Origin of the sequence: Streptomonospora alba (assembly GCF_000826685.1) — a bacterium.
GTDB lineage: Bacteria > Actinomycetota > Actinomycetes > Streptosporangiales > Streptosporangiaceae > Streptomonospora > Streptomonospora alba.
Window position 1 is genome coordinate 1 of the sequence record NZ_JROO01000020.1, and the last position, 57,442, is coordinate 57,442.

Genomic DNA, 57,442 nt, shown 5'->3' on the forward strand with positions numbered 1-57,442 from the left:
ACACCGAACCGCGCCGAAGCGCGATTTCCGATCCGCTCTTTGTTATGTCTTCACGTTAGCAGGACTCCCGCAAACCCGCCAAATCGGCGAGTCCGATGAATTCCTGCTTCCCTGGCCGACGTTTTCAAGCGCGACGGAGCCGGCAGAAGGATTCGAACGAATCGTGCCGAGCACCGAACACGCTCGAGAGAGCGCCGAGATCGGGATGCGGTCACGCCCACCGTGCGGTGTTCGCTGCGACCGAGGAAGACCGCCGCCCCGGACGCGACCCGAATAGGGCGCATCCTCAAGCGACTCGGCCCACTTTAGCCGTCTTGCTCGGCGATGCCAACTCGGGCGGCCGGTGATGTAGGTCATGGCTTGGTTGCGCGCGAGAAGCCCGGCGACCACCCGGCCGACCGGCGGCCGACCCGCCGCAGTTCGGTCGTCGGCGGACCACCCACAGCGCCGCTCCGGCGCGTCACGAGAACCGCCGTACGCCCTGGCTCCGCCTTCTGAGCAGTACGCGCCACTTGCATTCCTACGGGTGGGCCTCACCACACAGGCGCCTCAGGGGTCGCGTGTTCGATGCCGAAGCATTATCTTACTAGGAAACCAATAAGTCAGCGAGTCCCGGGAGGGAACCATGAGCGAGCCTGTGAAGCTGAGCATCATCTACTACTCCTCGACCGGCACGGGTTACACCATCGCCCGCGAGATCGAGGAGACGGCGCAGAAGGAGGGCGCCGAAGTCCGTCTGCGCAAGGTGGCCGAACTGGCTCCCGCCGAGGCGATCGCCGCTAACCCCGCCTGGCAGGCCAACGCCGAGGCCACCGCGGATGTGGTCGAGGCCGTGCCGGACGACGTCGTCTCGGCGGACGCCGTCATCTTCGGATCGCCGACCCGCTACGGCAACATCGCCTCGCAGCTGAAGCAGTTCATCGACGGGCTCGGCCCGCAGTGGCAGCAGGGCCTGCTCGCCGACAAGGTCTACAGCGGCTTCACCTCCTCGGCCACCACGCACGGCGGCCAGGAGTCGACCCTGCTGGCGCTGTCGAACACCTTCTACCACTTCGGCGGCATCATCGTGCCCCCCGGCTACACCGAGGGGAGCAAGTTCGCCGACGGCAACCCCTACGGCACTTCCCACGTGGACGCCCAGGGCAACAGCCCTGTGGACGACGTGACACGCACCGCCGCTCAGGTCCAGGCCCGGCGTGTGGTGCGCGTGGCCGCCGACCTCAAGGCCGGCAAGTCGGCCGCCTGAACCACGGGCTTCGCGCGGGTGAACCCGCACCCGGCACACCGAGGGGGCCGCGCCTGCGGCCCCCTCTTTCTTACGCCTCTTGTGCCGAGGTCGCCGATCCGCCCGCCGGGGTGGTTCGCGACCGCGTCCCCCACTTCGCTCGGCGTCGCCGTGCCGGCATCGGCGGCCCGCGTGCCGCACAGCAGCGGCGAGCCGACCGCGAGGTCGCCCCCGTCCACACGACCCCATGTCCGCATGCGGATATGGCGACACGGCCGCACGGCGACCTGGCGATATGAGCAGAGAAGGCGCCGCGTCCGGCCCGGAGGCAGGACGCGGCGCCTGGGCCCGGCGGCGGCTCTCCGGAATCGGGGCTGGGAGCGCTCCCGGCCGGAGTGCCGCCACCGGACTCCTTATCGGCCCGGACCTTCAGCCGACCCTGTTCCGCGCCGTCAGCGCGCGGAGCAGGTCAGGTCCGGAACGGAGTTGCTGCCGCTGTGGGTGCCCTGGAAGCCGAACTCCGTGCTCTGCCCTGCGGCCAGGCTGCCGTTGTAGGACACGTCGCTCGCGGTCACCTGCGACCCGCTGGAGCTGACCTCGGCGTTCCACGCGTTGGTGACGCTCTGGCCGTCGTCGTAGGTCCAGGAGACCTCCCACCCCTCGACGTCCTCCTCCGCGGTGACGCTCACCTGGGCGAGGAAGCCGTCAGCCCACTCGTTCTGCACCGTGTAGTCGGCCGTGCAGCCCTCGCCGGGCTCCGATGTGGGCTCATCGGTGGGCGTGGGGGTGGGGGTGGGTGTCGGGTCGGGATCGCCCGAGCCGTTGTAGACGCTGGCGGTCTCGGCCGTCGCGGCGATCCCGTTCTCCCCGTTGAACAGACGCTCGCCCCACGAGGTCAGGCTGTTGGGGTCGAAGTCGTTCGTCAGGTCGAGGTACTCCACGCCGCCGCTGTTGCCGCTGTAGGACCAGCCCAGATAGCCCAGCCCGTACTCCTCGGCGGTGGCCAGGATCGCGTCCTCGTCGGGGTCGCCGTCGCTGTGGTCGTGCCCGAACTCGCCGACCGCGATGGGAAGCCCGTTGTCCACGAAGTGGCCCAGGTAGTCCCTGATCGTGGACGCCTCCTCGTAGACCCCGTACATGTGGATGTCGAAGAGGATGTTGCGGTCCGGGTCGCTTTCGAACACCTGCGCGGCGTTGTCGCGCATGGTGTTGGTCCAGTCCTGGCCCCAGTTGGGGGCGTCGACCATGATCGTGTGCTCGTAACCCGCGTCGCGCAGCCGGTCGACCGCGTCGGAGGTGTCGGCCGCCCAGCTCTCGTATCCCTCGTTGCCGTAGGGCTCGTTGCCGATGTTGAGGATCGTGTAGGCCTCTTCGCCTTCCAGCGCGCTTTGGATGTCGATCCAGTAGTCGACGGCCTGGTCCAGGGAGGACGCCGCGCTCTCCTCGCCGTAGCCGGTGGTGTCGTGCACCTCCAGCACGCAGATGAGCTGGTTCTGCTTGCACTCGCTGATCACGTTGGCTACGTCGTCGGCGCCGTTGCGGGTGTACTGGACACCGTTGCTCAGCACGACGCGGACCGCGTTGGCCCCCAGTGAGCTGATCTCGGCGAAGGACTCGGTCTCCCCTGTGAACCAGGAGTGCGGGTGGTTGACGCCGCGCATGACGAAGTCGTTGCCGTTGGCGTCGACCAGGCGTCCGTTCTCGATCTGGAACCCGGTGTCGGCGCTTGCCGGCTGAATGACGAGGACGAGGGATAGGAGGAGGGTGAAGGCCGCGGAAGCGGCTAAGGCGAGGCGTGTTCGCATGTGAACTCCTCAAGGTGGACGTCGTCACGGGTCATGGACCCGGAACGTGTGGACGTACCGGCCGGCCGGACGGCTTCCCCCTGTTGCGCCTTGGCAACTATAAGCTACGTGACTTAGTTCACTCAACTGTCTAAGTAAGATTCCTCAGCGGCCGTCCGCCCCTCACGCGGACCGTCGGAGCGCACCGCGTATCCGCCAGCACTACGCCGGATCCGCGTCTGCGCCGACAGGGCGACTCGGCGCCCTGTCGACTCGTCGACTCCTCGGTTTATTGCCTCCCGCCCCCCACCGGGGTCCGCTCCGCCCTCGGCTCGGGCTATCCCTCCGCCTCCGGCGGCGGGTCGGACTCGACCGGGGCGCCGCCCCGCTCCATCCGCCACCACCGGGTGATGCCGATCTCGGCGAGGAAGGCCGTGTCGTGCCCGGCCACGATCAGCGCGCCGCGGTAGGCCGACAGGGCCTCGGTCAGCCGGGCGGAGCTGTGCAGATCGAGGTTGTTGGTCGGTTCGTCCAGCAGGAGCAGTTGCGGCGGCGGGTCGGCCAGCAGCAGGCAGGCCAGCGAGACGCGGAACCGCTCGCCGCCCGAGAGCACCCCGGCCGGATCTTCGACGCGGTCGCCGCGGATGAGGAAGCGGGCCAGGTTGGCGCGCACCTCGTGGGGCGTCGCCTCGGGCGCGGCGGCGCGCACGTTGTCCAGCACGCTGACCGCGTCGTCGAGGATGTCCAGACGCTGGGGCAGGTAGCCCACACGATCGGCGACCCGGACCACCGAGACGGCGGCGTGGCGCGCCGATGCGGCGCCGGCGACCGCACGCAGCAGCGTGGTTTTGCCCGATCCGTTGTCGCCGGTCAGGGCGATCCGTTCGGGGCCGCGCACGTGGATGCGGTCCTGCGGGCCGTCCAGCTCCAGCACGGTTCGCCCGGCGGGAACCGCGGTGTCGGGCAGCCGGATGCGGATGCGGTCGTCGTCGCGCACCGCCGATTCCGACTCGGCCAGCGCCTGCTCGGCGTCCTCCAGCTTGCCCGCCTGCATGATGCGGTGCTTGGCCGCCGAAACCTGGGCGTCGCGCTTGCGCTGGTTCATGACGACCTTCGGCTCGCGCTTGGACTCGTTCATCTTGCGGCCGTAGCGCGCCCGGCGGTCGAGCTTGGTCCGGGCCTCGATGAGCTGGCGTTTCTCCTTGCGGACATCGGTTTCGGCGGCCCTGACCGCGCGTTGGGCCGCCTCCTGCTCCGTGGCCAGCTGTTCGGCGTAGGAGGAGTAGTTGCCTCCCCAGACGCGTATGCCGCCGTCGCGCAGTTCGGCGATGCGGTCGACCCGCTCCAGCAGTTCGCGATCGTGGCTGACGATGACGAGCACGCCGCGCCAGGCGTCGACGGCCTCGTACAGCAGGCCGCGTGCCCTGGCGTCGAGGTTGTTGGTCGGTTCGTCGAGCAGGGTGACGGGCGGTCGGCGCAGGATGAGCCCGGCCAGGGCGGCGAGAATCGCTTCGCCGCCGGAGAGCGAGGCCACGGTGCGGTCCAGCGGCTCGGGGCCGCCGAGTGCGATGCCGAACCTCTCCAGTTCGGCGGTCGCGCGCTCCTCGATGTCCCAGTCGTCGCCGACGGCGGAGAAGTTGGCTTCGGAGGCGTCGCCGGCCTCGATGGCCCGCAGCGCTGCGCGGGTGCGGGCGATGCCGAGCAGTTCGGCGACGGTCTGCCCGGTGTCCAGGGTCAGGCCCTGGTCGAGGTAGCCGGTGTCGCCGTCCACCCGGACACCGCCCGAGGCCGGGGAGAGCTCCCCCGTGATGAGCTTGAGCAGGGTGGACTTGCCGGAGCCGTTCAGCCCGATGAGCCCGGTGCGCCCGCTGTCGAAGGCGGCGTTGAGCCCGGAGAAGACAGCGGTGCCGTCAGGCCACTCGAAGACGAGATCGGAGCAGACGATGGAGTGAGACAAGGGAGACCTCCCGGCGATGAGCCGACGGAACGAGCAGAGCAGTCGCGGTTCCGTTGGTCATGCGCATCGGAAAGGGCCACCTCCGTGTCTTGGCGATCATCCGCTGCGGGCGCCGCAGCACCCGCGACGATCAGCGTCGCAGCCGGCGCCTTCGCAGCGCAACGGATTTTCCTCGGAGCCGCGCCGAGCCTTCCCCCGGCCCCACGCGTGGGCTTGAGCGTCGAGCCACGCCCGCACTCGGTCGGCGCTGGACCAGCCCCGGAAGCCGCAGCGGAGGCCGTGGTCGGCGAAGCCGTCGGTGTGGGCGACACGGCGCCACACGACCCAGTACTCGCTGCCGACCCACCGATAGCAGCGGATGTCCCAGTCGTCCCCGAATTCGTCGGCGAGGCCGCCGGGAGGCTCGACGGCGCCGTCCCCGCCGCCGAGGTGGCGGTAGACCGTACTCATTCGACGACCTCCTCGGCAGCGCGAACGAGCGCGGCAAGCACGCGCACGTCCTGTGCGGCGACGGCAATCCCGGCACCGTTGCGCACCGCCCGATAGACGATCCGCCCGTCCGAGTCGGCGTCGTAGGCGATGCACCAGTCCGGGTGGGCCAGAGTGAGTTCGACGACGCGCTCGTAGGAGGGCGGCTCCGGCTGTCGCGGCGTGTAGCCGCCGGGCGCAAGGGCATGCAGGGTCCGTTTCACCGTCCCACCCCCGTGAGCAGGTCGCCGGGTGTGCGCGCAAGGTCCGGCCGAACGGCCAGCAGCCGCCGAACCGGTCCGTTGAGAGCGGCCCGGAGGTCGTCGAGCCCGTCGCCGACGAGCACAGCAGTGGGGGCGGTGGACGTGGGGGAGTCTCCGGCGGTGGATCGGTCGGACGACTCCAGGACATAGGCGCGAACCCGAGCGGCACGGCGGTGCACGCGACGGTTCGGAACGGTTAGAACACTGAGGGTTTCCGACTGCGGCCGCATGAGTACACCTCGGATTCGGTTCCGGGCGAGGGCCCGATGGAATGGGAATCAGTACCGAAGATCGGCCCAGGTGGTGCATTCGCCTGAACGCCGCTGCGACGAGCCGATGCCGTCGACGATCGACGAGACGAGCGCCAGGCTGTCCGTGGCACCGCCGCCTGACGGAGCGGGCACCGCTTCGGAACCGGGAGAGCGGCTGCGTCGGGCTGTCACCTCGACGCGCACCGTTCCCGAGTCGCTGACCCGCACGGTGACTTCGCCCGAACCGCAGTCCGCGGCCCCAGCTCCCCCGCGGCGAAGACCGCGTCGTCGACGCGTGAGGACTCGACCAGAAGCACGTTGACGGCGTGCCGCACCACCGGCACCATCGCGCGACTCGCTGGGACGGTTATCGACTCGTCCATACTCGGCCTCGAAATCTGAACGTACAGATTAACTTCCTGTACGTGCAGCTTGATCTGTACGTACAGGCTTGTCAAGCTGTTCGTTCGGATCGACTGCCAAAGGGGGGTGCCGTGCCTCGCGCCAGCTACCAGCGCATCGCCGACGAACTGCGGAGACGCATAATCACGGGCGAGCTGACCTCCGGCGAGAGGATGCCCTCCCGGCAGGCACTCGCCGATGAGTTCGGTGTCGGGCCTCGTGTGGCAGCCGACGCTGTGCAGCAGCTGGTCGCCGAGGGATACGCGGTCTCGAGAACCGGATCGGGTACCTATGTCCGGCCGAAACCGCCGCTCCGCAGGCTGACCCGAAGCTGGTACCGGGAGTCGCGCGGCGGTTCCCCGTTCCGAGCGGACATGGCTGCTCAGGCGCGTAGCGGCGGCTGGGAATCCGCATCGGAGACAGTGCCCGCTTCTGAAGAAGTCGCCGCTCGCCTGGCCATCGAGCCCGGTGCCGAAGTCATGCGCACCGGCTACACGTTCACCGCAGACAACGAGCCGGTCATGCTGTCCACCAGCTACGAACCTCTGGCAATCACTCGCGGCACACCCGTCGTCCTTCCCGAGGAAGGCCCGTACGCCGGGCGCGGCGTCGTCGAGCGTATGCGGGAGATCGGTCAGCGCATCCTGCACGCGAACGAGCTCGTGACGGCACGGTCGACGGACGTCGCTGAGGCCGATCGGCTGCGCATCGGGCGCGGAACCGCCGTGATCGTGATCAAGCGGACGTATTACACGCAGGACCACCCGGTCGAGACGGCAGACATCATCGTGCCGTCGGACCGCTACGAGTTGGCGTACACGATTCCTGTCGCCCCGGAGTGAGTCGCGAATCCGCCGCGCTGTCGGGAGTCGACGGCTAAAGTTCGAACCGACGAGACGACGGCAGCCCGCGACGAGGGGCCAATGGACGCACGGACACTGCACGACATAGCCGCTCTCCCGGATCCCGTGGAGCGCGCCCGTTCCGCTTCAGCGGCGATGGCGAGCTTGCAGGGACAGAGCGTCGAGCTTTCCCGCATACGCCGCGGCGCCATCGTCGAGGCGCAGGACTCCGGCATGCGGCAGGACGACCTCGCCCGTCAGCTGGGCGTGACTCCGGGCCGTGTCTCGCAGATGAAGAAGGCGGGAGCCGGCGACGACGCCCACCGTGCACCGACAGGGCCGGTCGGGCCGCGGCCGCGTGTCCTCGTCGAGCGGGCGCTCCCCACGCCGCCTACCGTCCGAGGCTCCACATCCCTCTACCTCACCGAGGCCGACCGGCAGGGGATCGCCCCGGAACAAGATGCTCTTCGTCGGGCAGGAACCGGCGAGCGAACACGTGGCGGCCGCTCTTCGTACCGAGTCCGGTGACCCGGTGATCGCCCGCCGCAAGATGTTCTGGGCCGACGGCGTACCGGTGCGCATCGCCACCAGCTTCTTCCGGACGGACATCGGCGAGGGCACCCGGCTCGACGATGAAGGTTTCGTACTGCCTACTCTGCAAGCCGCCATCGAAGACCTCGGGCACACCTTCAGCCATGCGACCGAAACCCTCACCGCGCGTCCGCCGACGCCGTATGAGGCCGATCTGCTCGACGCCGCCGGCGAGTGGGTGGTGCAGATCCTGCGCGTGAGTGTGAGTACCGACGACGTGCCGATCCATGCGCTGGAGACGGTGTGCGCGGCCTCCAGACACGCGTTCCCCATCGGACAGGTCGCCGGCAGCGACCAGTTCTGAGCCTCGGCCGCCGCCCGGCCGTGTTGGGGCCTGCCACCCACGCATACGCAGGCGGTGCACAGCAGTCTGCGGTGCTCGTTCCACGTGAAACGGCCGCGCCGGTGGGCAGGTCCGGCGCGGCCGCGCTATTCGGGTGGGACCCTTCGCGCAGGGCCCGGACGGTCAGTGACGCAGGCCGTAGCCCAGACGGAAGAGGGGTTTCTGGCCGTCGCCGCGGTTGATCGGCTCCTGGTCGACCGAAGACGGCCAGGTGACCGGGAGGCGGCCGCTGAAGCGTTCGTGGCCGAAGACGACGTCGGTCATGCCCGCGCCCTCGGTCCCGGGCAGCCAGGAGGCGACGAACGCGTCCGCGGTCTCAAGCTCCTCCTCGATGATCAACGGGCGCCCCGAGACCAGCATGGCGATGCACACCTCGGTCTTGGCGCAGATGTCGTTGAGCTGCTTGGTGTCGTCCTGACTGAGTTGGAGGTCGCCGTCATCGCCGACACCCTCGGCGTAGGGGGTCTCGCCGCCGACCCAGATGCCGATGTCGCCGGAGTAGTCCTGGCCGGTGTCGGTGCCGACGAACTGCGCGTTCGTGTCGGTGCCTTCGGTCTCCTGCTGGACGGCCTCCCAGAAGGTGGTGCCCTCGGTGGTTTCGCCGCCGCTGCCCTGCCAGGTGATGGACCAGCCGCCCATCTGGTAGCCGAGGTCGTCGGCGGTCTTGCCGCCGACCACGATGTCCTTGCCGGAGTCGGGCGACAGCGGGAGCACGTCGTCGTTCTTCAGCAGCACCTGTGATTGGGCGACGGCATCCCGGGCGGTCTCGCGGTGCTCGGGGGAACCGACGTCGCCGGTGTAGCTGCGGTCGGTGAAGGGTTCGTCGAACAGTTCCTGGTCGAACTTGAGGTCGAGGACGCGGCGGACCGCGTCGTCGATGCGCTCCTCGCTGATGCGGCCGGCGCGGACCTCGCTGACGATGGCGTCGATGTTCTGCTCGTAGTCGTGGGGGACCATGATCATGTCCAGCCCCGCGTTGATCGACTTGCGCAGCTTCTCTGCGTAGGAGTCGCCCTCGACCTGGCGCACGCCGGCCCAGTCGGAGATCACCACACCCTCGAAGCCGAGCTCGCCTTTGAGCACCTCGTCGAGGAGGTACTCGTGCTGGTGCATCTTCAGCCCGTTCCAGCTGCTGAAGGAGGCCATGACCGTGGCGACGTCGGCGCGGACCGCCGCGCGGTAGGGCGACAGGTGGATCTTGCGCAGCTCGCGCTCGCTCATCCGCGCGTCGCCCTGATCCATCTCGTAGTCGCCCTCGCCGGTGCCCCAGGTGGTGCCGCCGTCGGCAACGTAGTGCTTCGCGGTCGCCGCGATACCTTCGGATCCGAGATCGTGGCCCTGGAACCCCTTGATGGACGCGTAGCCCATCTTCTTGGCGAGCCGGGGGACCTCGCCGAAGCCCTCGTAGGTGCGGCCCCACCGGTCGTCGCGGGGCACGCTGACCGCGGGCGCGAAGTTCCAGTCGATGCCGGTGCCCAACACCTCCCGGCGGGTGATGTCCTGCGCACGCCACACCAGCTTGGGGTTGCGTGTCGCGCCCATGCCGATGTTGTGGGGGAACACCGTCGCGCCGACCACGTTGCCGTGGCCGTGGACGGCGTCGACACCGTAGATCAGCGGGATGCCCAGCCGGCTCTGCATGGCCGCACGCTGGTACTCGTCGTACATGTCGGCCCACTCGGCGGCTGTGCCGCCCGCTTCGCCGCCCGGACCGGCGCCGCCGCCGGAGAGCAGCGAACCGAGGCCGTACTCGGCGATGGCCTCCTTGTCGTCCATGACGTTGGTGTGGTTCACCTGCGTCATCTGGCCCGCTTTCTCCTCAAGGGTCATCTGCGCGAGGCAGTCCTCGGTGGAGTCGCAGCGGGGCCCGGACGCGGCGCTCGCGGGGGCCGAGGCCACCATGAACGGCAGCAGCAAGGCACCTGCGGTCGCCGAGCAAACGGCGAGGAACGGAGCGGATCTGCGCGCGGTGGTCGCGCGGGGACCTGCCATCGATCGACCTCCTGATTCTGCGCCGTGCGGCGCTTCGGAAACCCAGCGGCCCCACCCCGGTGTCGTACTTCGAAGGGCGTTCGCCCCTTTCCGTGATCACCCCATGGCACAAAGTAAAATTACTGTAAACAGTGTTTCTAGGAAGCGTCAATAGTCGGGACCGCAGGGGCGTATCGCGGGACGGCGTCGGCCGCCGACCGTGTCGGCGCGGAGTCCGTCGCGCCTCGTGCAGGCGGCCACGCGTACTGGATGCATATCTCCAGAACCCCCGATGACGTGGGAGGACACGCCTGTACCGGCGGTCGTCAGCACGCCGGGCGGTGCTGCGGCGGGGGTGGTCGGTCGCCCCGCGGTGGGCGGCGACGGCGGATGGCCTGGGCGGCGCGATCGGTGAAGTCGGCCCGGGGCCGATCGCCCGACGACGGGTCGGTCGCCGGTGGGTCGTGCCGACGTGTCTCCGAAGTCACTGTCAGCGCAGCGAGCGGCCCCATGGGCCCGCTCGCTGCGGGAACCACGTCCGGGCGGCGGAAGCAGGACGGGGCGCCGCATCCGTCGGGCGCGCAACCGTTCGCCGGTGGCCCGGTCTACGCCGGCCCCGGCCCTTCGCCGCCCTCGCCGCCGCCGCGGCGCGGTGCAGCCCGAGCCTCGTCCCTCAAGCCCCCGGGCCTCAGACCCCAGACCTCACGCGTCGTAGTCCACCGTCACCTCGGCGGTGACCGGGTACGACTGGCAGGTGAGCACGAACCCCTCGGCCACCTCGGCGTCCTCCAGCGCGAAGTTGCGGCGCATGTCCACCTCGCCGGAGGTGACCTTGGCACGGCAGGTACCGCACACCCCGCCGCGGCACGCGAACGGCATGTCGGCGCGCGCGGCCTGAGCGGAGTCGAGGACGGAGGCTCCGGCGGGCATCGGCGCGCTTCCGCTGCGCCCGTCGAGCACGACGGTGAGGTTGCCTCCGGCCTGGGAACCGGTGGCCTCGACGCGGCGCGGCGGAGGCGGAGGGGCGTCCACGTGGAACAGCTCGCGGTGCACCCGCTCGGCGGGCACGCCCAGGTCGGCGAGGACGCCGCGCGCGCCCTCGGTCATCGCGTAGGGCCCGCACAGCCACACGTGGTCGGTGCCCCGCAGCGGGACGAGCGCCTCCAGCACCCGCCGGAACCGGTCGGGATCCAGCCGCCCGGCCAGCAGCTCGGCGTCGCGGGGTTCGCGGGAGAGCACGTGGAGGAGTTGGAACCGGTCGGCGAAGCGGTTCTTCAGGTCGGCGAGCTCCTCGGCGAACATGGCCGTGCGCGCGCTGCGGTTGCCGTAGATCAGCGTGGCCTCGGCTCCGGGGTGGCCGTGCAGCAGCGACGCCGCGATCGACAGCACCGGGGTGATGCCCGAGCCGGCGGCGACGAGCAGGTGCCGCCCGCCCTGGGCGGAGTCGGCGCAGAACGAGCCGGAGGGCGTGGCCACCTCGACCTCGTGGCCGGGGACGACCTCGTTCACCAGCCAGGAGGAGAACAGGCCGTCGGGTACCTCGCGCACGCCGATGCGCAGCGGCCCGCCGTCGGGGGAGCAGATCGAGTAGGTGCGCCGGTGTTCGCGGCCGTCGATCCAGCGGCGCAGCGTCAGCGACTGGCCGGGCCGGAACGCGAAGTCGGCGGCCAGTTCCGGCGGCACCTCGAACGTCACCGCCGCCGCGTCGGGGCACAACCGCTCGACGGAGGCCACGCACAGGGTGTGGAAAACCGGGGCCGTGCGCCGCCGCGGCTCGGTGGAGGTGGCGGTCACTCAGATCTCCTTCATGTGCTCGAAGGGTTCGGCGCACGCCGTGCAGCGGTACAGCGCCTTGCACGCCGTGGAGCCGAACTCGGAGGTCAGCTCTGCGGAGTCGGAACCGCACCGGGGGCAGTGCAGAGCGCGGCGGCGCGGGGTCAGCGACAGCGGCACCGGCCCGTCGCCGCGTGGTGCCGGGCCGGGCGGCGAGATGCCGTGCTCGGCGAGAAGGCGCCTGCCGCGCTCGGTGATCCGGTCGGTGCTCCACGGCGGATCCAGCAGCGTGCGCACCTCCACGCTGTCGAACCCGGACTCCCGCAACGCCCGGTCCACATCGGCGCGGATGGCGCCGATGGCCGGGCAACCCGAGTAGGTGGGGGTGATCCACACGATGGCGCCGCCGTCGCCGTCGGCGTCGACCTCGCGCAGTATGCCCAGGTCGGCCAGGGTGAGCATGGGCAGCTCAGGGTCGGTGACCGCCGCTGCCGCCTGCCGGGCCCGCCGCCGGTCGGATGCGGCCCGGTCGGCCTGTGCGGGTGCTCCCGCGCGCTCGGTGCTCACCACGTGCCCCTGGGGTGTTGTCGGGCCAGCGACTGCATGTCGCCCAGCAGCTCGGACAGCGCCGGGGTGTGCTCGCCGGCGCGCCCGCGCGCGGTGGCAGCGGCGTCGAGGTCGGGGCGGTGCAGGTCGGCGGCTCGGAGGACTTCGTCCAGGACCGCCGCGCACGCCGGGCGGACCGCGTCCGGCGCGACGCCCACGCCCGCTTCGGCCATGCGGCGCTCCACGGGGTGCACCGCGAACAGTTCGGCGGCGTGCGGCCAGACGGCCTCGGCGGCGGCCTCGGTGCGCCGGCGGGATTCCGCGGTGCCCTGCGCCAGCGTCACCGTCCATCGGGCGGCGTAGTCGCGGTGGTAGGCGACCTCGGCGATGCCCTTGCCGGCGACTGCGGCGAGCACGGGGTCCGCGGATCCGCGCAGCTCCTCCAACAGGGCCAGCCGCCACACGGAGAACAGCAGCAGCCGCAGCGTCGACTGCGCGAAGTCCCCGTTGGGGATCTCGGCGAGGGCCGCGTTGCGGAAGCCGCCGGTGTCGCGGAAGAAGGCGAGCGCGTCCTCGGCGGGCACGGGCGAGTCGGGCGGCAGCGGGGGGACCGACTCGGGATCGGCAGCGGCGGCGCGCGCCAGCAGCAGCCGCCCTTGGCCCAGCAGGTCCAGGGAGATGTTGGAGAGTGCGACGTCCTCCTCCAGCTCGGGCGCGTTGCTGCACCACTCGGCCAGGCGCTGGGCGAGCACAAGCGCGTCGTCGCCGAGCATCAGGCAGTAGGCGGCGAGGTCGGCGCGGTCGACCCCCGCGGGCACCGCGGTGTCCACGCCGGCCAGCGGGTCGTCGAAGCCGGTTCCGAAGGCCCACTGCGCGGCGTCGCCGTCGACGTCGACAAGACCCGCATAGACCGACTCCTCGTTCGGTTCGGCAGCGGGAGAGTGCGTCATAGCGGCCTCACATGTGGGGGACGTCGTCGGGGACGGTGTAGAAGGTGGGGTGGCGGTAGACCTTGTCTCCGCTGGGGGAGAACATCGGGTCCTTCTCGTCGGGGCTGGATGCGGTGATGAGCGCGGAGCGCACCACCCACACGCTCACCCCCTCGTTGCGGCGGGTGTAGACGTCGCGGGCGCGGTGCAGCGCCATCTCGTCGTCGGCGGCGTGCAGGGAGCCGACGTGCACGTGGTTGAGTCCGCGCTTGCTGCGCACGAAGACCTCGTACAGCGGCCATTCGGGGGCTGTCGCCTCGGCGTCCATCAGTGGCCTCCTCGTGCTGCGCCGCTGCCGACCGGGGATTGCTCCGCGCCGCGCGCGGCGAAGGCCGCTGCGGCCTCGCGCACCCAGGCGCCTTCCTCGTGGGCGCGGCGGCGGTGGGCGATGCGTTCGGCGTTGCAGGGACCCTCGCCCTTGACGACGCGGGTGAACTCCTCCCAGTCGGGCTCGCCGAAGTCGTAGTGGCCGCGTTCGGGGTTCCAGGCCAGTTCGGGGTCGGGCAGGTGCACGCCCAGCGCGTCGGCCTGGGGAACCGTCATGTCGACAAAGCGCTGCCGCAGCTCGTCGTTGGTGTGGCGCTTGATCCCCCAGTGCATGGACTGCGCGGTGTTGGGGGAGTCGGCGTCGGGCGGGCCGAACATCATCAGCGAGGGCCACCACCAGCGGTCGACCGACTCCTGGACCATGGCGCGCTGGTCATCGGTGCCGCGCATCATCGTCATCAGCAGTTCGTAGCCCTGGCGCTGGTGGAAGGACTCCTCCTTGCAGATTCGGATCATCGCCCGGCTGTAGGGGCCGTAGGAGCTGCGGCACAGCGGCACCTGGTTGCAGATGGCCGCGCCGTCGACGAGCCAGCCGATGGTGCCCACGTCGGCGTAGGCGGGGGTGGGGTAGTTGAAGATCGAGGAGTACTTCTGCGCCCCGCTCAGCAGGCGGCGGGTCAACTCGGCGCGGTCGACGCCCAGCGTCTCGGCCGACGAGTACAGGTACAGGCCGTGCCCGGCCTCGTCCTGCACCTTGGCCAGCAGGATCGCCTTGCGGCGCAGCGAGGGGGCGCGCGAGATCCAGGCGCCTTCGGGCTGCATGCCGATGATCTCGGAGTGCGCGTGCTGGGCGATCTGGCGGATGAGGGTCTTGCGGTAGCCCTCGGGCATCCAGTCCCGCGGTTCGACGCGGTCCTGGCGCTCGATGATCGCCTCGAACTCCGCGTTGAGCCGTTCCTCGTCCGCTGCTGCGGGTGCCGCCATGGCTGCTCCAACCAGCTACTGCCACCGGTCCATTTACTGACCGTTCGGTCTGTAATAGTCTGCCACCACGCTGGCCGAGGGCGCAATGGAGGGACCCAGCCGTGACCGCACTTCTGGAGAGCTACGCACAGGGCACCTGGTACCGCGCATCCGACGAGGGCAGGCCGCTGGCGGACGCGACCACCGGCGAGACCGTCGCCCGCCTGTCCGGCACCGGCCTGGACGTGCCCGGCATGGTCGGATACGGCCGCCGCGTGGGCGGGCCGGCGCTGCGTTCCCTCACCTTCCACCAGCGCGCGGCGATCCTGAAGAGCCTGGCCAAGCACCTGACCGGGTGCACCGACGAGTTCCACGCGCTCTCGCACCGCACCGGCGCCACCCGGCGCGACAACACTGTCGACGTCGACGGCGGCATCGGCACGCTCTTCAGCTATGCGAGCAAGGGCGCGCGCGAGCTGCCCAACGACACGGTGCTGCCCGACGGCGCCGCCGAGCCCCTCGGCCGCGGCGGCACCTTCGTCGGCCAGCACGTCTACACCTCCCGCCCGGGCGTGGCGGTGCAGATCAACGCGTTCAACTTCCCGGTGTGGGGCATGCTGGAGAAGTTCGCCCCGGCCTTCCTCGCGGGCGTGCCCAGCATCATCAAACCCGCGAGCCAGACGGCCTACCTCACCGAACTGGTGGTGCGGCGCATCGTGGAGTCCGGGCTGCTGCCCGAGGGCACCCTGCAACTGCTCGCCGGCGGGCCCGCCGGGCTGCTCGACAACCTCGGCCCGCAGGACGCCGTCGCCTTCACCGGCTCCGCCGAGACCGGGGCCGAGCTGCGCGCGCACCCCGCGGTCGTGCACAACGGGGTGCGGCTGGGCGTCGAGGCCGACTCGCTCAACTGCTCGGTGCTGGGACCCGACGTGTCACCCGAGGACCCCGAGTTCGCGCTCTTCACCGACCAGCTCGTCACCGAGATGACCGTCAAGACCGGGCAGAAGTGCACGGCCATCCGGCGCGCCATCGTCCCCGAGCACCTCGCCGACGCGGTGGTGGACGCGGTCGGCCGACGGCTGGAGCGCGTCGTGGTGGGCGACCCCGCGGACCGTGAGACCACCATGGGTCCGCTGGCCGGGCTGGACCAGCGCACCGAGGTACGCAAGGCCCTCGCCGCGCTGCGCGGGTCGGCCGAGGTCGTCTTCGGCGATCCCGAGCGCTGCACGCCGGCGGGCGCCGACCCCCAGCGCGGCGCCTTCGTCGCGCCGGTCCTGCTGCGCGCCGGGCGGGACGCGGCCGAACCCCACGAGGTCGAAGCGTTCGGCCCGGTCAGCACGGTGGTCGGCTACCGCGGCGTCGACGAGGCCGTCGAGTTGGCCGCGCGCGGGCGCGGGAGCCTGGTCGGCTCCGTGGTCACCCACGACCCCGGCGCCGCACGCGAGATCGTGCTGGGCCTGGCGCCGTGGCACGGCAGGCTGCTGGTGCTCGACCGCGACGACGCCGAGGAGTCCACCGGCCACGGATCCCCGCTGCCCATGCTCGTCCACGGCGGTCCGGGACGCGCCGGAGGCGGCGAGGAGCTCGGCGGAATCCGCGGCGTCCTGCACCACATGCAGCGCACGGCGGTGCAGGCCTCCCCGGACATGGCGACCGCGATCACCGGCCGCTGGACCACGGGCGCCCGGCGCCGCGACGACGGGGTCCACCCGTTCCGCAAGAGCCTGGCCGAGCTGCGCATCGGCGACACGGTCGCCTCCGATTCGCACACGGTCACGCGCGAGGACATCGACCGCTTCGCCGACCTCACCGGCGACACCTTCTACGCCCACACCGACGAGCAGGCGGCGGCGGCCAACCCGCTCTTCGGCGGAATCGTCGCCCACGGCTACCTGGTGGTCTCCCTGGCCGCCGGCCTCTTCGTCGACCCTGCGCCGGGCCCGGTGCTGGCCAACTTCGGGGTGGACCACCTGCGCTTCTCCACCCCGGTCAAGGTGGGCGATTCCATCGCCGTCACGCTGACCGCCAAGCAGATCACCCCGCGGACCAACGCCGACTACGGCGAGGTCCGCTGGGACGCGGTGGTCGCCAACGCCGACGGGCAGCCGGTGGCCACCTACGACGTGCTCACCCTGGTGGCCAAGGAGCAGCCGGGAGGCTGAGCGGGGGCGTGCCGCCTCGTCGATGTGGAGACCCGGCGAGCAATCCACGAGTCGACATGTCGCCGGGTCACCATGTCGCCGGGCCCGCGGAAACGTCGGCGGGGTGCGGCACGGCACCGTGCCGCACCCCGCGATCAGCGCTCCGCCGTCATGTGCGCGACCACTGCTGGTTGCCGCCCCCGGTGCACGTCCACTGGATGACGCGTGCGCTGTCCTGGCTCGACTCGTCGCTCACGTCCAGGCAGAGGCCGCTGTGCCGGGCGACGATGCGGGAGTAGCCGCCGCCGGCGTCCTCAAACGACCACTGCTGGCTCGCCGAGCCGTCGCACGCGGATTGGACCGCGACGGCGCCGGTTTCGGTGGAACCGCCCTGCACGTCCAGGCACATCCCGCTGTGCATCGCGGTGATCCGCGCATAGCCCGAACCGGTGTCCTCGACGGACCACTGCTGGTTGCCGCCGCCGTGGCACGCGTACTGCACAAGCTCGGCGCCCGCGGAGTCCGAGCCGTCGACCACGTCCAGGCATTTGCCGCTGTGGCGGGCGGCCAACTCCTGGAACGAACCGCCGAGGCCTTCGACCTGCCCCGTAGCGGTGTCGATGCTGATTCGGGAGTGGTAGTCCATCGCCAGTGTGCGACCGCCGGGGAACCGCAGCGGCAGCCACACGTACTCCGATTCGTTGGGGACACCGCCGTCGGCGCCCGCCCAGCGGTCTCCCATATAGAGGTAGGACGTCCTCTCCGACCCCTCGACGGGGAGCACGAAGGTGGTCTGGGACCCGTAGCCGGTGGAGTTCCCGAGATCGGACCACCCGCTCCACTCGCACCCGATGCAGTCCGCGGTGGCGTACTGCTGCTGGTTGGGATCCCAGCCGGTGGCGCCGGAGGTGACCAGGTAGTAGACGCCGTTGCGCTGGAACATCGCCGGAGCCTCGCGGTGGCCGCCCGGCCAGGGGTTCGCCACCAGCTCCTCGACCTCGGTGTAATCCGGGCTGAGCCGGTAGATGTGCAGGTCGTAGTTGTTGCGCGCGGAGGAGATCATGTAGCCGGTGCCGTCGTCGTCGACGAACGCGGTGATGTCGCGGGACATGTGGTCCAGCGGCCGGAAGCTGCCGAGCCACCGGTAGTCGCCGTCGACGGTGTCGGATACGGCGACGGCTGCCCGCGCCTCGCTGTAGTCCTGGCCGTTCTCCTTGTGCATCCACATCACGTACTGGTCGGTGCGGTCGTTGTAGATGACCTTGGGGCGCTCGATGTTGGCTGTCTGCAGTTCGGGGTCGGACTGCTGGGTCAGGACGTGGTTGCGGAACTCCCAGTTCTTCAGATCCCTGGATCGGTAGACGGATACGTATTCGAATCGGCTGTCGTCACCGCGGTTCTCGCCGAACCAGTAGTAGTAGTCGCCGACTTCGAGCACTCCGCCGCCGTGAGCGTGCAGGGGATCGCCCGAGGTGTCGGTGAACCGCGTCCCGTTGGTGACGGTGACCGGTTCGGCGTGGGCCGTTCCGGCCGCGGCCGACGGCGCGACCAGGCTCAGCAGTCCGACGACGATCAGAATCCGGAGGCGTTGCGTGGACATTGGACGCTCCTTCGCGAGGAGTAGGGGATGGTCCGAGTCGTGTGTAACGCGTGTCCTCTCCGCCGCATCACCTCCCGCCGATCCCCGGTGTGCTCTCCCGCAGAACCGCGTGCCCGGTCAACCGCACCAGTCGCGGCTCGGCCCCGGCGGGCTGCAGCGCCAGGTCGAGTGCGGCACGCCCGGCCTCCGGCCACGGCAGCCGGACCGTGGTCAGCGCCGGGGCGACGTCGCGCAGCACCGTCACGTCGTCGATACCCGCCACCGCCATGTCCGCGGGAAGCGACAGGCCCGCCTCGCGGAAGCGCGCTATGGCGCCGACGGCGACCGTGTCGCTGATCGCCAGGACCAGCTCGGCGGGCATCCGCCTGCGCAGGCACTCGCCGGCCGCGGCGTATCCGCCGTCGCGGTCGAACCCGCAGTGGATGACACCGGACGGCGGCACCTCGATGCCGTGCCCGGCCAGGCCCGCGACGAAGCCCTGCACGCGGTCGTGGGCGGTACGCGCGTCGGCCGGCCCGCCCAGGATCGTCACCCTGCGGTATCCGAGGCCGACCAGTGCAGCGGCCAGTTCCGAAGCGGCCGCCACGTTGTCGAGGGAGACCGTGTCGAAGGGCATGCCCTCCTCGCTGATGGCGACGACGCGCCCGCCCTCGCTCTGGAAGGCGGCCAGCTCCTCCACCAGCCGCTCCTCCCACACGGTGCTGGTCACCGACCGGCCGCCGGCCAGGATGATCGCCCGGGGCCGCTGACTGCGCAGTGTGGACACCACGCGGGTGGCCTGCTGCGCGCTGTTGCGACTGGAGATCATGGTGACCATCCGGTCGTCGGCCTCGGCGGCCTTGAGCACACCCGCGGCGACCGGGGAGAAGTAGTCGTCGTTGATGCCGTTGACCACCATCGCCAGGTGGTCGCCCCGGCCGCGGGCCACGGCCTGTGCGGCGGTGTTGGCGGTGTAGCCCAGTTCGGCGGCGGCGGCGTGCACCCGGCTCTGGTACTCGTCGCGGACCTTGCGTGCGCTGCCGTTCAAGGCACGAGAGGCTGTGGAGGGCGAGACCCCGGCGCGCCGGGCGACGTCCTCAAGCGTCACCGGAGTGGAACTGCTCGGCGTCTCCACGGATCCCGCCCCTTCCCCGGCCGGCGCCAGCCGGCCCTGTCCTGCACTCAGCCGACGTCGAAACCCTGGTCCTCACCGTAGGACCGGAGCTGCTCGCCCCACTTCTCCGCGCCGTCCTGGACGGCTCCGCCTTCGCTGATCTCCGAGCCGACGGAGTCGCCGAAGACCGAGTTGGCATAGACCTGGTACGGCAGGTACTGCCAGCCCTGGGCCACCTGGCCGGAGGCGTCGGCGAGGACCTTGTTGGCCTGCTGTCCGCCGAAGTACTCGAACTCCTTGTTCAGCCACTCGGGGTCCTCCAGCGGCGCCGACTGCGCAGGGAAGGAACCGGCGTCGAGCTGGGCGTCGACCGAGGCCTCGTTGAGGGAGAACCACTGGAGGAAGCCCATCGCCAGCGCGGTGTCGTCGCTGCCCTCGACGACCGAGAAGCCCGAGCCGCCGTTCTCGGCGTTCTGCGGGTCGTCGGCGTCCCACATCGGAGCGGGGGCGACGCGGAAGTCCCCGGCGTTGTCGGTGAGCGTGCTGGAGATGTTGCCCAACGCCCAGGCACCGGTGGTCCACGTGGCCAGCGAGCCGTCGCCGAGACTGCGCCACCACTCGTCGGTCCAGCCGGGCTCGGGTGCGACCAGGTCTCGGCTGATCAGGTCGCTCCAGTAGTCGTTGACTTTCGCGGTGTCCTCGCCGGTGAAGTCGACGGTGACGCTCTCCCCGTCGTGCTGGAACGGGCGGCCCCCGCCCTGCCAGATGAGGCTGTCGAGTCCGCCCGCGTCGCCGGGGTCGATGGAGGCGATGCGCGAGTCCGGCAGCTCGTCCTTGATCGTTTCGGCGGCCTCGGCGTACTCCTCCCAGGTCGCGGGCGGTTCATCGATGCCGGCTTCGTCGAAGACCTTCTGGTTGTAAAGCATGATCAGCGGCCCCGTGTTGTTGGGCAGCCCGTAGGCGGTGTCGCCGTAGGTCATCTGGCGCCAGGAGGACTCGGTGAACTCGTCCTTCAGGCCGCCCAGGCCCCATTCGTCGACGCTCACCAGCTGTTCGGACAGGGCCAGTTCCGGCAGCGCGAAGTACTCGACCATGGCGAGGTCGGGGATGTTCTCGCCGGAGCTGATCGCGTTCTGCAGGGCGGTGTACTGGTCGGCCGACTGCCCCGCGTTGACGATCTCGACGTCGACGTCGGGGTGCTCCTCCTCGAACGCGGTCACAGCACTCTCGAACTTGGTGCTCCACGTCCACAGAGTCAGCTCGCCGCCCTCCTCCAACGCGGCTTCGATCTCGGCCGAGCGGTCACCGGAGGAGCCGGTGCCGCCGTCCGCATCTCCGCCTCCGCAGCCTGTCGCGAGGAGGGCGAGGCAGATACCGGGGGCAGCGGCCGACAACGCGGTTCTGGACAGACGCATGGGACATTCCTTCGCGATGGGGGGTTACTGCTTGACGCTCCCCGCGGCCAGGCCGGACTGCCAGTACCGCTGCAGGAACAGGAAGGAGGCGATCAGCGGCACGACCGCCAACAGGGATCCGGTGAGGACCACGTTGTAGACCGGTTCGAGGTTGGCCCCTGTCGTGACCTGGTTGTTGAGCTGGTTCAGGCCCACGGTGAGGGGATACAGGGACGGGTCGTTGAGCATGATGAGCGGCAGGAAGTAGTTGTTCCAGGTGTGTACGAGGTTGAACAGCAGCACTGTCGCGAACCCGGGAGCCATCAGCCGGAAGGACACGCGCCAGAACGTCGTCCACGCGTTCGCGCCGTCGATCTTGGCCGCGTCCAGCAGCGAGTCGGGGATGGAGGCGGCGGCGAACACGGTCATCAGGTAGAGGCCGAACGGGCTGACCAGAGCCGGGACGATGATCGACAGGCGGGTGTTGGTGATTCCCAGTTCGGCGAAGAGCAGGAACGTCGGCACTGCGAGCGCGGTCGCGGGGATGGTGATCGCGCCGAAGACGATCGCCCGCACCAGGCGCTTGGCCGGAAAGTCGAACTTGGCCAGCGCGTAACCTCCCCAGGCGCAGATGACCGTCGCACCCACGGCGCCGACCACCGAGTACAGCGCGGTGTTGAACAGCCAGGTGAGGTAGATGCCGTCCTGGTAGGTCACCGTCGTGACGATGTTGTCCCACAGCGAGATCTCCGATCCCAGCCACAGTCCGTTGGACCGGAAGAGCTCCCCGTTGGACTTGGTCGCGTTGACCGTGAGCCAGTAGAGGGGCAGCAGCGTGTAGACGACCATGAGCACCATGAGCGCCTGGAGGACCAGGCTGGTGCGCTTCTTCCGCGGGCCGCGCGAGGTGAGGCGCCGCTGCCGGGGTTCGGGCGCGCCGAGCGCGGGCGCGGGCTCGCCAGCGGGAGCGGAGGCGGTCGTAGCGGTGTCGCTCATCGGGACTCCTGGCGCGCGGTCATCCGCTGGGCCGTGTAGGCGACCACAACCGTGATCAGCCCGAGCACCACGGCTACCGCCGCGGAGTAGGTGACCTGGTTGGCGTTGAAGGCCAGCTGGTAGGCGTACATGTTGGGGGTGAAGTGCGTGCTGATGGAGCCCGGGGCGAGCGTCTGCAGGACGTTGGGCTCGTTGAACAGCTGGAAGCTGCCGATGATCGAGAACAGCGTCGCCACCCACAGGGCGGGCCGCAGCGCCGGAAGCTTGACGCTGAACGCCTTGCGGATCTCGCCGGCCCCGTCGATCTCGGCGGCCTCGTACAGCTCTTCGGGGACCGCGCGCAGAGCCGCGTAGAGGATCAGCATGTTGTAGCCGACGAACTCCCAGGTGACCACGTTGCCGATGGCGGGTAGCACCCAGCTCTGCGAGAGCGGGCTCGGCAGCGCGAGTCCTGTGGCGGCGTTGAGCTGGCCGACGAGTCCGAACTGGTCGCCGTAGATGAATCCCCACATCAGCGCGGCAACGACGGAGGGGACCGCATAGGGCATGAAGATGCCCAGCCGCATGAACCGCATGCCCCGCACACGCCCGGAGTCGAGCGCAAGCGCGACGAGCAGGGCGAGCCCGATCATGATCGGCACCTGGACGACGAGGAATATCCCGACCCGGCTGATGCCGTCGAGGAACCGGGGGTCGGTGGCGGCGTCGACGTAGTTCTGCAGGCCCACGAAGGAGCGGCCGCCGATCAGCTGGTCCTGGAAGAGACTCAGGCCCGACGCGTAGCCCAGCGGGGCCACGACCCCGACTCCGAAGACGAGCAGGAACGGGGCCACGAACGCCAGTCCGGTCCAGTCCCGAGGCGGCCGCCTCCGTGGTGCGGCGGGTGCGGAGACGGCGGCCATCACTCCTCCTCGTGCCAGTCGGGGGCGGCTCTGCCGATCCGCCCGGTGATGGTGTAAGAATTGGAATGCGCTTTCCACAGTAGATATGAGCTATGACACAGTCAAGATCCGGAAAAGACCCGAGTCGGATCGGCGACAGGACGCACGGCACGAACAAAGGGCAGGCAGTGATGAGCCTTGGCGACGGAACCGCTCACGACCTCCCACGCCCCGGCCCGGAGCCGGGCACTCGACCGCGCACGCTGCTGGCGATGGACCGGCGGACCTTCGAGCTCCAATTCACACCGGCCGTCCTCGACCGTCTGCGGAACTCCGCTGAACTGGGAGAACCGCTGCGGATCGGCTCCTTCGACGCCCCCGGACCACGTGCGCGGCTCGCCGAGTGCGAGGTGCTGCTGACGTCCTGGGGATGCCCGCCCATCACCGAGGACGTGCTCGCCGGCGCACCGCGGCTGCGGGCCGTGGTGCACGCCGCGGGCAGTGTGCGCGGGCACGTCCCGCCCGCTCTGCTCGATCGGGGGATCCGAGTGACCACGGCGGCCTCGGCCAACGCGATCCCCGTCGCGGAGTACACCCTGGCGATGATCCTCGCGTGCGGAAAGCGCGTTCCGTTTCTGGCACACGACGCGCGCACGTTCCGGTCGCAGTGGTCCTACGCCTCCGCGCGCGGGCCGCTGTCCAACCGCGGCCGAACCGTCTGCCTGGTCGGCTGGTCCCGGGTCGGGCGGCTGCTGGGGCGGCTGCTCGAACCGTTCGACCTGGAGGTGCTGGTCGTGGACCCCTACGCCGACGCCGAGGACGTCGCCGCCTGCGGCGCGCGCCTGACCACCGCGCAGGACGCCTATCCCCGAGCCGACGTGCTCAGCCTGCACGCCCCGCTGCTGCCGTCCACCCGGCGGATGATCGGCGAAGCGGCGCTGGCGCGGTTGCGCGACGGCGCCACCCTGATCAACACAGCGCGCGGCGGACTCGTCGACACCGCCGCGCTGGAGCGGGAATGCGGCACCGGACGCCTCTACGCGGTCCTCGACGTGACAGACCCCGAGCCGCTGCCCGACGACTCGGTCCTCTACGACTGCGAGAACGTGCTGATCACACCGCACATCGCCGGCTCCCTGGACTCCGAGACCGAACGCATGGCGCTCGCCGCCCTGGACGAACTCGACAGGTTCCGCACCGGACGGCCCGCCGCGTATCCCATCACCCCCGGCACCTACGAGGTGACGGCATGAACGCTTCCGCTGTACTGCTCCCGCCCGAGGACCGCGAACTCTCCCCCTACACCGGCTGGACCCGCGCCCACTGGGTCGCCGTAGCCGAGCACCTGCTGCTGAGCGTCCGCCCCTACGCATCTCCGCGCCACGCCCGGATCGATCTCCCCGGACCCGCCAGTTCGAGCGGGCCCGACAGCGACGGCCTCGAAGGCTTCGCGCGCACCTTCCTGCTGGCCGGGTTCCTCGTCGCCGGCAACGGCGGCGACGACCCGCACGGGTTCCTCGACCGGTACCGCAGCGGGCTCGTCGCCGGAACCGACCCGGAGTCCCGGGAGCGCTGGCCCCGTCCCGACGAACTGGACCAGGCCAAGGTCGAGGCGGCCTCGATCGCCCTGGTGCTCATGCTGACCCGGCCCTGGCTGTGGGACCGGATGGACTCCCGGGAGCGCGGCCGGGTCCTGGACTGGATGTCGGCCGTGGTGGGGGAGAGCTACCCGCCGATCAACTGGGTGTGGTTCCAGATCGTCGTCGAGGAGTTCCTCCGGTCGGCGGGAGGCCGGTGGAGCCGCGCCGACATCGACGCCGGGCTGGCGGTACACGCCGGCCTGGCCCGGGGCGAAGGCTGGTACTCCGACGGCTCGGAACGCTCCTACGACTACTACTGCGGCTGGGCGCTGCACTTCTATCCGCTGCTGTGGGCCTCACTGGCGGCGGAGCCACCCGACCGGGAGCTGATCGAGGGCTGGCGCCGGGACCTGGCACGCTTCCTGGAGGACTACATCGGCCTGATCGGCGCCGACGGTTCTCCGGTGCTCCAGGGCCGCAGCCTGATCTACCGCATGGCGGCGGCCGCCCCGCTGTGGATGGGGGCCTGGAGCGGTGCGACCACGCTCTCGCCCGGCCGTCTCCGCCGCGGCGCTTCGGGCATCCTGCGGCACTTCCACGACCACGGAGCCCTCGACGGCGGACTGCTGTCGATGGGCTGGCACGGCGCCTGGCCGGCGATGAAGCAGTCCTACTCGGGCGGCGGATCGCCCTACTGGGCGGCCAAGGGCTTCTTCGGCCTCATCCTGCCCGCAGACCACCCGGTGTGGACGGCCCGCGAGGAGCCCCTGCCTTCAGATGCGGAGGGCGTGCAGCGAGCCGTGCGCGCACCGGGCTGGATCCTCAGCGCCCCCTCCGGCGACGGCATCGCGCGGATCCTCAACCACGGCACCGACCACGCGCACGAGGGCGACGTGCGCACCGACTCCCCGCTGTACGCGCGCCTGGGCTACTCGTCGGCCACCGTCCCTCCGCTGGTGGGAAGCACGCTCGACGCCCCACTGGACAACAGTGTGGCGGTCCTCGACGCCGACGGGCGGGCCACGCACCGCACCGGTTTCACCGCACTCGGGGTCTTCCACGGCGACGCGGTATCCACCGGCGGCTCGCGCTGGCGCGCGCACTGGATAGACGCGTCGACCGACACCGGCCGCGACCACGGGTCGGGCAGGCGGGGAACGGCGCGCCCGGGCCCGATTCTGGAAGTCTGGTCGGCGGTACGAGGCGCCGACGAGGTCCGCTTGGTGCGCGTCGGCGACGAGCCCGTTCCGGGAGGTCGCCGGCGGTGGCGGCTGCGCGTCGGAGGCTGGCCGGTACTCCGCGAGCGCGGACCGGGCTCCACGGTGGAGGCGCTGACCGGCCACTCGGGGCTGGTGTCGGGCACCGAGCACCTGGGCGACGTCGGCCCCTTGGCCGGCGAGACGGCGGTGCCCTGGGTCTGCGCCGATGTCGCACCCGGCGAGGTGCTCGCCTGCCTGGTGCGCCTGGGGACCGGGGCGGCGGACGCCCCGCGCCCGCGCGTAGGGCTCGACGAGGAGGGCGCGACGGTCACGTGGCCCGACGGCGCCGCGGCACGGATCGCCCTTCCCGGCTGAGAGCCGGACGCGGGGAGCACCCGCAGCCGGATGAATCCGCAGGTCGCCGTGTCGCCGTGTCGACATGGCGGCCTGGCGACGAATCCGCACGGCGACGTATCGGCGGGCGGCGGGTAAAAATCGCGGGCGGATTCCGGGCGCTGTGTCGATCCGGGGGCATCCTGTGCGTGTAGGGGGTGAGAGGCCGGAACCGTTCCGGCCGCGGACCCGAGGAGGAGCACCATGGCTCACTACCTGCTCAGCATCTACCAGCCCGACGGCCCCGCCCCCGACGCCGAGGCCCTCGACCCGATCATGCGCGACGTGGAAGCGGTCAACGAGGAGATGCGCGACGCGGGCGCCTGGGTGTTCGCCGCCGGGCTGCACGAGCCCGCCACCGCCACCGTGGTGCGCGCCCGAGGCGACGACGTTGGCATGACCGACGGGCCCTACCTGGAAGGCAAGGAGCACATCGGCGGATTCACCGTCGTCGAAGCCGAGGACCTGGACGCCGCGCTGGAGTGGGGACGCAAGCTCTCCCGCGCCACCACCCTGCCGATCGAGGTTCGGCCCATGGAGGGCGGAAGCTGCGGGTGAGCGACAACCCGACCGCGGTTTCCTCGGCGGAGGTCGAACGCGTCTTCCGCGAGGAGCACGCCCGCGCCGTGGCCGTCCTGGTCCGCCGCTTCGGTGACATCGACCTCGCCGAGGAGGCGGTCCAGGAGGCCTTCACCGCCGCGCTGCGGCGCTGGCCCCACGACGGGCCGCCGCCGCGGCCGGCCGGCTGGATCCTCACCACCGCCCGCAACCGCGCCGTCGACCGGTTGCGCCGCGAAGCGGTGCGCGAACATCGGCACGCCCAGGCGGCCCTGCTGCACGACGCCGGCGGACCGGCCGAGGAGGGCCCCGTGCACGACGACAGGCTGCGCCTGGTCTTCACCTGCTGCCACCCCGCTCTTTCGCCCCAGGCCCGCGTCGCGCTGGCGCTGCGGCTGCTGGGCGGGCTGACCACCGCCGAGATCGCCCGCGCCTTCGTGGTGCCCGAGCCCACCATGGCCCAGCGCCTGGTGCGGGCCAAGAAGAAGATCCGCGACGCGCGCATCCCCTACCGGGTCCCGCAGGACGCCGACCTGCCCGGCCGGCTGCGCTACGTGCTGGCCGTGGTCTACCTCGTCTTCAACGAGGGCTACGCGGCCCACTCGGGAGAGGACCTCGTCCGCGCGGACCTCTGCGCCGAGGCCGTGCGGCTGGGCCGACTGCTGGCCGAGCTGATGCCCGACGAACCCGAGGTGTGGGGACTGCTGGCGCTGATGCTGCTGAGCGAGTCCCGCCGGCCCGCGCGCACCGGCCCCGACGGCGCGCTGGTCCCGCTGGCCGAACAGGATCGGCAGCGGTGGGACCGCTCCCTCATCGCCGAGGGGCAGGAGCTTGTACGCCGCTGCCTTCGCCGCAACACTCCCGGTCCTTACCAACTCCAGGCTGCGATCAACGCCGTCCACAGCGACGCCCCGACAGCGGCCGACACCGACTGGGCGCAGATCGTCCGGCTCTACGACCGGCTCTACGCGCTGGACCCGACGCCGATCGTGGCCCTGAACCGCGCTGTCGCGGTGGCCGAGACGCGCGGCCCGGCCGCGGCGCTCGCCATCGTCGACGAACTCGATCTCGCCGCCCACCACATCCTCCACGCGGTGCGCGCCGACCTCCTGCGCCGCCTCGGCCGCCCCGCCGAGGCCGCGGCGGCCTACGCCGAGGCGCGCTCGCGCACAGGCAACGCCGCCGAACGGGCGTTCCTCCAGCAACGAAGCGCCACGCTGCCACGAGGTTGACAGCCCTCGGCCGACGCGGGCATCCCCGCTCCCGGGTGACGCCATGGCGACATGGCGACCTCTCGCTTTTGCGGCCGAAGCCGTCCGGACCCGTCGGCGGCGGCACGTCGGCCTAGGGTTCCCCTCCCGCGCGGAAATGCGGGTTCTCGATCAGTCCCAGAACGCTGCCCTGGGGATCGAGCACGGTCGCGACGCGGATCCCCCCGCCCACCTCCCGTACGCCGCTTCTCGACGCGGCCCCCTGCGCCAGGAGCCCGGACAGCGCCGTGTCGACGTCGGCGACGCCCCAGTAGGTGACGGGATGCCGGCCGAGCAGTTCCACCGGTTGGAGTGCGAGTTCGTAGCCCCCGACGTCGAAGCCGACGTAGTAGTCCTCGCTGAAGTAGGGGCCGCGTCCCAGAACGCCGGTGTACCACCGCGTCGATGCGGCCAGATCGGCGGCCGGGTATACGATCGTGCGCAGTCCGAGGAACAAGGCGGCCTCCAAGCCGGGTCGGCATACGGACTCGATCCTGGCCCATCCGCCCTGCCGCCGGCGCGGAGGAACACGGCCGGTGGCGGCCACCCGATGCGGCCGGCGCCCGCGCACCCCACCGCCTCTCCGCCGCGCGGCCGTGCGGATCCGGGCCTTCTGCCCGGCCACCGGCCCCGCCCCGTCACGGCCGTCCGGGGCGGTCCTCAGTCGGCGGGCCCCACCGCCTTCCGGTCGGACACGCCCGTCTCCAGCGCCGGCACGTGCCGGGCGGCGGCGATCGCCGACATCTCGACCGGGCGACATGACGGCACGTCGACACGGGGACACGGCTCGGGGCCGGCGGCACGAGCCGAACCCGCGAACGCGAACGCGGCGGCCATGTCGACGAGCACGGAAGCTTCGATGCAGAAGGGAACGGCCGACCGCATGGCCACCGGCTCCGAGCAGCAGAGATACGTCGTCATCACGGGAGGGCCTGGCTCGGGAAAAGCGCGCTGATCGAACGGCTCGCCGCGATGGGCTACGCCTCGTCGCCCGAGACGGGGCGCGCCGTCATCCGCGACCAGGCCGCCGTCGGCGGGCGGGCCCTGCCCTGGATCGACCCGGACCTGTTCGCCGAGGTGATGCTGTCCTGGGAGATGCGCGCCCACGGCCGCGCCGCCGAGCGCGGGGCGAGCGTGTTCTTCGACCGCGGCGTCGTCGACGTCGTCGGCTACCTGCGGGTGGAGGGCCGCCCGGTACCGGAGCACGTCCACGCGGCCGCTCGCCGGTTCCGCTACGACCGCACGGTCTTCATCGCCCCGCCGTGGCCGGAGATCTACCGCACCGACACGGAACGCAAGCAGTCCTTCGCCCGAGCCGAGCGCACCCACGCAGCGATGGTGGCCGCCTACACCGACTGCGGCTACGACCTGGTCGACCTCCCGCGAGCATCGGTGGCCGAGCGTGCCCGCTTCGTCGCCGCACGGATGGGCGGGTGACCTCGGACCCTGGCGTATGCGGGGATGGGGAATACGCTGTGGGCCATGACAAGGCCGGGAACGAGACGCATGCGGTACGGGATAGCGACGATGGCCGTTGCCGCCTTGGCGGTGACGGCAGCGAGCGGATGTACAGCGGAGCAGCGGAGCAACCTCTTCGGCGGCATCGCGGCCGAGGGGCTGCGCGTGGCGGCCGAGGAGGCGTTCGCCTCGGCGGGGTTCCCCATCGAGGGGCAGCTGGACTGCCAGGTCGAGGAATCCGACAGCTCCCAGGTCACGGCGGACTGCAGTGGGACCACCCAGCAGGGCGCCGACGTCGACTTCAACGGCAGGTTCGACTCCTCGGACACCAATTTCACCGACGGAGTCGACGGCCAGTTCACCGGAAAGGTCCAAGGCGAGACGGTGTTCAGCACGGACTGCCTCGGCTGTGGCGGAGGCAACGGAGGCGGCGGGGGCGGCGGATGACCGGCGCAGCGCCCGCCGGATAGCGCCCTGTCGCCGTAACCGCACGTCGACCTGTCGACAACGGCCCCGCGGGTTCAGCGCCTCCGCGGGATTGACCTCAAGTCAAGTCGAGGTCGTAGCTTCGGGCGTATGGACACGTTCGAGAGCACGACCGCCACCGACGAGGATGAGCAGGCGATCCGGAAGGTCGTGGCGCGGGCACAGGAATCGCAGAGCAATCCGGAGGCTCTGCTCGCCCTGCACACGCCGGAGGCCGTGATCGTGAACCTGGCCGGGCGCCGTGTCCTGGGGCGCGAGGCGTTCGGGGAGGCGATGGCCGCCGCCCTCGCCTCCCCGCTCAGCGACGTCCTGACCACTCTGGAGGTGGTCGATGTCCGCCTCGTGACTCCCGATGCGGCCGTCGTCAGCTGCACCAAGACGGTCCACGACGGCCGCGGCGACGGCGACGCGCAGGCGGTGCTGCCGTCGCAGGGCGCGCTCACCTACGTGATGCGCAAGGACGACGGATCCTGGCGCATCGCTCTCGCGCAGACCACGCCGACGCTCGCGGCACCGGCCACCGGCGACGAGTGACGCCGCAACCGCCCCGGCCGGCTCGCGGGGGCCGCCTCGGACCGCTCGGGTCGCACGCCCAACGGCCGATCGGCGGCCGCGGTCCTCTGCTCATGCCCGTCCCCGCAGCGCTTCCGGCGGGCTACTGCACCGGTTAAGGTCAACGAGCGCGCTTCGCAACGACAGGACGTTCCCAGCCGCGATCCCGCTCCCGCCCGCCCCCCGAGTGCAAGGAGCCCGCTCATGGTCGACGACCCCACCCCCGCCGCACCCCCACCGCCGCCCGGGGTCGACACCACCGTGCCCAGCGTCGCACGGCTCTACGACTACGCGCTGGGCGGCAAGAACAACTACGCCACCGACCGCGAGGCGGCCGAGCGCATGCTGGCCGTCCTGCCCGAAGCGCGCCTGCTCGCCTATGCCAACCGCGCCTTCCTCGGCCGCACCGTCGATTTCATGTGCGAACTGGGAATCGACCAGTTCCTGGACATCGGGGCCGGACTGCCGGCGCAGAACCCCGTCCACGGGGTAGCCCGGCGGCACCATCCCGAGGCCCGCGTGGTCTATGTCGACAACGATCCGGTGGTGCGCGTGCACGCCGAGGCGCTCCTGGCCGACCGATCCGACATCACCGGCGTCGTCCAGGCCGACATGCGCGACCCGGGGGCGGTTTTCGCCCACCCGGAGGTGACCGCCCGATTGGACCTCTCCCGCCCCGCCGGTGTCCTGCTGGTCGCGATGCTGCACGTCCTCAATGACGACCAGCAGCCCTTCGCCCTGGTGCGGCGCTACCTCGACCACCTGCCCGCCGGCTCGCTGGTGGCCATCAGCCACGCCGAGAACGACACCCACCCCGAGCGGGCGCGGTTCCTGGAGCAGTCTTACCGATCGACCAGTGCGTCCGGCCAGATCCGCTCCCGAGCCGAGATCCGCCGCTTCTTCGACGACATGACGCTACTGGAGCCCGGCCTGGTACACGTGGGCGACTGGCGCCCGCGCGCCGACGAACCGTACTACGCCCCCGAGCAGGCGTGGATCCTCGGCGGTCTGGGGCGCTGGGAGGGACCCGCCGCAACCTCCGGCTCCGACGGCACGCGCTGACCCCCGGGTCACCCCTGGATCCGGACCGCTCCGACAGAGAGGTTCGCGCGCAGCCGGAGCCGGTCACCATGGTGATTCGCACGCATGGCGACGAAGAGACACGGCGGCCGCGGCATTCGCGGCGAGCCCCTTCTGAGGCTTGGACCGGCGGGATGCGCGTTCGCCGCACCGGTTCGACGCAGCGGTGGCGAGTTTGCCGCGCGCACGTCTGCCCTCGTCGATGCGATCGGGTCCGCGTCAGCGGCGGATGCCGCCGTAGGGCAGGAGACGAAGTTCCGCCGGCGACCGGCCGCCGTGCAGGAACCCGCTTCCCCCGAGGATGCGGGTACCCCGGGGCGGGAGTCCCTATCGAACCGTCGGCGAGGGGACGCCGGCAGCGTCGCGGCAGCCGAGCAGCCGAAGAGTCCGCCCAAGGCCCATCACCACCGACCACATACGGGCCCCGCAAACGGTTATGCGAAAGGAATGGAGCGATCTCACCCGAAGAGACACCCCCGGGACCACCCCTCGAACCGGTCGGGTCGGCAGCCGGCTCCGCCGGGGCGGTGGTCACGGCTCCGACAGTGGCTGCAGCGGGCCCGTTCCGACGGCCATGAACGGCATACGCTGCTGCTCGTCGGCAAAAGCACCCTTGCGGCCACCGCCGCCTGGGCCATCGCCTACTCGCTGCTCGATGCCGAGGCGCCGGCGTTCGCGCCCTTCTCAGCTGTGCTGATGATGCAGGTCACCCTTTACCAGTCGATGGCCCAGGCGCTGCGCTACCTCGCCGCGGTGGCCGCAGGAGTCGCGCTCCAAGGAGTGATCGGCTTCATCGCCGGATCCGACCTGGTGACGTTCGCGCTGGTTGCGCTGATCGCACTGGCGATCGGCCGGTGGCCGCGGTTGGGAGCACAAGGCACGCAAGTGGCCACCGCGGCCTTCTTCGCCTTCTCCACCTACATCGCCGCGTCCTCGACGCTGGAGCGCGCCACCGAACTCGGGCAGATCCTGGTTCTGGTGGGGATCGGGTGCACGGTCGGGGTGGTCGTCAACCTGCTGGTGATTCCCCCGATGCGCTTCCGCAGCGCCGAGTACGGGGTTCGCGCTCTGGCCCACTCCATGTGCGAACTGCTCTCCGACATTCATCCCGTCCTGCGCGAAGGCGAGCTGGAACCGGAGCGGACCCGCCGGTGGGCTGAGCGCGCGAGCCGCCTGGGGACGATGGTGACTCAGGCACGCAGCGCCCTACGCGTGGGGGAGGAGAGCGTCCGCTACAACCCCCTGCGCCTGCTCCGACGCCACCGTAGACGCTCCTTCGCCGGATACTCCGAGCTGGTGAACGCGTTGGAGCGGGTGACGCACCAACTCGCCTCGGTGACCCGCACGCTCGACCTGGCCGTGCAGGCCCCCGATCAGGGGCCGAACGACGAGGAGTTCCTCACCCTCTACGCGGACTTCCTGGCCTCCCTCGCCGAGATCACCGAGCAGCTCGGTGTCGTCGACGAGGACCGGCTCGTCTCACAGTCTCAGGAGCTGTGCTCTCTGGCCGAGCAGGCCGCCGGCTATGCCGATCGCCTCTCGGGTGGCTCCTGGGGTATCGATATCTTCCGTACCGAACCGGAAAGTCCCTACGGCACTCTGCTCATCGAGGCAGCGCGGCTTCAACAGGAGTTCCAGCACACCTGCGACCTGCTGCAACGCGCCGCCGATCGCCGGGACTCCTCGCGGCCGACTCGCATGTGAGCGATCCCCTGGGCGCCGGCCCTCCTCCGGAGTCCCGGTCGTCGTTGCGCGGCCATCGGTGGTCCGAGCTTAGGAATACTGTCTGTGCGGCAGGTGCGGATCGCCGGAGTCCTTCCGCGGTGCACCCACCGCCGTGGGCGAGCCTTCGGTCCCGGCGGTTCCGGACCTGGTCGAGTGAGACGTCCCCGGCGATGCGGCAGTGACAAGCGAGAGCCTGCAGGGTAGGAGCAACCACCGGGCCACGCGGCGGTATGCGGCTGGAAACCTGCGCTGCAACAAGCCGCATCAGCACCGGGCCGACGGGCGGGGTCCCCTGTGTCCGTAGGGTGGTAGCCGATGCCTCCCTGCCTCGACTTCTCGCGAGGGTCAACGGAGCAATATCGTAAGGCGCGGGTGAACGATCCGTTCTTGGCGACGGCCGTCAAGGGCCGCAGGTGTTCGAAAAGGGGGGACCCTTGAACGACGAGGCGGAGAACCTCTCAGACGCCGTCGCTCGCATGGCGCGCGACCTGCTGGAGCAGGGCTCAGTGCAGACCACGGTCGGGGGCGTCGCCGAACTCGCGGTCTCCGAGGTCGAGGGGGCCGCTTACGCCAGCGTCTCTCTGGTCCACAGGAGCGGCTCGGTCACGACACCGGCCGCCACCGACCCGGTGACCCACAAGATCGACCAGATCCAGGACAGCGCCGGGCAAGGCCCCTGCCTGGCGGCGGTCTGGGACCACGACGTCTTCGCCATCGACGACATGGAATCCGAGACCCGCTGGCCGGAGTTCGTGAAGAACGTCCGCGGGCTGGGTGTGTCCAGCATGCTCTCCTTCCACCTCTACACCCACCAGGACACCCTCGGGGTGCTGAACCTCTACGGCACCGAACCGGCAGCCTTCACCCGCTCCTCACGCGATACGGGCCGGTCGCTGGCCGCCCAGGCGGCGGTGGCGCTGGCCCGCGTACAGAAGGAGGAACACCTCACCACCGCGCTCGGCAGCCGCCAGTACATCGGGGAAGCCACCGGCATCGTGATGGAGCGCTACAAGGTCACCAGTGAGCAGGCCTTCGCGATGCTGGCGCACATCTCCCAGAACCTCAACGTGAAGCTGCGCGAGTTGGCGCAGGACCTGGTGCGCACCGGCGCGCTTCCCGAGCAGCAGGCCGATCAACGCAGAGGACGGCGTTCGAAGCCCGGCGTCTAGTGTTCTCGAATGCCGTGCGAGCTTGCCGACGAGGAACTCCCGAACGGCCTGCGGCGGCTCCGAGCGTCACTCGGCCGGGGCCGTTGCGGCCTCCTCCCCGGCATACGGGTTTTCGGCCACTCGCCTGCCCGGCGGAGCCGGTCGGCCCTGCCGAGGGTTCGAAGGCCGGTGGCGCCGGCAGAGCACCGGGCGGCGTCAGCCGGCGACGGTACCGCCCTGTCGGAGGACCTCTCGCGGGTCCATGCGGTCCTCGCCTACCAACCGGAAGGCCACCTCGGTCAGGTGCGCGCCGTGGTCGCGCGCGTAGGTGCGCAGCGTCTGGAACGCCTGGTCCATGTCGAGGCCGCCGGCATGGGCGAGCACCCCTTTGGCCTGTTCGATGGTGATGCGGCCGTTGAGCGCACTCTGCAGCTGCTCGGTGAGCACCTCGCCGCGACGGATCGCGCGCTCCTGCAGGATGCCCATCGTGGCGACATCGGCCAGAGCCTGCGCGACGCGCGCATCGGCCTCGCCCAGCGCCCCGGGCCGCCGGTTGAACAGATTCAACGTCCCGATGGTCTGCCGACGCAGGCGCAGCGGGACCGCGTGCACCGCGCAGACCCCCTCCTGCCTCGCGTGGGGGACGAACGTGGGCCACCGATGTGTGGCGTCGGCCAGGTCGGCCACGGTGACCGTTTCGCCGCTGCGGAAGGCCTCCAGACACGGGCCCTCATCGGCCTGGAGCTGGAACAGCTCCAGCAGCCGTGTCTGCTCGGTGGAGGAGGCCAGCAGCTGCAGGCTGCCGCGCTGGTCGGTCAGCAGGATCCCGGCCGTCGAGGCATCCAGCAGCTCGACGCAGTGCCCGGCGAGCTGGTGCAGCATCTCGGGAATGTCGTAGTCGTCGACCAGCGTCGCGGTCACCTCTACGAACGCCTGCAGCAACCGCGGCTCCCGCCGCTGGTCCGCGGGTACTGAGCTGTTCATTGGCCCTCCCTGGTGCGGCCGACGTCCTCCTTTGAGGATAGCCAGTGACCGCCCCCGTCCTCACCCGCCGACCAGGTCCGATCGTCTGCCGCCTCAGCGGTCGAGCTCGGTGGGTGCCAGGCGGCGGGCGACGATGTCGGCGGCGACCTCCTCGAGACCGCGTTCACTCGCGAAAGCGTAGGCGCGTAGCCGGTCCAGCGCGCTCGCGGCCGAGACGTCAAGCGCGGCCAGGACCATCCCGGTCGCCTGGTGCACCTGCTCGCGACCGCGGTTGAGGGGCAGACTACCGCTCTCGTGCGCATGCGGATCGGCCGACATGCGCCCCAGGGCCTGCGCCGCGATGTCCACCACGTGCAGGGCGGTGGTCAGTTGCACGGGCGCCAGCCATCCCGGCTGCACGCGGTACAGGTCTACCGAGCCCAGGCTGATCGCGCCGCTGATCACGGGAAACGCGAAGATCGCGCCCACCTGCCCCTCGGCGAGCTCGGCGGCGAAGACAGGCCAGGAAGCCGTCGCCGACGTGGCCAGGTCGGGGGCGAGAACGGGGACGCGGCTCTCGAAGGCCTCATAGCAGGGCCCCTCGCCGAGGCCGAACTGCAGCGACTCGATCCAGGTGCTGACCTCGTCGCTGGCATACAGCATCTGGCGGCTGCGCGCACTGGCGACCACCGAGATCGAGGCGCCGTCGATACCCAGAAGCTCCACACAGGCCCGCACCACTACGGCGACGGCTTCGACACCGCCCGCATCGGCCTGCAGCGCCGCGTCGACGTCGGTGCGCACACGGCTCAGCGACTCCGCAGGAAGCTCAGCGCCGCTCACCGAGCGGCCGCCAAGGGGAGAGCGGCTGGCACCGGCCACCTCCGCAACATCGAGGACGGCGTCGAGACTCCGCCGGGAGCCACCCCGGCCGCTACGTCGCAGCAGGAGAAGTCTGCTTCACACTATGTCCTTCGCTCCCCAAGAAGGTCGCGCTCGTGCGCGACGCCGCGAAGCTAGCGGGTTCACCGATGGCGCGGAGCTGGCTGCGAGTCCCGGTCAAGCCGCGGCCTCTACCTGCCCTCACTCGGCTAGTTTGGTCAGGCCCTGGTCGTCGAGGCCCGCTCCCTTGTGCGCCTGGGCGTGGCAGATCTCCTGGAGCTGCATCTCCTCCAGTGCGTCCGACTTACGCAGTGCGGCCTGCACCTGCAAAACCCTGATGCGCGTGCACGCCCCGGTTCCGTCGCGAACCGGGGTGGTGGAATGATGGGGAACCTGTTACGTTCCTTTTGTTTTATTGTTGAACAAACAGGATGTATGGAGTGGAGTTGCGTTTCTCCCGGGTCGCCCCCCGCATTGCCGCATCGGCGCTCATTCTCGCCCCCGCTGTCACCCTGGGAGCTCCCGCACAGGCCGAGCAGACGACAGGCTGCCTCAGTGAGGACGGCGCCACCGTCGAGGAAGCACGACTCGCCGAGGACGTCCCGCAGGAGATCCTGCGCAGATCCGGGTTCGATCGGAACGTGGCCCACTTCGTCAAAAGGCTCTGCGCGGCACCCGACGCGCACCACGCAGCCAAGGTCGTCGAGCGCCACGGGGACGCGCTTTGGCAAGAGGCGGTGCAGCGGGTCCAGGAGTCCGGGCACGTCAAGGGAGACCTGAGTGCCGGGGACGACCGGCCGCTCTACTGGGCGCGACTGGGCATGACCTCGGCCCTCAACCGCTGGGAACCGGACTTCGACCTCGACGACACCGAGCGCGCCGAGCTCGTGGCCGAGCTGGAGCGCCGCTCCCGAGGCCACGACGACACGGATATCCCTCAGGGCCACGGGCGGTCCGAGAAGCCCCACATCGTCGTGACCGGGTTCGACCCGTTCCAGCTCGACTACGACATCCGCCAGGCCAACCCCTCCGGCGCGGCCGCCCTCGCTCTGGACGGGACGGTGGTCGAGACCGGCGACGGCGCCGCGGTGGTCGAGGCCATGCTCTTCCCGGTGCGCTGGCGCGACTTCGCCGATGGCATGGTCGAGCAGGCCCTCCTGCCGCACTACACCGGTGACCGGCCGGCGGATGCGGTCATCACCGTCAGCCAGGGCAGGGAGGGCCGGTTCGACCTTGAGGCCCACAACGGCGCCTGGCGTGGCGGCTCCGCAGACAACGAGCGGGTCGGTGAGGAAGGGATGATCCCCATCCCCGACGGTGTCCCCACCCTCACCCCGCAGCCGCAGTGGTCGGGCTCCTCCCTCGACCGCTCCGCGATCGTCGAGGAGACCACCGGGGAACCGTTCCCGGTGATCGACAACACCCAGGTGACCGAGATCCCCGCGGGTGAGACCGAACCCGTGATGCGCCCCGACGGGCCCACCCCCGGATCCGAGGCGCGGGCCGGCGGCGGAGGCAGCTATCTCTCCAACGAGATCGCCTACCGCAACACCCTGCTGCGCGACGCTACGGGCCTGGACATCCCGGCCGGCCACGTCCACACCCCGATCCTGCACTTCGGCTCCGGCGACCGCGTGAGCGATCCCGAGTTCGAGGAGAACCGCGCGATCATCGTCGGCCAGGTCGAGGACATCGTCGTGGCCGCCGTCCGCTCCTGAGGTCGTGGGCGGCCGAGACGAACCGCCCACTATCCGTCGACGGCGAAAACGGTGAACCGACCTACGACGCGCTGAACCGGATCGCATCCAACGGCGAGGAAGATCGCGCCTACGACGACGCCGGCGATCAGCTCCGCACCGCTGGCGACGACGAGTTCAGCTACAACAATGCCGACCAGGCCACCAACGCCCGCGGCACCGAATGGGACCACGACGAGACGGACAGCCTCGTCCGAAAGGGTGACGTCTCCAAGGAGTACTCGTCCACCCACCACGATCCGGTGCCTGCCGCTTGCTGCCCCACGCAACCGCGCCCTGACGGGCGCTACCGGGTCGTCCTCACGGTCGAAGGACGACCGAACAAGCAAGAGCCTGGCTCCCGCACAGCGGAAACCAGGCTCTGATCTGCATAAACGAGTGGGCGTACCAGGACTTGAACCTGGGGCCTCATCCTTATCAGGGATGCGCTCTAACCGACTGAGCTATACGCCCGCGTTCCGGGTGGAACTCTACCGCACTCGAACTATCAGGGCGAACCAGGTCGAGGCCGTAGTCGGGTTCCGGGCCACCGCACGGGTGGCCGTGTCCCCTCGTTTCCACTCTAACGCCTTACAGGAGATGTTCGGGACTGCGGGCGGGCCGGTGCCGCCCGGGGGTGCTACTCGGTCTCGGAGAGCGTGATGTCGAAGCCTCCGACGAGGTCGGCAGCCAGGTTGTAAAGCATGGCGCCGATCGTGGACAGCGACGTGATCAGGATGATGTTCAAGGCTCCGATGAGGGCGGTGTAGCCCAGAACCCGGCTCGGCGAGAACCACGACTCGGGCTGGAGGTTGAGTTCGTCGCCCTCGCCCCCTTCGGTGAGGGAGGTGATCAGGTCGGTGATCGCGCTGAAGACGCCCAGGCCCGAGAGGATGCCGTAGAGCACCACCACGGCGACGAACAGGATGATGAAGCACACCAGCGAGATGACGAAGCTGAACCGCATCACCGACCACGGCTCCACGCGGCTCACCGACAGGTGGGCCTTGCGCGTGGACTTGCTGGCCTTGACCGTGGTCGCGGGACCGTTCGGCGCCATCATCGACACTCCCCTTTGCTCGGCCTTCGCCTTCGCGGGGGACGTGCTCGCCGATGAATCGCTGTTGCCGGCCGACTCGCTCCCCGAAGCCGTACCGGCGGAACCGCTCGATCCGCGCGGTGTGCTCTGCGTTCCCGAGCCCCCCTGAGAGCTCTTACCCGTTTTGCTCGCCGAAGAGCCGGCCGCCGCGGACGATCCGGCGGGCTTCGCCGTCCCGCTTCTCGAACCGGAGCCGGAGCCCGCGCCGCTTCCGGCGCCGGAAGCGGTCGACGACGTGACCCTCGCGGAGTCGGCAGGGGTCGCGGACTTCGCCGACGCCCCGCCGGCAGAGCCGCTTCCGCCCGTGGAGGAGGAGCCGGTGCTCCCGCTCGCGCCTGCGGCGCCGGCTCCCGCGCCTGCGCCTGCGGACTTGGCGGCGGGGGAGGAGGCGGATCCGGTCGACGAGGACGACGTGCTGGAGGTCCGGCCTGAGGAGGCCGAACCGGTCGAGGGCGATCCCGAGCCCGACCCCGTGGCGGACTTGTCCGCGGAATCGGCCGAGGCGCTCACAGTCGATGTGTCGCCAGGCGTCCTCGTCGACTTGTCGGCAGCCGCACCGCCGGACCCGGTGCCCGGCTTCGCGGCACCGCCCTTCGCGGAGTCCGCGCTTCCCGACGCCGACGACGAACCGGGCGCCGTGTCGGACTTCGTGCTGGAGGCGTCCGCCTTCCGGCCACCGGCGGCGCTTCCCGAGCCTTTCCCCGCGGAGGGGGAGCTCTCGGCCGCGCCCCCGGTCGTGGCCGTCTCCGCGGCCGTGGTTTTCGCGGAGCTCGTGGAGTCCGCGGACTTCGTCGAGCTAGCGGAGCCCCCCGAGGCCGTGGACTTCGCAGCGCCGTCCGAACCGGTGGAGTCCTTGCTGTCTGCGGAGCTGCCGGCTCCCGTGGAGTCCTCGGCAGCCGCCTTCGCGCTCTGCTCGCTCGCCGCGTCCGTGGCGGCGGCATCCTTCCCGTCCTTCGACGCACCCCCGGCAGCCGTACCCGAGGACGCGGAGGAGGCGGCGCTCGGACCGCCCTTCTTCGCGTTCTCCGTCGCGCCGCTCTCGCTCTTCGAGCCGGCCGAATCGCCGCTCTCCGGCTTCGCGCTCTCCGACTTCCCGCCGGTCTTCGCCGATCCGGTACCGCCGGAGCCCGACCCCTGCTTCGCGGAGTCGCTCTTCGATCCCGCGGACGGCTTCCGGTCGTCCTGCTTCGACCGCTCGGATGCGCCGGTCTTGCCCTTGCCGCCCTTCGACGCGCCCGAAGAGCCCGAAGAGCCGCTGGACGCGTCCCCGGAGGATCCGGCGGAGGTGTCTCCGCCCTGGTCTCGGGCTGTGGCGGCCTGATCCGATTCTGCGGTCGTCGATTCCGTGCTCACGCCGTCCGCCGCGGACTGATCGTGGGCGGTGGACTGCCGTTGCGTGTTGTCAGACATAGCCACGTTACCGCTGGACTTTCCTTGTGACGGTGGAACAGGGTCAAGGGGGATCGATTCGCGGCCGCCTCCGCACCGGCGGACGCCACTGCCACGGGGGCAAACTCTATGCCCGATTCGTCGGTCGGCCGAAACAGCACGCGGAGGGCGGCCGATACCGCCCTCCGCGGTGCTTTTCGGTCGTACCGAGGAGTCTACGGGCGCCCGGCTACGCGCGAATCTCAGCGCGATTCCGGCACTCCGTCAGAACCTCAGGACTCCTCGTCTTCCGATCCCTCGGTGCCGCCGCCCGTCTCGACCGGGTCGGCCTCCAGCTCACCGGACGCGCCCTCGGCCCCGGTCTGGGTCGCGGCGGCCGCGACCTCCTCGACCTGGTCCTCGTCGGCCTCGGCGTTGCGGGCGACGGCCACCACCTGGTTGCCCTCGTCCAGATTCATCAGCCGCACTCCCATGGTCGCCCGGCCCGACTGCTTGACCTGCGAGCAGTGGGTACGGATCACCCCGCCGGCCGACGTGATCGCGAAGACCTCGTCCTTCTCCGGCGAGACCATCAGCGCGCCCACAAGCCTTCCGCGCGTCTCGACGACCTTGGCCGTCAGCACGCCCTTGCCGCCGCGGTTCTGCACCGGGTACTGGTCAGCCGGTGTCCGCTTGGCATAGCCGCCCTCGGTGGCGACCAGCACGTCGGCGGGCCCGTCGGACTCCCGGACGACGTCCATGCTGAGCAGGTACTCGCCTTCCTGGAAGCGCATCCCGATGACGCCGCTGGTGGCGCGCCCCATCGGCCGCAGGGACTCGTCGGAGGCGGGGAACCGGATCGCCTGGGCGTCGCCGCTGATCAGCAGCAGGTCGTCGGTGGCGAAGACCAGCCGCGCCGAGATCAGCTCGTCGTCGTCGCGCAGGTTGATGGCGATGATTCCGGCCGAACGGGAGGAGTCGAAGTCCTCCAGCCGCGACTTCTTCACCAGTCCCTGACGGGTGGCCAGCACCAGGTACGGCGCGTCGTCGTACCCGCGCAGCGCCATGACCTGGGTGATCTCCTCGTCGGGCTGGAACTCCATCAGGTTGGCGACGTGCTGGCCGCGGGCGTCACGGGCCGCCTCGGGCAGCTCGTAGGCCTTGATGCGGTAGACGCGCCCCTTGTTCGTGAAGAACAGGATCCAGTTGTGCGTGGTGGTGACGAAGAAGTGCTGGACGATGTCGTCCTGCCGCAGCTGAGCTCCACGTACGCCCTTGCCGCCGCGCTTCTGCGCGCGGTAGCCGTCGAGCCGGGTGCGCTTCGCGTAGCCGCCGCGGGTGATCGTGACGACCACGTCGTCCTCGGCGATGAAGTCCTCCATACGCATATCCCCCTCGAAAGGGATGATGTGCGTGCGGCGCTCGTCGCCGTACTTCTCGACGATCTCGCGGAGTTCGTCCCCGACGATCCGGCGCTGCCGCTCCGGCGAGGCCAGGATGTCGTTGTAGTCGTCGATCTGAGCCATCAGCTCGTCGTACTCGGTGGTGAGCGCCTGGCGCTCCAGGGCGGCGAGCTTGCGCAGCTGCATGTCCAGGATCGCCCGCGCCTGGACGTCGTCGATCTCCAGGAGCCCCATCAGGCCGGTCTTGGCCTCGTCGGCCGACGCGCTGCCGCGGATGAGCGCGATGACCTCGTCGATGCGGTCGATGGCGCGCAGCAGCGCCCGCAGAATGTGGGCGCGCTCCTCGGCCTTGCGCAGCAGGTAGCGCGTGCGGCGGACGATGACGTCGATCTGGTGCCCGACCCAGTACCGGATGAGCTGGTCCAGCCGCAGCGTGCGCGGCACGCCGTCGACCAGCGCGAGCATGTTCGCGCCGAAGGTCTCCTGCAGCTGGGTGTGCTTGTACAGGTTGTTGAGGACGACCTTGGCGACGGCGTCGCGCTTGAGCACGATGACCAGGCGCTGGCCGGTGCGACCGCTGCTCTCGTCCTTGACGTCGGCGATGCCGGAGATCTTGCCGTCCTTGACCAGCTCGGCGATCTTCAGCGCGAGGTTGTCCGGGTTGACCTGGTAGGGCAGCTCGGTGACGACGAGCGTCTGGCGCCCCCGCGAGTCCTCCTCGACCTCCACGACCGCGCGCATGGTGATCGAGCCGCGCCCGGTGCGGTAGGCCTCCTCGATGCCGCGGCGGCCCACGATGAGCCCGTTGGTGGGGAAGTCGGGACCCTTGACCCGGGCGATCAGCTCGTCCAGCAGGGTTTCGTCGGATGCCTCGGGGTTGGCCAGGAACCACTGGACTCCGTCGGCGACCTCGCGCAGGTTGTGCGGCGGGATGTTGGTGGCCATGCCCACCGCGATGCCGGCGGAGCCGTTCACCAGCAGGTTGGGGATGCGTGAGGGAAGTACGACGGGCTCCTGGGAGCGGCCGTCGTAGTTGGGCCGGAAGTCGACGGTCTCTTTGTCGATGTCCCGCAGCATCTCCATGGCCAGCGGCGCGAGCTTGCACTCGGTGTAGCGCATGGCCGCGGCGGGGTCGTTGCCGGGGGAGCCGAAGTTGCCGTTGCCGTCGACCAGCGGCATCCGCATCGACCACGACTGGGCGAGGCGCACCAGGGTGTCGTAGATGGCGCTGTCGCCGTGCGGGTGGTAATTGCCCATCACGTCGCCGACGACACGGGCGCACTTGAAGTAGCCGCGGTCGGGCCGGTACCCGCCGTCGTACATCGCGTAGAGCACCCGCTGATGCACGGGCTTCAAGCCGTCGCGCACGTCGGGCAGCGCGCGGCCGACGATGACCGACATCGCGTAATCCAGGTAGCTGCGCTGCATCTCGACCTGGATGTCGACCGGCTCGACGCGCTGGCGCGGGCCTTCGGCCTCTTCCGGAGCTTCCGGTGTGTTCGCATCCGTCACTGGATGTCGATCCTTTTCTGCTGAGTCGTTCGCTGCCGTCGGGGATGTGCCGGCGTCAGATGTCGAGGAAGCGGACGTCCCGGGCGTTGCGTTGGATGAAGGAGCGCCGCGACTCGACGTCCTCGCCCATGAGCACGCTGAACATCTCGTCGGCCTGCGCGGCGTCGTCGAGGTTCACCTGGAGCAGAACGCGGCCGTCGGGATCCATCGTGGTCTCCCACAGCTCCTTCGCGTTCATCTCGCCCAGGCCCTTGAAGCGCTGCACGAGGTCGCGCGGCCGGGGGTCGCGCTTGCCGGCGGCGATGCCGGCGGCGACCAGTTCGTCGCGCTCGCGATCGGAGTAGGCGTAGTCGGCGTCGCCGCCGCGCTGGTCCCACTTGATCTTGTAGAGCGGCGGCTGCGCGAGGTAGACGTAACCCGCCTCGATCAGCGGCTTCATGAACCGGAACAGCAGCGTGAGCAGGAGCGTGCGGATGTGCTGGCCGTCGATGTCGGCGTCGGCCATCAGGATGATCTTGTGGTACCGCAGCTTGGAGGCGTCGAAGTCGTCGTGGATGCCGGTACCCAGGGCGGTGATGATCGCCTGGACCTCGTTGTTCTTGAGGATCCTGTCGATGCGCGACTTCTCGACGTTGAGGATCTTGCCGCGGATGGGCAGGATCGCCTGGTAGTGCGGGTCGCGCCCGCCCTTGGCCGAGCCGCCGGCGGAGTCGCCCTCGACGATGTAGACCTCGGACTTCTCCGGCTCGGTGGACTGGCAGTCCGAGAGCTTGCCCGGCAGGGAGGTGGACTCCAGCAGGGTCTTGCGCCGGGTCAGGTCGCGCGCCTGGCGCGCGGCTATGCGGGCGCGGGCCGCCTGGCTGGCCTTGGTGACGACGTCCTTGGCCTCACCGGGGTTGCGTTCGAACCAGTCGCGCAGGTGCTCGTGGGTGACGCGCTGGACGAACGACTTCGCCTCGGTGTTGCCCAGCTTGGTCTTGGTCTGGCCCTCGAACTGGGGATCGGCGAGCTTGACCGAGATGATGGCGGTGAGGCCCTCGCGGATGTCGTCGCCGGTGAGGTTGTCGTCCTTTTCCCGCAGCAGCTTCTGCTCGCGCGCGTACCGGTTGACCACCGACGTCAGCGCGGTGCGGAACCCCTCCTCGTGCGTGCCGCCCTCGGCCGTGTTGATGGTGTTGGCGAAGGTGTGCACCGAGGAGGTGAACGACTGGTTCCACTGCATCGAGATCTCGGTGGAGATCCCCTCGCCCTCCTCCTCGAAGCCGATGATCGAGGCGTGGGCGGGCTCCTTCGTCGTGTTGATGTGCGCGACGAAGTCCGAGATGCCGTTCTCGTAGTGGTAGGTGTGCACCAGCGGGGTGTCGCCGACGAACTCCGGGCGTTCGTCGCGAATGGTGATGGACAGTCCCTTGTTCAGGAACGCCATCTCCTGCATGCGCCGCGCGAGGGTCTCGAAGCTGTAGGTGGTGCTCTCGAAGATCGTGTCGTCGGCCCAGAAGACGGTCTGGGTACCGGTCTCGGAGGTCTCCTCCCCGCGCTCGAGGGGCGCGACGGGGCGCGCGGTGCTGTAGCTCTGCCGCCAGACGTTGCCGTCGCGGCAGATCTCGATCTCCAGGCGCGACGACAGCGCGTTGACCACGGTGACGCCCACGCCGTGCAGACCGCCCGAGACCGCGTAGGACTTGCCGTCGAACTTGCCGCCCGCATGCAGCGTGGTATGGATGACCTCCACCGCGGGACGGTTCTCGACCGGGTGGATGTCGACGGGCATACCGCGGCCGTTGTCGGCCACGCGCACACCGCCGTCGGCTTGCAGGGTCACCTCGATGGCGCTGGCGAATCCCGCAAGCGCCTCGTCGACCGAGTTGTCCACAACCTCGTAGACCAGATGGTGGAGGCCGCGCTCACCGGTCGACCCGATGTACATGCCGGGGCGTTTGCGTACCGCCTCGAGCCCTTCAAGAATCGTGATCGCTGAAGCGTCGTAGGCCAAGTGGAAACACCCTCCTGCTGGGGACGCGTCCCGTCCGGTGCCCCCAGGACATGGGGAGGTCAACCGGGCCGTACGCCACGCAGCACGCATATGCACCGCCGGTACATCCTGCGCCTGGACATCGCCTACCGCCCCGTCTCACACCGCCCTCTCCTCTTGGGGCGGGCTATACCGGCGGAAGCGTCCGAAGAACTACGTACATGATACCGCGCGCACGACTGGAAAGTGGCATCCGCGGCGCTGTGCCGCCCGAGAACGAGTGAACAGACCGGGAGCGGACTCCCTACACGCGAGCACCCCCGTCGACAATTCCCCGCGCCGTTCAGCGCCGTTGAGCGGCATCCCCCTTTTTCAACCGCCGGTCAACGTCCGGTGAGGCCGCGATCACCGAGCGGTCAACGGACCCGCCGCGGCCCGGGACCGCGGCTGCGTCCGGGGGCCTGAACCTTGATGGATGTCACCGTGCCGTGGCCGAGCTCCTCGTTGAGCCTGCGCAGCAGGTCGCGCACCATCGCGCGGGCATGGGCGGCCATGGTCGCCGAATCCGCGGCGACGACCAGCTCACCGGCCTCGTAGGAGACCGGGCGCAGGTGCTGGGCGTTGTAGTCGCCGACGATCTCGTTCCACCGGCCGAAAACGCCGCCGATCGCGACCTGCTCCTGCAAGCCGTGCTCGACCAGCCAGGCGCGTACGGCGTCGCCGAACAGCTGCGGCTCGTTGCGCGAACGTCCCGACCTGCGACGCACAGGGCGGGGGCGCTGCTCAGGGGAGGCGCCCCGCTCGCGGGCGGCGGCCTTAGCCTGGGCCAGCGCCTGGCGAGCGAGATCGGCGCCGCTGGGCGCGGACGGCTCTCCGGCCGAGGAGGGCTCCGGGGCGTCCTCACTCACGTTCGATTCCCCCTTCGACGACGCGGAACCGGGCTCCCTGCAGCTCCGGCGGGATGTCCTCGGCGACGGCTGCGCTGACGAGCACCTGCTCGGCGTGGCGCACGTGCTCGGCCAGGCGCCTGCGGCGCTCGGAGTCGAGTTCGGCGAAGACGTCGTCGAGCAGCAGCACCGGGTCGTCCCCGTCGGCACGAAGCAGCTCGAAGCCCGCCAGGCGCAGCGCCAGCGCGTAGGACCAGGACTCGCCCTGGCTCGCGTAACCCTTCGCGGGGAGCTCGTCCAGGCGCAGATGCAGGTCGTCGCGGTGCGGACCGACGAGGCTGACGCCGCGCTGCAGCTCCTGCACGCGGGCCTCGGCCAGGGCGTCGCGCAGCAGCTGTGCGAGCTGCTCGCGGTCGGCCGGCGGCTGCTCGTCCGAGTCGGACGCCGAGGAGCGGTACTGCAGCACCGGCGGGCCGCCGGCGGTCGTGAGCTCCCCGTAGGCCTTGGCCACCAGCGGCTGGAGTTCGGCGACCAGGGCCAGACGTGCTGCCAGCAGCTCCGCGCCGGCGACGGCGAGGTGCTCGTTCCACACTTCCAGGGTCGACAGGTCGGGCTCGGCGCGCTTGAAGAACTGGGCCGATGCGGACTTGAGCAGTGCGTTGCGCTGCTTGAGGACGCGTTCGTAGTCGGAGCGCACCCCCGCCATTCGGGGGGTGCGGGCGACGAGCAGTTCGTCGAGGAAGCGCCGCCGTTCACCGGGGTCGCCCTTGACCAGGGAAAGGTCCTCAGGCGCGAACAGGACCGTACGCAGCACCCCCAGCACCTCGCGGGGGCGGGTGGCGGGCGCCCGGTTGAGCCGCGCACGGTTCGCCTTACCGGGGTTGATCTCCAGTTCGACGGCGGCCTGGCGCTCGTCCTTGACGATGGCGGCGCGCACGATCGCGCGTTCGGCTCCCTTGCGGACCAGCGGCGAGTCGGTGGCCACGCGGTGGCTGCCCAGTGTGGCGACGTAGCCGATCGCCTCGACGAGGTTGGTCTTGCCTTGTCCGTTGGGGCCGACGAAGGTACTGATCCCGGGGCCGAGCTCCAGGTGAACCGACTCGTACGATCGATAGTCGGCCAGCTGCAAATGGGAAACGTACATCCGACCTCTCCTGGTGCCCGGGAACGCCGATGGCCGGCGGCGAGCCGCACGGGTTCTTCGGTTTCACGTGAAACCCGGAGCGCCCGGTCGGTCGCGGTGATGTGCCGGAGCCGACCGGAGCCCAAGTCCAGTCAACCGCGCCCCGGCGACAGACCCGGGCGCGCCCGCCCGAAACGGCGGCCGGGCGGCGGGGGAGCGGTCAGCTCCCGGGCGTCTGCTCGGGATCGTCGCCGGAGCTGGTGACCTCGTGCCCACCGAACTGGTTGCGCAGCGCGGCGACCACCTTCATCGCCGGGCTGTCGTCCTGGCGGGAGGCGAAACGCGCGAACAGCGCCGCGGAGATCACCGGCGCGGGGACGGCGTGGTCCACCGCGGCCTGCACCGTCCACCGGCCCTCGCCGGAGTCCTGGGCATAGCCCCGGATGGATTCGAGCCCGGGGTCCTCGCGCAGGGCGCGCACGAGCAGGTCGAGCAGCCAGGAGCGCACCACCGTGCCCTGGCGCCAGCTGTCGAAGGTTCCGGGGACGTCGTCGACGATGTCGGAGGCGGCCATCAGCTCGTAGCCCTCGGCGAAGGCCTGCATCATGCCGTACTCGATGCCGTTGTGCACCATCTTGACGAAGTGGCCGGCGCCGACGCCGCCCGCGGTCACGTAACCGCCGTCGTCGGGGGTCAGCGCGGTGAAGATCGGCTCGGCGCGCGCGACGTCCTCGGGCTCGCCGCCGACCATGATGCCGTAGCCCTCCTGGCGGCCCCACACGCCGCCGCTCACGCCCGCGTCGACGTAGGCGATCCCGCGCTCGCGCAGCGCTTCGGCGCACTTGCGGTCGTCGGCGTAGTGGGAGTTGCCGCCCTCGATGATGAGGTCGCCGGACTCCAGCACTTCGGCGAGCTGGTCGATGGTCTCCCGGGTGGGGTCGCCCGCGGGCACCATCAGCCAGATCGTCCGCGGGGCCGCGAGCCGCTGGGCGAGCTCGGCCAGGCTGGCCACGTCGCGCAACTCGGGGTCGAAGTCGAATCCGACGACCTCGTGGCCCTTGTCGCGCAGGCGACCGGCCATGTTGCCGCCCATCTTGCCCAGTCCGACCATCCCTAGTTGCATGAGTGTGTCATCCCCCTAATACGACCTGGATCGGTGTGCGCTCGCCGGCGATGTCAGCCCGACAGCCGGACCGGCATGATCAGGTAGCGGTAGTCGGCGGTCGCCTCGTCGTCGGCGGGCTTGCCCGTGATGATCGCCGGTTTGGTCGAGGTCGTGAACTGCAGCCGGGCGACGTCGGAGTCGATCGCCGAAAGGCCGTCGAGCAGGAACGCGGAGTTGAAGGCGATCTGGACCTCGTCGCCGTCCAGGGACGCGTCCAGAGCCTCCACAGCCTGTGCCTCGTCGCCGGTTCCGGCCTCCAGCACGAGCTGGCCCTCGCTGAAGGCCAGGCGCAGCGGCGTGTTGCGCTCGGCGACCAGGGAGACGCGCTTGACCGCTTCGATGAACTCGCCGCGCTGGACCTCGGCCACCGAGTTGAACGAGTCGGGCAGCAGCGCGCGGTACTTGGGGAACTCGCCGTCGAGCAGGCGCGTGGTGGTGCGGCGGCCGCCGCCCTCGAAGCCGATCATGCCCTCGCCGCTCTCGGCGTTGGCCAGTGCGATGGATACCTCGGCTCCGCTCGTCAGCGACTTGGCGGTGTCGGCGAGGGTCTTGGCCGGGACCAGCGCGACGGCGGAGACGTCGGGATTCTCCGGCTTCCAGGGAAGCTCGCGCACCGCCAGGCGGTAGCGGTCGGTCGAGGCCAGCGTGACGGTGTCGCCCTCGATCTCGATCCGCACACCGGTGAGCATCGGCAGCGTGTCGTCGCGTCCCGCCGCGACAGCGACCTGGCCGACCGCGGCGGCGAAGGCGTCGCTGCCGATCGAGCCGGTCTGCTCGGGCATCGCCGGAAGCGAGGGATAGTCCTCCACAGGCAGGGTCAGCAGTGTGAACTTCGCGCTGCCGCAGGTGACCACGACCTTGGCGCCATCGGTGCTGATCTCCACAGTCTGGGGAGGCAGATTGCGCGTGATCTCGGCGAGCAGGCGGCCCGAGACCAGGGTGGTCCCCGCCTCCTCGGCGTCGATGTCCACCGAGACCTGTGCGGAGACCTCGTAGTCGAAGCTGGAGAGCCTCAGCCGGCCGCCCTCGTCTGCGGTGGCGTCCAGCAGCATGCCGGCCAGTACCGGAACCGACGGCCGGGACGGCAGGCTACGGGCGGTCCAGGCGACGGCGTCGGCCAGTACGTCACGTTCGACCCGGAACTTCACTATCCGACTCACTTTCCTCGAAACCAGGTGGCCCCTGTGAGTGCTGGGGGCGGTGTCGCGGCGGTGGCACCGGTCGCGTCACGGGGACGGCTTCACACGGTACCCGGATTCACCCGCCCCCGCTGCCCACCACACCCGATCGCCGAACCCCTCGGCGGCGTCCGGCTCACCGGATGGGGCCGGAGGTTCGTTCATCCACAGATCCGGGGCTCAGCTGTTTTACCAAGGCACTGAGAGATAAATGGTGGCGTCGTAGTAGTAGGGGCTGTGGATAGTGTGGATAACCATTGTATTCGCAGGTCATCCCCGAAATTTTTGTCCACCGGCCCTGTGGGCGGAGCTTGGGGAGAACTCGGCGCGCTGTGGACGGCCATCGGGGCTGCACAACCGATCCACAGGTTATCCACGGGCGCTCCACAGGTTATCCACCGGATACCCACAGGGCCTGGGAGACCCGGCGAGACGGGCGGCGTCCTCGGCCCACAGGCCGTCCCCAATCCGTCCCCAAGTTGTCCACCGGAATCGGTCGGTTATCCGCAGGGTTATCCACCGGTTTTCCACAGACAATCCGGTCACCTTGGGGATAACTCCGGTTGGATCGCCGTGAAATCGGCACGAGAATTTTCCGCGGCGGCAGGAGCAGCGGCAGCCGGCCCGGCCCGGCAGGGGCGGACCGGACCCTCACCCGTTGCGCGACTGCTGCTTGATGCGGTTGGTCAACTCGGTGACCTGGTTGTAGATGGACCGGCGCTCGGCCATGAGCGAGCGGATCTTGCGGTCGGCGTGCATCACCGTGGTGTGGTCGCGGCCGAACTGCTGGCCGATCTTGGGCAGCGACAGGTCGGTGAGCTCGCGGCACAGGTACATGGCGATCTGCCGCGCGGTGACCAGCACGCGCGAGCGAGACGTACCGCACAGGTCCTCCGAGCTCAGCCCGAAGTAGGAAGCGGTCTGGGCCATGATGGCCGAGGCGGTGATCTCTGGACCCTCGTCGTCGGGGATCAGGTCCTTGAGGACGATCCCGGTCAGGTGCAGGTCCACCGACTGCCGGTTGAGGCTGGCGAAGGCGGTGACGCGGATCAGCGCGCCCTCCAGCTCCCGGATGTTGGTGGCGATCTTGCTGGCGATGAACTCCAGCACCTCGGGCGGCGCGGCCAGTCCTTCCTGGGCGGCCTTCTTGCGCAGAATCGCGATCCGGGTCTCCAGCTCGGGCGGCTGGACGTCGGTTATCAGTCCCCACTCGAACCGGTTGCGCAGCCGGTCCTCCAGCGTGACCAGCTGCTTGGGCGGGCGGTCGCTGGAGATCACGATCTGCTTGTTGGAGTTGTGCAGCGTGTTGAAGGTGTGGAAGAACTCCTCCTGCGTCTGCTCCTTGTTCTCCAGGAACTGGATGTCGTCGACCAGGAGGACGTCGATGTCGCGGTAGCGCCGCCGGAAGCCGTCGGCCTTGCCGTCGCGGATGGAGTTGATGAACTCGTTGGTGAACTCCTCCGAGCTCACGTAGCGCACGCGGGCGCCGTCGTAGAGCCGCTGGGAGTAGTGGCCGATGGCGTGCAGCAGATGCGTTTTCCCCAGGCCCGAACCGCCGTAGATGAACAGGGGGTTGTAGGCCTTGGCCGGTGCCTCGGCCACCGCGACCGCGGCCGCGTGGGCGAACCTGTTGCTGGAGCCTATGACGAAGGTGTCGAAGGTGTACTTGGGATTCAGCCGTGCGGGCTCCGCAGAGGTGTGCGGCTGGTTGCCCCCCGACGTGTCGGGTGCCGCCGGCGTCGGCGGCGGGGGAGCGGCTCCCTGCACGGCCTCGGTGTCGCCGCCCGAGTCGGAGGCGTCGGGCCGCGGCTCGTCCTCGGGCACGGATGCGGCGGGATTCGGCTCCTGTCGCTCCTGCCCCTGAGCGTCCTGCGGTTGCTGCCACGACGTCCCGGTTTCCCAGGCCGGCGTCTCCCAGCGGTTCGGCGCGTCCCAATCGGCGGCGGAGGGCTGGGCCGGGTGGGGCCGGCCGCCCTGCTGCTGGGGTTCGGTCCGCGGAGGGGACGGCCGGTACTCATGGGCGCCGGGATCGCGGCGCGGGGCGAGCAGGTCGTCGCCCGCCGTGTAGGTGCTGTCCGCGCCGGGACCGGGGCCGAAGCCGTGTGCTTCGGTCCGCGGCGGCTCGGGCGCGGGATAGGCGCTGGGCCGCTGATCCGCTCGGCCCTGCGGTGCCGGCGGTTGCTGGTGCTCGTGCTGGCCGTGCTGCTGGTGCCTGGCGGTCTCGTCCTGGCCCGGCTGCCCGAACTGGCCGTCGGGCACCTCCTCGGTGGCCGACGGGGAGCCCGGCAGGTCCTCGGGTGCGATGGTCGGCTGCTGCGAAGGCCCCGAGGCGGACGCGGGCGGGGCGGAGCCCGCCGCGGGGTCGGGGGAGGGCGGTGTGTAGCCGGCGCCCGCGGGCGGGGCGGCGGGCGGGGGCGGCTGCACCGCGGTGGGGTCGACGGTCACCGCCACCCGGATCTCACGGCCGAGCTCGCTGGAGAGCGCCTGGCTGATCGCCGGGCGCAGGCGGGTCTCCAGTACCTCCTTGGCGAACTCGTTGGGAGCGGCCAGCAGCGCGGTGTCCTCGATCAGACCGAGTGGGCGGGTCTGGGGCAGCCACGCGCGCTGCTGCGGGGGGAGAGTGCTGTTGTCGAGGCTGTTGAGCACGCTCGGCCACACCATTGCGAGGTTGACCTGTGCCTCAGACACGGTGACCTGCCATGGTTCGTCCCCTTCTCACTGGTCTCCTCGATGCGCCGTAGAGCGGTTCGGGTCGTCGTCGACGGTGCGGGCGCCGGAGCCCGACGTTCCATTGTCGCGGTTGCGTGGCCGGGTGCGGGACGGGGCCGCGCTGCCGGTCCACAACACGCCGTCTTGTGGGTAACCTGCGGTGTTCTGTGGATCGGTTGTGTACAGAGGAACGCGGAGCGGTAAGGAGCGGATGACCCCCGACGCGGTGTGTTTCCACAACTCCGAGGCGTGATCCACACGTTGTCCACGTGCTTTTGCACAGCTTCCCAGACACCGTCCACGGACGGCGGGTTATCCACAGTTCGCAGATCACAGGGGTTGCGGTACGTGCCCACAGGCTGTGGACACCGCTCCGCAGAGGGGCATGGGCACTGTCGGCCGCGGACCGCGCGTTTTCCACAGCTTAGGGGCGGCTGCGGCTGATGCACAGCCTGTGGAGAACATGTCGCGAAGTTATCCACAGCCTCGGGAAAACCCGTCCGCGGGTCTGTGAGTGTGAGCGTCGTCGCTGGTGGCCGCGGTGGTGGATTTGACCGGTGCGGGAGCGGGCCGTATGTTCGGTATGCTTGGGCCGTCATCGGTCTGCGCTTGCGGCGGTGCCGCAGCGCACCGCCGCGGCGGCCTGTGGCGCCGTCGGCCCGCCCTCGCTTAAGGGCCCCGTGCGGACCTTTCGCAACGCCCTTCGGTGCCGGAGAGCGCAGATACCGTGCCCCGCTGCCGTGGGGCAGCCGTAGTACTTCGATTACACGCCCCTGGAGCCTGCAGTGAGCAAGCGTACGTTTCAGCCGAACAACCGGCGCCGCGCCAAGGTTCATGGTTTCCGGCTGCGCATGCGGACCCGTGCGGGACGCGCTGTCATCGCAGCGCGCCGTAAGAAGGGGCGCGCGCGGCTGACCGTGAGCCACTAACGGCCACGGTCGACCGATCGACCTGCGGGCCGGCTGTCCCTGCGGCAGCCGGCCTTCGTTGTGCGCTCAAGCCGCCGAGGATCCGATCCGATGTTGTCGCCACAGAACCGCATGCGCCGCAGCGCCGAGTTCACCACCGTGCTGCGGTCCGGTCGGCGCGCCGGACGCGAGGCGCTCAGCGTCGCCTATCTGGCGCCCTCGGCCCGGGAGCGGGAGGCCGCGGTTCCGCCGCGCGTGGGTTTCGCGGTCGGCAAGCCTGTGGGCAACGCGGTGACCCGCAAGCGGGTTCAGCGCCGCCTCCGCCACCTGATGCGGGCGAGGATCGGGCAGCTTCCTCCGGGTAGCCTGCTAGTAGTGCGGGCCAAACCCCTGTCCGCGTCCCTGGGATACGACACGCTGGCCGCGCAACTCGACGGTGCCATCGCCTCGGCGACGCGCCCCCGCAAGCACGCGACACGCCGTCGCAAGGGGCCCGGTGCACCGGAGAAAGCGCGCGGCGGCGGGGATCTGGCGGATTCATGACCGAAGAGACTCCGAGCCGGGCGGCGAAAGCCCTGGTGCTGCCCATCCGCGGCTACCAGCGCTTCATCAGCCCGCTGCTTCCCCCCGATATATGCCGCTTCTACCCGTCATGCAGCCATTATGCGGTAGAGGCGCTGCGCGTCCATGGCGCACCGCGCGGGCTCTGGCTGACCCTACGCCGACTCGCCCGTTGCCATCCTTTCCATCCCGGCGGCCTCGACCCCGTCCCGCAGCGCAGCGGTGCCGCCGGGCAGGGGGCCGAGCCGATCGTCGAACCGGGCACCGCACCGGAACCACCGGGGCAGTAGCCGAACCGAAGGAAGAGGGAGTTGGCCGGTGCTGGACTGGCTTTACAACATCGTCGGCTGGGTGCTGATCCACATCCACTCCGCCTTGACGACCGTCGGGTTCAACCCCGATAGCGGCTGGGCGTGGGGCCTGTCCATCGTCGCTCTGACGATCCTGATGCGGCTGATCATGGTTCCGCTGTTCGTCAAGCAGATGCAGACGCAGCGCAAGATCCAGGACATGCAGCCGCAGCTGATGAAGGTGCGGGAGCGCTACAAGAACGACAAGCAGCGCCTTCAGCAAGAGCAGATGAAGCTCTACCAGGAGAGCGGCACCAACCCCCTGATGGGCTGCCTCCCGCTGCTGCTGCAGATGCCGGTCTTCTTCGCGCTGTTCAACGTGCTGCGCAACGTCGCCCAGGGCAATGCCAACTACGGCTTCACCCCAAGCCTGGTCGAGAGCGCCCAGAACGCGGCGATCTTCCACGCCCCGCTGGCGGCGCAGTTCCTGATGAGCAACCAGGAGTTGGCGAACTACGGCGCGAATCCGTTCATCGCCAAGACGGTGATCGTCATCGCCTGCATAATCATGGGCGGAACGACCTTCCTCACGATGCGCCAGAGCATGAAGCGCAGCACCGTGCAGATGCCCGACAACCCCATGGCGCAGTCGCAGAAGATCATGATGTACCTGGCGCCGGCCTTCGGCCTGTTCGGCCTGGGCATGCCCATCGGCGTGCTGATCTACTGGGTCACGAACAACCTGTGGACCATGGGCCAGCAGCACTTCATCTACCGCAAGCCCGCCACGGCCGGCGCGTCGGACACCGCGGACGCCACCGCCTCCCCGAACGGATCCGCCAAGGGGCTGCTCGGCAAGCGCAAAGAGAGCGCGCCAGAGCCGGTCGAAGAGCCTAAGATCGAGCGTAGGCAGCCGAGGAAGCAGCCGCGGGCCAAGCGCAGCGGCGGCAATCAGCGCAAGGGCTAGTTAGGGCTATCGGGTGATCTCCGTACGAGGCGCGCAGGCACACCACGCCCTGGAGGCGCGTCTTCACGGAGGGCCCCTCAGACGTTAGGAGACGGTTGGCTGTGAGCAACGGCAACGAGGACGAGGCGGACGGCGGAAGCGTCGCCGTGGCGGAGGCGCCGCAGAAGGAGGACGAGGCGGCGGTCGACGTCGAGGCGTTGGAGCGCGAGGGCGACGTCGCGGCCGACTACATCGAGGGCCTGCTGGACATCGCCGACTACGACGGCGACATCGACATGGACGTCGAAGGCGATCGTGCGATGGTGTCGGTCGTGGGTGCAACACTCGACGAGCTCATCGGCGACAACGGCGAGGTTCTTGAGGCCCTCCAAGAGCTGACGCGGCTGGCGGTGCATCGCAGCACGGGCAACCGAAGCCGGCTGATGCTCGACATCGGCGGTTTCCGCGACTCCCGGCGGCGCACGCTTTCGCGGGTGGGCAGCGACGCGGCCGCGGAGGTCAAGAAGACGGGGCGGACGAAGGAACTCGAGCCGATGAGCCCGTTCGAGCGCAAGGTCGTGCACGACGCCGTCGCGGCTGCCGGACTGCGCAGCGAGTCGGAGGGCGAGGAGCCCGACCGCTACGTGGTGGTCCATCCCGCCGAGTGACATGGCACTGGACCCCCGGTGTCCTCGGTGACCGGCCGCGGCGGCGGATGCGGAACTCCGCCGACCCGGGTTTCACGTGAAACACAACGTTCCCGCAGGCGCCCCTCACGCATAGGATCGTGGGGGGCGCTTTCGTATCTACCCCCGGGATTTCTCTCCATGTCGACCTGTCGATTCATCGCTGGCCGGTCTGAAAGGGACAAGGTGGTGACTGATGACCTCGGGTGCTGAGGGGAAGGTGACCCCGCCCGAGCAGGCGCAGCACTTGTTCGGTGACGCACTGCCGCTCGTAGGCCGGTATGCGGACTTGCTCGCAGGTGCGGGTGTCGAACGCGGACTGATCGGTCCGCGCGAGGTCCCCCGCTTGTGGGAACGGCATCTGATGAACTGCGCGGTGGTCGAAGAGCTGATCCCGGAAGGGGCCACCGTCGTCGATATCGGATCGGGTGCCGGGCTTCCCGGGGTGATCCTGGGCATCTTGCGGCCGGACCTCTCGGTTACGCTGCTTGAGCCTCTGCTGCGGCGGACGGTCTTCCTTCGGGAATGCATCGAGCACCTCGAACTGCCTAATGTCGAGGTGCGCCGAGGGCGGGCGGAGGACATGCGCTCGGAGATCCGGGCCGACGTCGTCACCGCTCGCGCCGTCGCGCCGCTGGCACGGCTCGGCTCGTGGGCACTGCCGCTGCTGCGCAAGGGCGGGAGTCTGCTGGCGCTCAAGGGAGAGCAGGCCGAGAGTGAACTGGAAGAAGCGCGCGGGGATTTGTCGGCACAACGCCCCTGCGTTGCTGATGTGATCCGGGTCGGGCGCGGTAAAGTCGAACCCGCTACCACGGTTGTTCGCGTGACGGTCACCTCTGAGAGTGGTCACTCCGGCGCGTCCAAGGCCCGCCGCTCCTCAGGTGGCTCCAAGAAGAAGCGCGGACGGAAGAGGTGAAGTCATTCGTGACCCAGTACCAGACCGACGGCGCCTATGTTTCACATGAAACGCCTCGCTGGGAGGACCAAGACATGGCCACCGACGTTTCGCGTGAAACGGACCCCGACGCGATCTCCGCGCCGGATGCCGAGGTGGAGTTCGATACGCCGATAGCGCGCGCCGCCCGTGTGGCGATGTCGGTGCGCGGGCACGGCGACGACTCCTGGCCGCGCCCGGGGAAGTGCCGCATCATCAGTGTGGCCAACCAGAAGGGCGGCGTCGGCAAGACCACCACCGCGGTCAACCTGGCCGCGTCGCTGGCGATGCACGGGAACCGCGTCCTCGTGGTCGATCTCGACCCTCAGGGCAACGCATCGACCGCGCTGAGCATGGACCGGAGCGCCGAATCCCGCTCCATCTACCACTGCCTGGTCGAGGACGCGGAGATTCGGGATCTCGCTCAGCCGGTTCCCGAGGTCGACAACCTGTGGTGCGTGCCCGCCACGATCGACCTCGCCGGCGCGGAGATCGAACTGGTCTCGCTGGTGGCCCGCGAGTCGCGGCTCAAACGTGCGTTCTCCGCCTACGACAGCAGCGAGCTCGACTACATCTTCATCGACTGCCCGCCCTCGCTCGGCCTTCTCACGGTCAACGCGATGGTCGCCTGCGAGGAGATTCTGATTCCGATCCAGTGCGAGTACTACGCGCTGGAAGGGCTCGGACAGCTTCTGCGCAACGTGGAGCTGGTGAAGTCGCACCTCAACCCGGCGATGGAGATCTCCACCATCGTGCTCACCATGTACGACGGCCGGACAAGGCTGGCGTCCCAGGTTGCGGACGAAGTACGCGGACACTTCGGAGATCTGGTACTCAAGACACTAGTGCCCCGGAGCGTCCGCGTCTCGGAAGCGCCGAGCTACGGTCAGTCGGTCATGACCTACGACTCGGGGTCTACCGGTGCGGTCGCCTACATGGAGGCGGCGCGCG

General features: G+C 70.0%; 52 protein-coding genes and 1 tRNA gene (1 of these 53 cut by a window edge). 23 read left to right on the top strand and 30 right to left on the bottom strand.

Features of this window, described 5'->3' with window-relative positions:
* The first annotated feature begins 625 nt into the window (after positions 1 to 625).
* On the top strand, positions 626 to 1,246 hold the full coding sequence (gene wrbA, locus LP52_RS11240) for an NAD(P)H:quinone oxidoreductase (protein ID WP_040273097.1): 621 nt from the start codon (positions 626 to 628) through the stop codon (positions 1,244 to 1,246).
* Positions 1,247 to 1,677: 431 nt separating this feature from the next.
* Here wrbA and LP52_RS11245 read toward each other — a convergent pair whose 3' ends face one another.
* From LP52_RS11245 to LP52_RS11260, 4 genes are all read right to left on the bottom strand, one after another.
* A complete protein-coding gene (locus tag LP52_RS11245; protein WP_040273098.1) occupies positions 1,678 to 3,030 on the bottom strand; it encodes a cellulase family glycosylhydrolase in 1,353 nt (450 codons plus the stop codon).
* A 316-nt stretch (positions 3,031 to 3,346) separates the two neighbouring features.
* Complete coding sequence (locus tag LP52_RS11250) at positions 3,347 to 4,966, bottom strand: ABC-F family ATP-binding cassette domain-containing protein (RefSeq protein WP_040273099.1); 1,620 nt, start codon at positions 4,964 to 4,966, stop codon at positions 3,347 to 3,349.
* A gap of 96 nt (positions 4,967 to 5,062) precedes the next feature.
* Complete coding sequence (locus tag LP52_RS11255) at positions 5,063 to 5,416, bottom strand: hypothetical protein (RefSeq protein ID WP_040273100.1); 354 nt, start codon at positions 5,414 to 5,416, stop codon at positions 5,063 to 5,065.
* Positions 5,413 to 5,658, bottom strand: a complete 246-nt coding sequence (locus LP52_RS11260) for a hypothetical protein (RefSeq protein WP_040273102.1) — start codon at positions 5,656 to 5,658, stop codon at positions 5,413 to 5,415. The genes LP52_RS11255 and LP52_RS11260 overlap by 4 nt, the downstream gene beginning before the upstream one ends.
* Before the next feature lie 715 nt (positions 5,659 to 6,373).
* Here LP52_RS11260 and LP52_RS11270 point away from each other — a divergent pair.
* Both LP52_RS11270 and LP52_RS28350 read left to right on the top strand, forming a co-directional pair.
* Positions 6,374 to 7,192 (top strand): GntR family transcriptional regulator, encoded by an 819-nt coding sequence (locus LP52_RS11270; protein ID WP_238580859.1) that lies wholly within the window; start codon positions 6,374 to 6,376, stop codon positions 7,190 to 7,192.
* 460 nt (positions 7,193 to 7,652) lie between these two features.
* A complete protein-coding gene (locus LP52_RS28350; RefSeq protein ID WP_238580864.1) occupies positions 7,653 to 8,087 on the top strand; it encodes a UTRA domain-containing protein in 435 nt (144 codons plus the stop codon).
* Positions 8,088 to 8,249: 162 nt separating this feature from the next.
* On the opposite strand, the gene LP52_RS11280 is transcribed toward LP52_RS28350, so the two are convergent.
* The 6 genes from LP52_RS11280 to paaA all read right to left on the bottom strand — a co-directional run bounded on the left by LP52_RS11280 (position 8,250) and on the right by paaA (position 14,656).
* Positions 8,250 to 10,118, bottom strand: a complete 1,869-nt coding sequence (locus LP52_RS11280) for a glycoside hydrolase family 3 protein (RefSeq protein WP_202966097.1) — start codon at positions 10,116 to 10,118, stop codon at positions 8,250 to 8,252.
* A 681-nt stretch (positions 10,119 to 10,799) separates the two neighbouring features.
* Positions 10,800 to 11,891 (bottom strand): 1,2-phenylacetyl-CoA epoxidase subunit PaaE, encoded by a 1,092-nt coding sequence (gene paaE / locus LP52_RS11285; RefSeq protein WP_040273108.1) that lies wholly within the window; start codon positions 11,889 to 11,891, stop codon positions 10,800 to 10,802.
* Positions 11,892 to 12,437 carry a 1,2-phenylacetyl-CoA epoxidase subunit PaaD gene (gene paaD / locus LP52_RS27250; RefSeq protein WP_052809741.1) on the bottom strand — a complete coding sequence of 182 codons (546 nt, stop codon included), beginning with the start codon at positions 12,435 to 12,437 and terminating at the stop codon, positions 11,892 to 11,894.
* Complete coding sequence (gene paaC, locus LP52_RS27255) at positions 12,434 to 13,366, bottom strand: 1,2-phenylacetyl-CoA epoxidase subunit PaaC (protein WP_040273111.1); 933 nt, start codon at positions 13,364 to 13,366, stop codon at positions 12,434 to 12,436. Before paaC ends, paaD begins: the two co-directional genes overlap by 4 nt.
* Before the next feature lie 7 nt (positions 13,367 to 13,373).
* The gene (paaB, locus tag LP52_RS11300; protein WP_040273112.1) at positions 13,374 to 13,673 is read right to left on the bottom strand and encodes a 1,2-phenylacetyl-CoA epoxidase subunit PaaB; all 300 of its coding nucleotides are present in this window, start codon (positions 13,671 to 13,673) and stop codon (positions 13,374 to 13,376) included.
* Positions 13,673 to 14,656, bottom strand: a complete 984-nt coding sequence (gene paaA, locus LP52_RS11305; RefSeq protein ID WP_052809726.1) for a 1,2-phenylacetyl-CoA epoxidase subunit PaaA — start codon at positions 14,654 to 14,656, stop codon at positions 13,673 to 13,675. The genes paaB and paaA overlap by 1 nt, the downstream gene beginning before the upstream one ends.
* Positions 14,657 to 14,757: 101 nt before the next feature.
* On the opposite strand from paaA, the gene paaZ reads away from it, so the two are divergent.
* A complete protein-coding gene (paaZ, locus tag LP52_RS11310; RefSeq protein ID WP_040273114.1) occupies positions 14,758 to 16,797 on the top strand; it encodes a phenylacetic acid degradation bifunctional protein PaaZ in 2,040 nt (679 codons plus the stop codon).
* 148 nt (positions 16,798 to 16,945) lie between these two features.
* On the opposite strand, the gene LP52_RS11315 is transcribed toward paaZ, so the two are convergent.
* From LP52_RS11315 to LP52_RS11335, 5 genes are all read right to left on the bottom strand, one after another.
* Positions 16,946 to 18,376: an RICIN domain-containing protein gene (locus tag LP52_RS11315; RefSeq protein WP_040273116.1), complete on the bottom strand. Its 1,431-nt coding sequence runs from the start codon at positions 18,374 to 18,376 to the stop codon at positions 16,946 to 16,948.
* Between the two features lie 67 nt (positions 18,377 to 18,443).
* Positions 18,444 to 19,490 carry a LacI family DNA-binding transcriptional regulator gene (locus LP52_RS11320; protein WP_040273118.1) on the bottom strand — a complete coding sequence of 349 codons (1,047 nt, stop codon included), beginning with the start codon at positions 19,488 to 19,490 and terminating at the stop codon, positions 18,444 to 18,446.
* A 47-nt stretch (positions 19,491 to 19,537) separates the two neighbouring features.
* Positions 19,538 to 20,884, bottom strand: a complete 1,347-nt coding sequence (locus LP52_RS11325) for an ABC transporter substrate-binding protein (RefSeq protein ID WP_040273120.1) — start codon at positions 20,882 to 20,884, stop codon at positions 19,538 to 19,540.
* 24 nt (positions 20,885 to 20,908) lie between these two features.
* On the bottom strand, positions 20,909 to 21,859 hold the full coding sequence (locus LP52_RS11330; protein WP_040273122.1) for a carbohydrate ABC transporter permease: 951 nt from the start codon (positions 21,857 to 21,859) through the stop codon (positions 20,909 to 20,911).
* Entirely contained in the window at positions 21,856 to 22,761 is a 906-nt protein-coding gene (locus LP52_RS11335) for a carbohydrate ABC transporter permease (RefSeq protein ID WP_040273123.1), read from the bottom strand. Before LP52_RS11335 ends, LP52_RS11330 begins: the two co-directional genes overlap by 4 nt.
* Before the next feature lie 170 nt (positions 22,762 to 22,931).
* On the opposite strand from LP52_RS11335, the gene LP52_RS11340 reads away from it, so the two are divergent.
* The 4 genes from LP52_RS11340 (at position 22,932) to LP52_RS11355 (ending at position 27,702) form a co-directional block, all read left to right on the top strand.
* Entirely contained in the window at positions 22,932 to 23,993 is a 1,062-nt protein-coding gene (locus LP52_RS11340; RefSeq protein WP_202966098.1) for a hydroxyacid dehydrogenase, read from the top strand.
* Positions 23,990 to 25,894 carry a DUF2264 domain-containing protein gene (locus LP52_RS11345; protein ID WP_040273127.1) on the top strand — a complete coding sequence of 635 codons (1,905 nt, stop codon included), beginning with the start codon at positions 23,990 to 23,992 and terminating at the stop codon, positions 25,892 to 25,894. The genes LP52_RS11340 and LP52_RS11345 overlap by 4 nt, the downstream gene beginning before the upstream one ends.
* Positions 25,895 to 26,116: 222 nt before the next feature.
* Positions 26,117 to 26,470, top strand: coding sequence for a YciI family protein (locus LP52_RS11350; protein WP_040273129.1), 354 nt, complete (start codon positions 26,117 to 26,119; stop codon positions 26,468 to 26,470).
* Positions 26,467 to 27,702 carry an RNA polymerase sigma factor gene (locus LP52_RS11355; protein WP_040273130.1) on the top strand — a complete coding sequence of 412 codons (1,236 nt, stop codon included), beginning with the start codon at positions 26,467 to 26,469 and terminating at the stop codon, positions 27,700 to 27,702. The genes LP52_RS11350 and LP52_RS11355 overlap by 4 nt, the downstream gene beginning before the upstream one ends.
* Before the next feature lie 112 nt (positions 27,703 to 27,814).
* Here LP52_RS11355 and LP52_RS11360 read toward each other — a convergent pair whose 3' ends face one another.
* Positions 27,815 to 28,189, bottom strand: coding sequence for a VOC family protein (locus tag LP52_RS11360; protein WP_040273132.1), 375 nt, complete (start codon positions 28,187 to 28,189; stop codon positions 27,815 to 27,817).
* Positions 28,190 to 28,380: 191 nt separating this feature from the next.
* Complete coding sequence (locus LP52_RS11365) at positions 28,381 to 28,641, bottom strand: hypothetical protein (protein WP_169775363.1); 261 nt, start codon at positions 28,639 to 28,641, stop codon at positions 28,381 to 28,383.
* 51 nt (positions 28,642 to 28,692) lie between these two features.
* Here LP52_RS11365 and LP52_RS11370 point away from each other — a divergent pair, with 51 nt between their 5' ends.
* The 6 genes from LP52_RS11370 to LP52_RS11395 all read left to right on the top strand — a co-directional run bounded on the left by LP52_RS11370 (position 28,693) and on the right by LP52_RS11395 (position 34,190).
* Positions 28,693 to 29,157 (top strand): AAA family ATPase, encoded by a 465-nt coding sequence (locus tag LP52_RS11370; protein ID WP_338011639.1) that lies wholly within the window; start codon positions 28,693 to 28,695, stop codon positions 29,155 to 29,157.
* Between the two features lie 90 nt (positions 29,158 to 29,247).
* Entirely contained in the window at positions 29,248 to 29,625 is a 378-nt protein-coding gene (locus LP52_RS11375; protein ID WP_040273135.1) for a hypothetical protein, read from the top strand.
* Positions 29,626 to 29,754: 129 nt separating this feature from the next.
* The gene (locus LP52_RS11380) at positions 29,755 to 30,198 is read left to right on the top strand and encodes an SgcJ/EcaC family oxidoreductase (protein WP_052809728.1); all 444 of its coding nucleotides are present in this window, start codon (positions 29,755 to 29,757) and stop codon (positions 30,196 to 30,198) included.
* Between the two features lie 222 nt (positions 30,199 to 30,420).
* Complete coding sequence (locus tag LP52_RS11385) at positions 30,421 to 31,278, top strand: SAM-dependent methyltransferase (RefSeq protein WP_052809729.1); 858 nt, start codon at positions 30,421 to 30,423, stop codon at positions 31,276 to 31,278.
* Between the two features lie 465 nt (positions 31,279 to 31,743).
* Entirely contained in the window at positions 31,744 to 33,000 is a 1,257-nt protein-coding gene (locus LP52_RS11390) for an FUSC family protein (protein WP_084723120.1), read from the top strand.
* A gap of 455 nt (positions 33,001 to 33,455) precedes the next feature.
* Positions 33,456 to 34,190 (top strand): GAF and ANTAR domain-containing protein, encoded by a 735-nt coding sequence (locus LP52_RS11395; protein WP_040273215.1) that lies wholly within the window; start codon positions 33,456 to 33,458, stop codon positions 34,188 to 34,190.
* 195 nt (positions 34,191 to 34,385) lie between these two features.
* Here LP52_RS11395 and LP52_RS11400 read toward each other — a convergent pair whose 3' ends face one another.
* The 3 genes from LP52_RS11400 to LP52_RS28750 form a co-directional block, all read right to left on the bottom strand.
* The gene (locus LP52_RS11400) at positions 34,386 to 35,153 is read right to left on the bottom strand and encodes a GAF and ANTAR domain-containing protein (RefSeq protein ID WP_040273136.1); all 768 of its coding nucleotides are present in this window, start codon (positions 35,151 to 35,153) and stop codon (positions 34,386 to 34,388) included.
* A gap of 93 nt (positions 35,154 to 35,246) precedes the next feature.
* Entirely contained in the window at positions 35,247 to 36,014 is a 768-nt protein-coding gene (locus tag LP52_RS11405; RefSeq protein ID WP_238580867.1) for a GAF and ANTAR domain-containing protein, read from the bottom strand.
* Positions 36,015 to 36,215: 201 nt separating this feature from the next.
* Entirely contained in the window at positions 36,216 to 36,338 is a 123-nt protein-coding gene (locus LP52_RS28750; protein WP_274518805.1) for a hypothetical protein, read from the bottom strand.
* 116 nt (positions 36,339 to 36,454) lie between these two features.
* Between LP52_RS28750 and LP52_RS11410 the strand changes: the two genes are divergently transcribed.
* The gene (locus tag LP52_RS11410) at positions 36,455 to 37,732 is read left to right on the top strand and encodes a pyroglutamyl peptidase (protein WP_238580868.1); all 1,278 of its coding nucleotides are present in this window, start codon (positions 36,455 to 36,457) and stop codon (positions 37,730 to 37,732) included.
* A gap of 29 nt (positions 37,733 to 37,761) precedes the next feature.
* Here LP52_RS11410 and LP52_RS11415 read toward each other — a convergent pair whose 3' ends face one another.
* The 3 genes from LP52_RS11415 to LP52_RS28355 all read right to left on the bottom strand — a co-directional run bounded on the left by LP52_RS11415 (position 37,762) and on the right by LP52_RS28355 (position 38,813).
* The gene (locus LP52_RS11415) at positions 37,762 to 38,007 is read right to left on the bottom strand and encodes a hypothetical protein (RefSeq protein ID WP_157036305.1); all 246 of its coding nucleotides are present in this window, start codon (positions 38,005 to 38,007) and stop codon (positions 37,762 to 37,764) included.
* A gap of 143 nt (positions 38,008 to 38,150) precedes the next feature.
* Positions 38,151 to 38,224, bottom strand: a tRNA-Ile gene (locus LP52_RS11420).
* 166 nt (positions 38,225 to 38,390) lie between these two features.
* Positions 38,391 to 38,813, bottom strand: coding sequence for a DUF3566 domain-containing protein (locus LP52_RS28355; RefSeq protein WP_052809732.1), 423 nt, complete (start codon positions 38,811 to 38,813; stop codon positions 38,391 to 38,393).
* A gap of 160 nt (positions 38,814 to 38,973) precedes the next feature.
* On the opposite strand from LP52_RS28355, the gene LP52_RS28360 reads away from it, so the two are divergent.
* Positions 38,974 to 40,170 carry a hypothetical protein gene (locus tag LP52_RS28360; protein ID WP_052809733.1) on the top strand — a complete coding sequence of 399 codons (1,197 nt, stop codon included), beginning with the start codon at positions 38,974 to 38,976 and terminating at the stop codon, positions 40,168 to 40,170.
* Between the two features lie 340 nt (positions 40,171 to 40,510).
* Here LP52_RS28360 and gyrA read toward each other — a convergent pair whose 3' ends face one another.
* The 7 genes from gyrA to dnaA form a co-directional block, all read right to left on the bottom strand.
* Positions 40,511 to 43,132, bottom strand: coding sequence for a DNA gyrase subunit A (gene gyrA / locus LP52_RS11435; protein WP_040273142.1), 2,622 nt, complete (start codon positions 43,130 to 43,132; stop codon positions 40,511 to 40,513).
* A gap of 55 nt (positions 43,133 to 43,187) precedes the next feature.
* Positions 43,188 to 45,125 (bottom strand): DNA topoisomerase (ATP-hydrolyzing) subunit B, encoded by a 1,938-nt coding sequence (gene gyrB / locus LP52_RS11440; RefSeq protein WP_274518806.1) that lies wholly within the window; start codon positions 45,123 to 45,125, stop codon positions 43,188 to 43,190.
* A 395-nt stretch (positions 45,126 to 45,520) separates the two neighbouring features.
* A complete protein-coding gene (locus LP52_RS11445; protein WP_040273144.1) occupies positions 45,521 to 46,012 on the bottom strand; it encodes a DUF721 domain-containing protein in 492 nt (163 codons plus the stop codon).
* Positions 46,005 to 47,135 carry a DNA replication/repair protein RecF gene (gene recF / locus LP52_RS11450; RefSeq protein ID WP_040273146.1) on the bottom strand — a complete coding sequence of 377 codons (1,131 nt, stop codon included), beginning with the start codon at positions 47,133 to 47,135 and terminating at the stop codon, positions 46,005 to 46,007. Before recF ends, LP52_RS11445 begins: the two co-directional genes overlap by 8 nt.
* A gap of 199 nt (positions 47,136 to 47,334) precedes the next feature.
* Positions 47,335 to 48,237, bottom strand: coding sequence for a phosphogluconate dehydrogenase (NAD(+)-dependent, decarboxylating) (gene gnd, locus LP52_RS11455; protein ID WP_040273147.1), 903 nt, complete (start codon positions 48,235 to 48,237; stop codon positions 47,335 to 47,337).
* A gap of 53 nt (positions 48,238 to 48,290) precedes the next feature.
* The gene (gene dnaN, locus LP52_RS11460; protein WP_040273149.1) at positions 48,291 to 49,427 is read right to left on the bottom strand and encodes a DNA polymerase III subunit beta; all 1,137 of its coding nucleotides are present in this window, start codon (positions 49,425 to 49,427) and stop codon (positions 48,291 to 48,293) included.
* A 681-nt stretch (positions 49,428 to 50,108) separates the two neighbouring features.
* Positions 50,109 to 52,145 carry a chromosomal replication initiator protein DnaA gene (dnaA, locus tag LP52_RS11465; protein ID WP_040273151.1) on the bottom strand — a complete coding sequence of 679 codons (2,037 nt, stop codon included), beginning with the start codon at positions 52,143 to 52,145 and terminating at the stop codon, positions 50,109 to 50,111.
* Between the two features lie 806 nt (positions 52,146 to 52,951).
* Between dnaA and rpmH the strand changes: the two genes are divergently transcribed.
* The 7 genes from rpmH to LP52_RS11490 all read left to right on the top strand — a co-directional run.
* Positions 52,952 to 53,095 carry a 50S ribosomal protein L34 gene (rpmH, locus tag LP52_RS26535; protein ID WP_084723123.1) on the top strand — a complete coding sequence of 48 codons (144 nt, stop codon included), beginning with the start codon at positions 52,952 to 52,954 and terminating at the stop codon, positions 53,093 to 53,095.
* A gap of 90 nt (positions 53,096 to 53,185) precedes the next feature.
* Complete coding sequence (gene rnpA, locus LP52_RS11470; protein WP_040273152.1) at positions 53,186 to 53,617, top strand: ribonuclease P protein component; 432 nt, start codon at positions 53,186 to 53,188, stop codon at positions 53,615 to 53,617.
* On the top strand, positions 53,614 to 53,925 hold the full coding sequence (gene yidD, locus LP52_RS26540) for a membrane protein insertion efficiency factor YidD (protein WP_084723124.1): 312 nt from the start codon (positions 53,614 to 53,616) through the stop codon (positions 53,923 to 53,925). The genes rnpA and yidD overlap by 4 nt, the downstream gene beginning before the upstream one ends.
* A 28-nt stretch (positions 53,926 to 53,953) precedes the next feature.
* Positions 53,954 to 54,892, top strand: coding sequence for a membrane protein insertase YidC (gene yidC, locus LP52_RS11475; RefSeq protein WP_040273154.1), 939 nt, complete (start codon positions 53,954 to 53,956; stop codon positions 54,890 to 54,892).
* A 146-nt stretch (positions 54,893 to 55,038) separates the two neighbouring features.
* The gene (locus tag LP52_RS11480; RefSeq protein WP_040273222.1) at positions 55,039 to 55,539 is read left to right on the top strand and encodes a Jag family protein; all 501 of its coding nucleotides are present in this window, start codon (positions 55,039 to 55,041) and stop codon (positions 55,537 to 55,539) included.
* Between the two features lie 214 nt (positions 55,540 to 55,753).
* Positions 55,754 to 56,473, top strand: coding sequence for a 16S rRNA (guanine(527)-N(7))-methyltransferase RsmG (gene rsmG / locus LP52_RS11485; RefSeq protein WP_040273160.1), 720 nt, complete (start codon positions 55,754 to 55,756; stop codon positions 56,471 to 56,473).
* Between the two features lie 176 nt (positions 56,474 to 56,649).
* Positions 56,650 to 57,442: the 5' portion of a ParA family protein gene (locus LP52_RS11490; RefSeq protein WP_202966100.1), read on the top strand. It continues 38 nt past the right edge of the window; 793 of the gene's 831 nt are visible here — the first part of the coding sequence; its start codon is at positions 56,650 to 56,652; its stop codon lies off the right edge, out of view.

Coding starts and splice junctions, on each gene's coding strand:
- LP52_RS11330 (WP_040273122.1), bottom strand. CDS start 21,859: ATGAGCGACACCGCTACGACCGCCTCCGCTCCCGCTGGCGAGCCCGCG.
- paaA (WP_052809726.1), bottom strand. CDS start 14,656: ATGGCGGCACCCGCAGCAGCGGACGAGGAACGGCTCAACGCGGAGTTC.
- LP52_RS11280 (WP_202966097.1), bottom strand. CDS start 10,118: ATGGCAGGTCCCCGCGCGACCACCGCGCGCAGATCCGCTCCGTTCCTC.
- LP52_RS11400 (WP_040273136.1), bottom strand. CDS start 35,153: ATGAACAGCTCAGTACCCGCGGACCAGCGGCGGGAGCCGCGGTTGCTG.
- LP52_RS28355 (WP_052809732.1), bottom strand. CDS start 38,813: ATGATGGCGCCGAACGGTCCCGCGACCACGGTCAAGGCCAGCAAGTCC.
- LP52_RS11390 (WP_084723120.1), top strand. CDS start 31,744: ATGGAGCGATCTCACCCGAAGAGACACCCCCGGGACCACCCCTCGAAC.
- LP52_RS11385 (WP_052809729.1), top strand. CDS start 30,421: ATGGTCGACGACCCCACCCCCGCCGCACCCCCACCGCCGCCCGGGGTC.
- LP52_RS11380 (WP_052809728.1), top strand. CDS start 29,755: ATGGACACGTTCGAGAGCACGACCGCCACCGACGAGGATGAGCAGGCG.
- LP52_RS11315 (WP_040273116.1), bottom strand. CDS start 18,376: ATGTCCACGCAACGCCTCCGGATTCTGATCGTCGTCGGACTGCTGAGC.
- rnpA (WP_040273152.1), top strand. CDS start 53,186: ATGTTGTCGCCACAGAACCGCATGCGCCGCAGCGCCGAGTTCACCACC.
- paaC (WP_040273111.1), bottom strand. CDS start 13,366: ATGACGCACTCTCCCGCTGCCGAACCGAACGAGGAGTCGGTCTATGCG.
- LP52_RS11370 (WP_338011639.1), top strand. CDS start 28,693: ATGGGCTACGCCTCGTCGCCCGAGACGGGGCGCGCCGTCATCCGCGAC.
- LP52_RS11245 (WP_040273098.1), bottom strand. CDS start 3,030: ATGCGAACACGCCTCGCCTTAGCCGCTTCCGCGGCCTTCACCCTCCTC.
- LP52_RS11365 (WP_169775363.1), bottom strand. CDS start 28,641: ATGACGACGTATCTCTGCTGCTCGGAGCCGGTGGCCATGCGGTCGGCC.
- LP52_RS11350 (WP_040273129.1), top strand. CDS start 26,117: ATGGCTCACTACCTGCTCAGCATCTACCAGCCCGACGGCCCCGCCCCC.
- paaB (WP_040273112.1), bottom strand. CDS start 13,673: ATGGACGCCGAGGCGACAGCCCCCGAATGGCCGCTGTACGAGGTCTTC.
- rsmG (WP_040273160.1), top strand. CDS start 55,754: ATGACCTCGGGTGCTGAGGGGAAGGTGACCCCGCCCGAGCAGGCGCAG.
- LP52_RS11375 (WP_040273135.1), top strand. CDS start 29,248: ATGGCCGTTGCCGCCTTGGCGGTGACGGCAGCGAGCGGATGTACAGCG.
- LP52_RS28350 (WP_238580864.1), top strand. CDS start 7,653: ATGCTCTTCGTCGGGCAGGAACCGGCGAGCGAACACGTGGCGGCCGCT.
- wrbA (WP_040273097.1), top strand. CDS start 626: ATGAGCGAGCCTGTGAAGCTGAGCATCATCTACTACTCCTCGACCGGC.
- LP52_RS11255 (WP_040273100.1), bottom strand. CDS start 5,416: ATGAGTACGGTCTACCGCCACCTCGGCGGCGGGGACGGCGCCGTCGAG.
- gnd (WP_040273147.1), bottom strand. CDS start 48,237: ATGCAACTAGGGATGGTCGGACTGGGCAAGATGGGCGGCAACATGGCC.
- LP52_RS11345 (WP_040273127.1), top strand. CDS start 23,990: ATGAACGCTTCCGCTGTACTGCTCCCGCCCGAGGACCGCGAACTCTCC.
- LP52_RS11325 (WP_040273120.1), bottom strand. CDS start 20,884: ATGCGTCTGTCCAGAACCGCGTTGTCGGCCGCTGCCCCCGGTATCTGC.
- LP52_RS11335 (WP_040273123.1), bottom strand. CDS start 22,761: ATGGCCGCCGTCTCCGCACCCGCCGCACCACGGAGGCGGCCGCCTCGG.
- yidD (WP_084723124.1), top strand. CDS start 53,614: ATGACCGAAGAGACTCCGAGCCGGGCGGCGAAAGCCCTGGTGCTGCCC.
- LP52_RS11340 (WP_202966098.1), top strand. CDS start 22,932: ATGAGCCTTGGCGACGGAACCGCTCACGACCTCCCACGCCCCGGCCCG.
- recF (WP_040273146.1), bottom strand. CDS start 47,135: ATGTACGTTTCCCATTTGCAGCTGGCCGACTATCGATCGTACGAGTCG.